The following is a 57,671-nucleotide window of genomic DNA, read 5'->3' as shown; positions in this document are numbered from 1 at the left end:
CGTTTCGACGGTCAGGCGCATGGACAAGTCCTTGGCGCCCTTGAGGGTGACCACCAGCACGTCATTGTTGCGAATCGAGCCGCCGTTGCCGGTCACTTGATAACGCCCCGGCACCAGGGCGCGGCATTCGGTGAGGGTGTGTTGCGGGTTCATCAGGCTGTAGCGGAAATCGTGTTCGACCATGGGTCCTCCAAATATGCGCGATATGCTAGCACGGGCTTGCGCGCAGCATGGGGCGGGCATACGACCTTCGATCAGGTTCAGTCGTCCGCCACACGATTCTCTGGCTTGCCTGCCATCCACGACGCGATATTGTGCAAGGTGGTTGCGGCAATCGCGCCCAGGGCTTCGCGGGTCAGGAAGGCCTGGTGTGCGGTGACGATCACGTTGGGGAAGGTCAACAGCCGCGCGAGCACATCGTCCTGCAAAGGCAGGTCGGAGCGGTCTTCGAAAAACAGCTGTGCCTCCTCTTCATAGACATCCAGCCCCAGATAACCCAGCTGACCGTCCTTCAGTGCGTCGATCAGCGCCGGCGTATCCACCAGGCCGCCGCGACCGGTGTTGATCAACATGGCACCCGGTTGCATGTGCGCCAGGGATTCGCGGTTGATCAAATGCTTGCTCTGTTCATTGAGCGGGCAATGCAGGCTGATGATCTGTGATTCGGCCAGCAGTTGAGGCAAGCTCATGTAGCGAGCACCCAACGCTTCGACCTGAGGGTTGGGGTAAGGGTCGTAGGCCAGCAACTGACAGCCGAAGCCGTTCATGATCCTGGCGAAAGTCGCGCCGATCTGCCCGGTGCCGACCACGCCGACGGTCTTGCCCACCAGATCGAAACCGGTCAGTCCATGCAGGCTGAAATCGCCTTCACGGGTCCTGTTGTAGGCACGGTGCAAGCGTCGGTTGAGCGCCAGGATCAACCCCACCGCGTGCTCGGCCACGGCATGGGGCGAGTAGGCCGGGACCCGCACAATCGCCAGTCCCAGGCGCTTCGCCGCTGCCAGGTCGACATGGTTGTAACCGGCCGAACGCAGGGCGATCAGACGTGTGCCGCCGGCAGCCAGGCGTTCGAGCACCGGGGCGCCGAGATCATCGTTGATAAAGGCGCAGACCACCTCGTGATGTTCCGCCAGTGCCGCCGTATCCAGGCTCAGTCGCGCCGCTTGAAAGTGCAGCTCGACGCCGGCGGGCAGCTCGGCGGCGAGAAAACTGTCGCGGTCGTAGGTCTGGCTGCTGAAAAGAATCGTGCGCATGCTGTCCCCCTGAGAGTTGAAGCTTTCTGTAGCAGCTGGCGAAGCCTGCGTTCGGCGGCGAAGCCGTCACAAAACAAGCTGCCGCAGTTCTGCAGGTTAGCCGCGGATACGGGTTTTACGACGGCTTCGCCGCCGAACGCAGCCTTCGGCAGCTGCTACATTAGCTTTCATGCAACCTGGCAGGGTTGCGCTGAATCAAGCATTGATACGCGCGTGGGCGGCCAGGCGATTGATCGCCCGGTCGAGATCTTCCAGTGCAACGCTGGCTTTCGGGTCCTGTTGCTTGAGCAGGGTTTCGCTGCGTTGGCAGGCTGCGCGCAATTGCGGTACGCCGCAGTAACGTGTCGCGCCATGCAGGCGATGGACCCGTTCGATCAGGGCATTGTGATCGTTGCTTTGCTGAGCGAGGCGGATGGCTTCGCGGTCAGCTTCCAGGGATGCGAGCAGCATCGCCAGCATGTCCGCGGCCAGATCTGCCTTGCCGGCAGCCAGGCGCAATCCTTCCTCGTGGTCGAGCACCAACAGGTCATGGGCGCCGCCATGCATATCGCCGGAGCGCTCCGGGCTGTGATTTCGCAGCGCCAGGCCGCTCCACTTCAGCACCACCTGCGCCAATTGGCGTTCGCTGATCGGTTTGGTCAGGTAGTCGTCCATGCCGCTTTGCAGCAGTGCGCGTTTTTCGTTGGCCATGGCGTGGGCGGTGAGGGCTACGATCGGCAGCGGCGTGCAATGCCGTTCGCTTTCCCACTGGCGGATCGCCTCGGTGCTCTGGCGGCCGTCCATGCCGGGCATCTGCACGTCCATCAACACCAGATCGAATGTCTCGTTCTGCACCGCCTTGACGGCGGCATAACCGCTTTCCACCGCGAGCACCTTGGCGCCCATGTCTTCGAGCAGGGTCTGCACCAGCATCAGGTTGGCCGGATTGTCGTCGACGCAAAGCACCTTCGGTGCACGGCTGGACACCGGTTCACCTGGCTCGCTGCGCATCGGGCGCGGGCTGATCAGGTCAGACAGAGAGCGTCGCAGCTTGCGGGTGCAGGCCGGTTTTGCCTGGAGCTGGCTGTGGGGGTTGGGCACGGAAAGATGGAACAGCGTCTGTTCCGTGGTCGGGCACAGCACCAACACCTTGCAGCCAAGATGCTCGAGGTCCCAGATATGCTGGTTGAGGCGTTCCGGCGGCATGTCGTTGCTGGTGATGCCGAGCACGGCGAGGTCGATTGCCTGATCGGTCTGGTGAGCGGCGGTCACGCCATTGGTCAGACTTTCCAGGGTATTGAACGGTATGGTGCTGAGGCCGCAATCTTCCAGTTGATGCTGCAACGCCTGCCGAGCCAGTTCGTGGTTTTCCAGCACCGCCACCCGACGCCCGAGCAAGGGCGCGGCGGGCAGGTCTTCGGCATCGTCGCGGGCTTTCGGCAGGCTCAGGCTGATCCAGAATTCCGACCCTTCCCCCGGTGTGCTGTCGACGCCGATCTCGCCGCCCATCTGTTCGATCAGGCGCTTGGAAATCACCAGACCCAGGCCCGTGCCGCCGGGTTGCCGCGACAGCGAGTTGTCAGCCTGGCTGAAGGCCTGGAACAGGGCGCGCACGTCCTGGTTCGACAGGCCGATACCGGTGTCCTGAATGCTGATGCGCAATTGCACAGTGTCTTCGTGTTCTTCTTCGAGCATGGCACGGGCGGCGATGGTGCCTTCGCGGGTGAACTTGATCGCGTTGCTCACCAGGTTCGTCAGGATCTGCTTGAGTCGCAGCGGGTCGCCCACCAGTGACAGTGGCGTGTCCCGATACACCAGGCTCACCAGTTCCAGCTGCTTGGCGTGGGCGGCCGGGGCGAGGATGGTCAGGGTGTCTTGCAGCAGGTCGCGCAGGTTGAACGGAATGTGGTCGAGCACCAGTTTGCCCGCCTCGATTTTCGAGAAGTCGAGAATCTCGTTGATGATGCCCAGCAGGCTGTCGGCGGATTTTTCGATGGTGCCCAGGTAGTCGAGCTGGCGCGGGGTGAGCTCGCTTTTTTGCAACAGGTGGGTGAAACCGAGAATGCCGTTGAGCGGCGTGCGGATTTCATGGCTCATGTTGGCCAGGAATTCGGACTTGATCCGGCTCGCTTCCAGGGCCTCCTTGCGCGCCAGGTCCAGCTCGATGTTCTGGATCTCGATGGTTTCCAGGTTCTGGCGCACGTCTTCGGTGGCCTGGTCGATGCTGTGCTGCAATTCTTCCTGGGCGTTTTGCAGGGTGCCGGCCATGCGGTTGATGCCGGAAGCCAGTTCATCCAGTTCCTGGCTGCCGAGGGGCGGCAAGCGGGTTTCCAGGTGGCCGTCCTTGAGTTGAGCCACGGCTTGCTTGATCTGGCTCAACGGCCGATTGATCGTGCGGCCCATGCGCAGGGCCAGCAGTGCCGCACCGATCAGTCCCGCACTGATCAACATCAGGCTGGCGAACAGGCTGCGGTAACCGCGCAACAGCATGCTGTTATGGGACAGTTCAAGTTCGACCCAGCCCAGCAGGCGGTCGGCTTCTTCGGGAATCACGTCCCCGGCCAGGTTGCGGTGTTTGCCGAATACCGGCAGCAGGTAGCGGGTCGCATCGCTGCCGCTGCGGCGCAGCATTTGCGTGCCGCTGCCGGAGGGCGTCTGATTGAGCATGGTCGGGCCGGCGTGGGCCAGCAGCGTGCGATCGGGAGCCAGGAAGGTCACGGCCCGTACGTCGGTTTGTTCCAGGGCCTGGGTGGCGATGCGTTCGAGCAGTTCGTTGTCCTGATGACCCATGGCCGGCGCTGCCAGCGGAGCCAACTGCTCGGCGATCATTTCGCCGCGCTGCATGAGTTGGGCTTGCAGGTCAGCCTGTTGCATCCAGGTAAAATAACCTCCCAGCACCAACGCCATGAGGCTGGTTGGCAACAGGGTCAGCAACAGCACGCGGCCTTTGATTCCCAGTTTCTTGAGCACGCATCTCTCCTGCACCCGCTATTTATCGACCGGCACATGCATCCGCCATGCACCACTTGCGCAGTGTAGCGATTTGCTCGCGGGCAATCCTGGTAAAAATGGTGCCGTCATTCGTCGGCCCGGGCGACTCATTGTCGATACGGACAAACCGTGGGTTGCCCCTGGCGAGGCAATCTTGAATAATCACTCAACTGAGAATTATTTACAGATAGCCATGACTCCCATCACTGCCGGCCTCCCCCGAATCCTGTCCATCGAAGACGACCTTGTGCTCGGAGCTTACGTTCATGAGCATCTGGACCGTAGCGGATTCCAGGTGACCTGGTGCCAGAACGGCCAGGAAGGCCTGGACATTGCTCGCCGGCAACCTTTCGACGTGGTGCTGATGGATATTCTGCTGCCGGGCATGGACGGCCTGGCGGTACTGACCCAATTGCGCCAGAGCCATTCCACCCCGGTGTTGCTGATGTCGGCCCTCGGTGCCGAGGCCGATCGCATCAGCGGCTTTCGCCTGGGGGCCGATGATTACCTGCCAAAACCCTTCAGCATGGTGGAGTTGCGGGTGCGCATCGAAGCCATTCTGCGGCGGGTGGCACTCGACCGCCGACCCGCGCCCACCGTCTCGGCCCCGTCGATGGACAGCCTGCGTTTCGACGATGAAAGCTTCGAGGTCTTTTACGGCGAACAGGCTGCCGGCCTGACCCGCAGCGAGTATCGGTTGCTGGAGATGCTGCACCGCAGCGCCGACGAAGTATTGAGCAAAGCTTTCCTTTATCAACAGGTGCTGCAACGCGGCTATGCGGCCCACGACCGCAGCCTGGACATGCACGTCAGCCAGATCCGCCGCAAGCTCAAGGCCATTGGCTACACCGGGCGCGAAGTGCGTACGGTATGGGGCAAGGGTTACATCCTGAGCGCCGCCGATGAAATGTAACTTGCCGGGCAGGCATTCGCTGTTCTGGAAGCTCGCTTGCCTATTGGTGGCGTTCTGCTTGCTGATGATCTGGCTCAGCTGGTCCTGGGGACGCTACATGGAGCAGCGCAACCAGTTCCTCTCGGATGAAGCCCGAGGCACCCTGACGCGCTATGCCGCCGAGGCTGAGCAAGCATGGCACCGGCGACAGAGCGCCGGTGTCGATGACTGGCTGCAAGGCATGTCTCAGCGGGAAAAAGGCTGGGTCGGTGTCATCGGCGGTGATTTGCAGTCCTTGAGCAACCAGTCGCTGACGGACAAGGAAGTCGAACGCCTGACTTTTTTGCGCGGCCTCGATTGGCCAGTCCACAAGAAAGGCCGGCCGTGGATGCGCGTACCGTTTCCCGGCGACCCTTCCGCCGGCAGCCTGGTGATCGAGTTACCCGAACGCTTCGTACCCGGGCATTACCGAGTGTTCTGGCGGGTGATCACTAACGGCGTGATTCCGGGATTGTTCACCTTGCTGTTGTGCGTCGGGCTGTATCGCCTGTTGGTGGTGCCACTCAACCATCTGCGCGCACAGGCCAACGCCTGGCGTGCCGACCAACTGAACGTACGGCTGTCGACCCGAACCACCAATCGATCGGATGAGTTGGGTGAATTGGGCCGGGCGTTCGATCACATGTCTGAACGCCTGCAAAGCACCGTGGCCTTGCAGCAGCAACTGCTGCGCGACCTGTCCCACGAATTGCGCACACCTTTGAGCCGCCTGCGGGTGGCCAGTGAAAGCGAGCAGGGGCTGGAGCCATTGCGCGAACGCATCGGCCGTGAGGTCGATGGCATGCAGCGCCTGGTGGAGGACACGCTGCAACTGGCGTGGCTCGATACCGAGCGCACCCGATTGCCCGACGAAGCCATCCAGATCCAGGCCCTGTGGGAAATGCTCACGGAAAATGCCTGCTATGAAAGTGGCTGGCCCGATACTCAGTTGCAATGCACGGTGGATGCATCCTGCTGGGTTCGCGGTCACCTCAACACCCTGGCCCAGGCATTGGAAAACATACTGCGCAATGCGATTCGCCATTCGCCGAAGGGTGGTGTCGTGAGTCTCGGTGGACGGTGTGATGGCGATTTCTGGCACCTGTGGCTGGAGGATCAGGGCGGCGGTGTGGCGGACGCTGATCTGGAGCGGATCTTCCTGCCATTTACCCGCCTCGATGGGTCGCGGCCGGGGGATGGCGGGTTTGGGTTGGGGTTGAGCATTGCCAGGAATGCAGTGCAGCGGCAGGGCGGGCAGCTTTGGGCGCAGAACACCGGGAGCGGGTTGCGGATGAATATGCGGTTATTGGTTCATACATCACCGGTTTGATCAGATGATGTTCGCAATGCTTAGTTGGATATAACTTGCAACATGTTTTAGGTGGGGTAGGCGAGTAAGGGGCTAAAGAACTGAAGTTTGATACCGATACCTGTTTTGCGAATAAAGCCCAAGAGAGGACGGTAAAAAAATGATAATAAGTTATCCACCCTTGTCGATGAAGGTTGATCCTTATGTTGTCAATAATCCCGGGGAAACAAAGAATGTTTATACAATAACGGAGGCGGATAAGGCCGAAAGTACGTTGAATTTCACAAGCGAATTTTCAATTGATGATCTGAAAAGCTTACTAAAGGGCTATGATTTCACGTCGGTCACTACCGATGAGCTTGTAGAGGTTGGCGCGATATTCTTCGAAAAGGGTTTGATTGATTCAGGTGTGTTTGGTTTTTTTATATCCGGGAACAAGGCGTTTGATGAAAATGGTCATCAGACAGCAAGAAGCGTTAAGTACAATGCGATAGCCATGTTTAATCAGATGTTCGAGGAGCGATTGGCTGTTAGTGGGTCGTATTCCAATCCGGGATTTCATGAGATAACCAAGGATTTGTTACGTACGAATCACACCATCGCAGCTCTCTCTTTTTTTGCAGGTTCGGATCAAAACGATCTGTCCGTAAGCATTAAAGCCTGAGCGCACCGGTGCCCGGAAAACTACCGGGCACCGGCAATCCTAATGCTTACCGTCCATAGCGCGTGGTGCCGGAATAGCCTTTGGCTACATTGTGTTCATTTTTTAGGCGGACTCTGTAAGTGCCTAGTCGGCCCAGTGCAGAAACATTTTGGCGGTTGCCACCGTCGACTTCGCTCCAGTTTGAACCATCCAGTCTGTCAATGAACAGGTATGGAGGGGAGCCAGAACCAAGACCTGTAATAGTGGATGAAATATTCGCCTGTTGGCATCCGTTCGCACTGGTGATAGTAAATGGTCCCTGTACAGTTGTTTCTGAGTTTGCAGGGAGAATGCCACTATAAGAGTTTTGCATGTAGATGCATGCTGCCGAAACCTGGCCGGCGGCAAATATCAGTCCCGCGAGAGAAAGCGTAAAAAAAGTCTTCATATTGTTTCTTCCTTGATGTAAGTCCATTTTGACAAAATTGAAGGTGTGAGCATCGCATACGAGCTGTCGCGTTTCCCGGCACCCTATGAAAAGTCAGGCGTCTTGTTTGACTGATCATGGAAAAAGATTATCTGCTACCTCTGATACTCACTAGTTCATGCATGCCGTTGCAATGCGCAGGAAACTTCCGATGAATGCATTCTTTTTTCTTACAGAAAATTGCATTTTCTGACAGCGATTTGTTACCCCTTGTTTTTAAAGGGATGGGAAGCTGCGACAGGTGCTTGTCTTCGTGTCGTGCGAGCAGGGCTGTAGGGTCGGGGCTTGCCCGCGAACAGGCCTGTACATTCAGAACGAGTTTCTCCCTTATTCCCATAAACCATAAGCACCACACTTTGCGTGATATGGCCTGGGAACGTTTGCCGGTATGATAGGTGCCCCCGCAGTCTGGATTGCGAATACGCCATGACCTTGCAGTACCCAACCATCGCCGATTGCGTCGGCAACACTCCGCTGGTCCGTTTGCAGCGCCTGCCCGGCGCCACCAGCAATACCCTTTTACTCAAGCTCGAAGGGAACAACCCGGCAGGTTCGGTCAAGGACCGTCCGGCGCTGTCGATGATCACCCGCGCCGAACTGCGCGGGCAGATCCACGCTGGCGATACGCTGATCGAAGCGACCTCGGGTAACACCGGGATCGCCTTGGCCATGGCCGCTGCGATCAAGGGTTACAAGATGATCCTGATCATGCCGGACAACTCCAGCGCCGAGCGCAAGGCCGCCATGACCGCCTATGGCGCCGAGCTGATTCTGGTCAGCCAGGAGCAGGGCATGGAAGGCGCCCGTGACCTCGCGCAGAAGATGGAAGCCGAAGGTTGCGGCAAGGTGCTGGATCAGTTCGCCAACGGTGACAACCCCGAGGCGCACTACACCACCACCGGCCCGGAAATCTGGCGCCAGACCCAGGGCACCATCACCCATTTCGTCAGCTCCATGGGCACCACCGGCACCATCATGGGCGTGTCGCGCTACTTGAAAGAGCAGAACGACAACGTGCAGATCATCGGCCTGCAACCGATGGAAGGCTCGGCGATCCCGGGTATCCGCCGCTGGCCTCAGGAATACCTGCCCAAGATCTACCAGGCTGACCGCGTGGACCGGATCGTCGACATGGCGCAAAGCGAAGCCGAAGACGTGACCCGTCGTCTGGCCCGCGAAGAAGGTATTTTCTGCGGCGTGTCCTCGGGCGGTGCCGTGGCGGCAATGCTGCGCCTGTCCAAAGAAGTTGAAAACGCGGTGATCGTCGCGATCATCTGCGACCGTGGCGACCGTTATCTGTCGACCGGCATTTTCGACGCGCCCAACTGATGGCCAAACATGAAAGAGGCCTGCGTTTCCAGCCCACCGGCGGCAGCAAGGCCCCGCAAATCCCGACTGGCAAAAAGCAGCGCCTGAGCATCGAGCGCCTGGCCAATGACGGTCGCGGCATCGCGTTTTTCGAAGGTCGCACCTGGTTCGTCATCGGCGCGTTGGCCGGTGAAGAAGTCGAGGCGCGGGTGCTCGGTGCCCACGGCAAAGTGGTCGAGGCGCGCACCGAACGGGTATTCAAGGCCAGCGAAATGCGCCGCCCGGCACCGTGCGCCCATGCCGGCCGTTGCGGCGGTTGCAGCGTGCAGCATTTGCCTCACAACGAACAACTTGCCCTGAAACAGCGCATGCTCGCCGAGCAATTGTCCAAAGTCGCCGGTGTCGAGCCCGAGGAATGGGCCGCGCCATTGAGTGGTCCGGAGTTCGGCTACCGTCGTCGCGCCCGCGTCGCAGTGCGCTGGGACATGAAGGCGAAAAAACTCGAAGTCGGTTTCCGTGCCGCCGGCAGCCAGGACATCGTGGGCATCGATGACTGCCCGGTGCTGGTACAGCCCTTGCAACCGATCATGGCCAGCTTGCCGGAGATGCTGCGGCGCTTGAGCAAACCCCAGGCACTCGGGCATGTGGAGTTGTTCAGCGGCTCGACACTGGCCGTGTTGCTGCGGCACATGGCGCCGTTGTCCGACGCCGACCTGAGCATCCTCAAGGATTTCTGCGCGTTCCATGAAGCCCAGTTGTGGCTGCATGGCGCCGGTGAACCGCAACCGGTCGAGGCCGATCAATCGTTGGGCTATCGTCTTGAACAGTGGGATCTGGAGTTGGCTTACCGGCCAGGGGATTTCATCCAGGTCAACGCCGGGGTCAACGAAGCGATGGTCGCCCAGGCGCTGGACTGGTTGAAGCCGACAGCGGATGAGCGCGTACTCGATCTGTTCTGCGGCCTGGGCAACTTTGCCCTGCCATTGGCCAAGGCCGCTCGTGAAGTGGTGGCGGTCGAAGGCGTGCAGGTGATGGTCGATCGGGCAGCGGCAAATGCGGCTAGCAATAATCTGCATAACGCGAAGTTTTTTCAGGCCGATTTATCCCAGCCTTTGTCGGGCGCTGAATGGGCCGCCGAAGGCTTTTGTGCGGTACTCTTGGACCCACCGCGAGACGGTGCTTTCGAGGTTGTTCGCAAGCTCAAGACCCTGGGCGCCGAACGGTTGGTGTACGTGTCGTGCAACCCGGCAACTCTGGCGCGCGACACAGTCGAATTGATCAAGCAGGGCTACCGGTTAAAACGTGCCGGGATTCTCGATATGTTTCCTCAAACGGCACATGTCGAGGCCATGGCGTTATTTGAAGCGAGCTAGGATGCTCGTCTGGTCCGACTGGCCCGCCCGTGCAGCCGCGCACCCAGCCCGACGTGGGCGCACGGGCAACGAAGGTCAGCGATTTGACGCATTGAATCTGCGTCGTAGGGAAGGTAAGCAAGATGGTACAGGTGAGAGCACACCAGCCGATCAACACCGACGGCAGTATCAATCTCGAGGCTTGGCTCGATCATGCGGTGAGTGTCGATCTGGCACTGGATCGCGAAGCCTTGAAAGAGGCCTGCGAGTACGCTCGCGAGGCTGAGCAGCAAGCCAATGCGGCACAGAATCTGTGGTCGGAAGGGAACTCCACGTTCCGTACCGGCCTGGAGATCGCCGAGATTCTCGCCGATCTCAAACTCGATCAGGATTCACTGGTCGCCGCGATCCTGTATCGAGGCGTGCGCGAGGGCCAGATCAAGTTGCCGGCCGTCAGCCAGCGCTTCGGTCCGGTGGTGGCCAAACTCATCGACGGCGTGCAGCGCATGGCCGCGATCAGCGACAGCCTGAGCCCGCGCAAATCCCTGGTGCTGGGCACACAGGGCCAGGTGGAAAACCTGCGCAAGATGCTGGTGGCCATGGTCGACGACGTCCGCGTCGCCCTGATCAAACTGGCCGAGCGTACTTGCGCAATCCGTGCGGTGAAAACCGCCGACGACGAAAAGCGCAACCGCGTGGCCCGTGAAGTCTTCGACATCTACGCACCACTGGCCCATCGCCTGGGTATCGGTCACATCAAGTGGGAACTGGAGGACTTGTCCTTCCGTTACCTGGAGCCGGACCAGTACAAGCAGATCGCCAAGTTGCTCCATGAGCGGCGACTGGATCGCGAGCGCTTTATCAGCGATGTGATGAGCCAGCTGAAAAACGAATTGCAGGCCACCGGCGTCGATGCCGACATCAGCGGCCGGGCCAAACACATCTATTCGATCTGGCGCAAAATGCAGCGCAAGGGTCTGGAGTTCAGCCAGATCTACGACGTGCGCGCCGTTCGTGTGCTGGTGCCGGAAATGCGCGATTGCTACACCGCGCTCGGCATCGTCCACACCCTGTGGCGACACATTCCGAAAGAGTTCGACGACTACATCGCCAACCCCAAGGAAAACGGCTATCGCTCGCTGCACACGGCGGTGATCGGGCCCGAGGGCAAGGTGCTGGAAGTGCAGATCCGCACCCACTCGATGCACGAAGAAGCCGAGCTCGGCGTATGCGCGCACTGGCGCTACAAGGGCACCGACGTCAAGTCCGGTTCCAATCACTACGAAGAGAAAATCTCCTGGCTGCGTCAGGTGCTCGAATGGCACGAAGAGCTGGGCGACATCGGTGGCCTGGCGGAACAGCTGCGGGTCGATATCGAGCCTGACCGGGTCTACATCTTCACCCCGGACGGTCACGCCATTGACTTGCCGAAGGGCGCGACCCCGCTGGACTTCGCCTACCGCGTACACACCGAAATCGGTCACAACTGCCGCGGCGCCAAGATCAACGGGCGTATCGTACCGCTCAACTACAGCCTGCAAACCGGTGAACAGGTCGAGATCATCACCAGCAAGCATGGCACCCCGAGCCGCGACTGGCTGAACCCGAACCTGGGTTACATCACCACGTCGCGGGCGCGGGCGAAGATCGTTCACTGGTTCAAGTTGCAGGCTCGTGACCAGAACGTCGCGGCCGGTAAAACGCTGCTTGAGCGCGAGCTCAGTCGCCTCGGTCTGCCGACGGTGGATTTCGACAAGCTGGCTGACAAGGCCAACATGAAAACCGCCGAAGACCTGTTCGCCGCCCTCGGCGCCGGGGATTTGCGCCTGGCGCAACTGGTCAACCTGGCTCAGCAACTGGTCGAGCCGGAGCGTGGCAACGAACAGCTGGAACTGATTCCACGCAAGGCCACCGGCTACAAACCGGGCAAGCGCGGCGATATCCAGATCCAGGGCGTCGGCAACCTGATGACCCAGATGGCCGGCTGCTGCCAGCCATTGCCGGGCGATGCCATCGTCGGTTACATCACCCAGGGCCGCGGCGTGAGCATTCATCGCCAGGACTGCGCCTCGGTGCTGCAACTGGCCGGGCGTGAGCCCGAGCGAATCATTCAGGTTAGCTGGGGGCCGGTACCGGTGCTCACCTATCCGGTGGACATCGTCATCCGCGCCTACGACCGTTCCGGTTTGCTGCGTGACGTCTCGCAGGTGCTGCTCAACGAGCGGATCAACGTGCTGGCGGTCAACACCCGCTCGAACAAAGAGGACAACACCGCGCTGATGTCCCTGACCATCGAGATTCCAGGGCTGGATGCACTGGGGCGGCTGCTGGGGCGGATTTCCCAGTTGCCGAACATCATCGAAACCCGGCGTAACCGGACACCATAAGACATGTAGGAGCGAGCTTGCTCGCGATGGACGTTAACGATGACGCGAGCAATCAGGTTAAACGCGCCGTCCTCAGGTTCTTCGCGAGCAAGCTCGCTCCTACAAAGAGCGGGCAGAGATTGATCGATGTATAGCCTTGAAGATTTATTGCACCTGATGAACCGCCTGCGCGACCCGCAGTACGGTTGCCCATGGGACATCAAGCAAACCTACGCCACCATCGTCCCGCATACCCTTGAAGAAGCCTACGAAGTCGCCGACGCCATCGAGCGTGGTGACTTCGATCACTTGCAGGGTGAGCTGGGCGATCTGCTGTTCCAGGTGGTTTATTACAGCCAGCTGGCTCGCGAAGAAGGGCGCTTCGAGTTCGCCGGCGTGGTCGACAGCATCACCCGCAAGCTGATCCGTCGTCACCCTCATGTGTTTCCCACCGGTGACCTGTATGCGCCGCTGGATGTCCCGCGCCTGAGTGAAGAGCAGGTCAGGCAGCGTTGGGAAGAGATCAAGGCCGAGGAGCGCGCGGAGAAATCCTCGGCACCTGAACAGCTGTCATTGCTCGATGATGTTCCGGCCGCACTGCCGGCGCTGTCCCGCTCGGCCAAATTGCAGAAGCGCGCAGGGCAGGTCGGCTTCGACTGGCCGGACGCCTTGCCGGTACTTGATAAAGTGCGTGAAGAGCTCGATGAAGTCCTCGAAGCCATGTCGGAAAACGATCCCGAGGCCGTGGCCGACGAGATCGGCGACCTGCTGTTTTCCGTGGTCAATCTGGCGCGGCATCTCAAGGTCGATCCGGAAACCGCATTGCGTGGAGCCAACGGCAAGTTTGAAAGACGCTTTCGTTTTATCGAACAGGCATTGCGCGACACCCGTCGTCCCATGGAAGATTGCACCCTCGAAGAGTTGGACGCCTTGTGGGGCGAAGCCAAACGTCAGGAAAAGAATTTGCCCAGCTGCGGTTGAGCCGTGGCCTAAGTGAGTAATAAGCACCATGAGCATTTCCCTTCGCGACCAGTTGCTCAAAGCAGGGCTGGTCAACCAGAAGCAGGCCAAGCAGGTCAGCAAAGACAAGCAGAAACAACAACGCCTGGCCCACAAAGGCCAGATCGAGCTGGATGATTCCCAGCAGCGCGCGGCGCAGGAAGCCATGGCCGAGAAGGTCAAGCGCGACCAGGAGCTCAACCGCCAGCAGCAGGAGAAAGCCGAGGCCAAGGCTCGTGCCGCGCAGGTCAAGCAATTGATCGAAGTCTCGCGCCTGCCGAAACTGACGACCGAGGATTACTACAACTTCGTTGACGACAAGAAGGTCAAGCGCATCTCCGTCAACACCCTGATGCGCAACAAGCTCAGCAGCGGTTCGCTGGCCATCGTGCATCATGCTGGTGGCTACGAAGTAATTCCGCGCGAGGCGGCGTTGAAGATTCAGGAGCGCGATCCGCAGCGCATCGTGCAACTGAACGTCAAGACAGAAGAGGTAAGCACCGAGGATGATCCATACGCGGCCTATCAGATTCCTGATGATCTGATGTGGTAACAGATTCAATGCTCTAGCGGGCTTACATGTTTGCTAGTAATTTGCATGATTTATATATTGAGCCCGAAAGATTGTATCGATACGATCTTTCGGGTTTTCTTTTGCCAAAAAATAATATCCTTTTATAAGGGTGTTTGTGTCTGGGGAAAACAAATGGAATGACCTTTAGTATCTAAGGATGGAATAAATGCTTGTAAGTATCGCTTCGTTACGCCAACCCACTTTCAAGTCGCAGTTTTCACAGCCGCGACTGCCCGGACAATCCATTCGCGATTATCTTGACGATGAACTTGTCGCTCGTGCCGAGCTTGTACTCCGAAAAATCAAGATCGCTGCAAAAGCTGCTCGCGAGGATCATGGCGCGACCGCTTGTGTTTTCTTTACCCTGCCTGAGTTCTTCTGGAACATTCCCTGGCGAGAGGTTCGCAATGAAGAGGAACTCCATGAGTTGAACTCTGCCTATCTGGAGAAAGTACCAGCCTGTATAGCTTCATTGAGGACCGAACTGCCAATGGAACGCTATGGCAAGATCGTATTGCTGGCGGGAAGCTGTGCGACACTCATCAAAGTCGGAGAAGGTGAATCAAGTTATTACGATGTTATTAATTACTTGCTGGCGATCACCAATAAAGAATTTGAAGTCGATATGCCTTTGATGTCGATGTGGCCAAAGCGCCATGTATCAGGTATCGATTTTGGCAAGCACCTGGCTTCGGATGGAGACTTTTGGCTGTTCAAGATTTCCGAGGAAGTCGAAGTCAGGGTGAAGAAGCTCAGCAGCGTGCGGGCTGAACACAGTTATTTCGGTGGTTATGAAGGGAGGTTCATCAATAGCCTCGTCTATGGCTGTCCTTTTGCAATCAATCTGTGTCTGGATTACTACAGTCTGAAAGAAGGCGAGCGCGACATTCAAGTTGAGCTGACGGAGGCAAAAATCGATTTCCTGATCGCCTGCGGCATGAGTTTCGATTATGCCAAGCGTCATCCGTCATCGCTGCAGTATTCGATCCGTAATGACGGAATGGGCGATGGCGAGGTCGAGGTGGTCAGGCTTCAAGCGGGCTGGATTGTTGAAAGTGTCCCCTCGGTGCCGATCGAAGACGACCTTCATTTGACGTTGATCGAGGTTGTCTGATGTGGATGCAGCCTGCCCGGCAGGAAGGGGCAGGCTGCACGGTGGTGGGGTCTGTTCTCAACCGGTTGCGAGCTGGCGTTTACGCTCGAGCATTTCCAGCTCGGCCCTGTAGTTTTGTGCGTCGGTCTCGGAATGGAACATCCCGACCAGCAGGTCTTGTTGATGCACGTCCCAGATCCGGATACCGGCGGCTACACCCTCGTGGGATTTATGTGAATCGTCGCGTTCAGTTACTTTTACAGTCATCTGCTAGCTCCAATCTCTGTTATCTGCAGCAAGGCATGTGCAGGCCTCTGTTATAAAGTTTGGTAGCTTGCTAAGTAAATAACCGAGTTTGGTAACGGTTTTTTGCAAAAACGGAAACAGTCATGCAGCCCGCTAAATACGCGACATTCGGTCGCAGGTCATTGAGTTTCATGACAAACGTTTCATGTTTGTGACGATGAAACTGCAGGCTGAATGCAAAACCTGTGGGAGCGGGCTTGCTCGCGAAAGCGATTTAACATTCAACATGGATGTCGGCTGACTCACCGCTTTCGCGAGCAAGCCCGCTCCCACAAGGATGTGGTGTTGCCCTATTTTCAGACGAAAAAAAACGCCCCGAACCAGTCGGGGCGTTTTCATGTGCGGCTTGGCAGCGGGAAATTACTTACCTTCCCAGCGCTTCAGTACCAGCGTGGCGTTAGTGCCACCGAAACCGAAGCTGTTGCTCATCACGGTGTTGATGGTGGCGTTTTCGCGGGTCTTGGTCAGCACCGGCAGATCGGCCACTTCAGGGTCCAGCTCGTCGATGTTGGCGGAACCGGCAATGAAGTTGCCTTCCATCATCAGCATGCAGTAGATCGCTTCGTGAACGCCGGCGGCGCCCAGGGAGTGACCGGACAGGCTCTTGGTGGAGCTGATGGCCGGAGCCTTGTCGCCGAACACTTCACGCACGCCTTTCATTTCCGCGACGTCGCCGACCGGGGTCGAAGTGCCGTGGGTGTTCAGGTAGTCGATCGGGGTATCGACGGTGGACAGCGCCTGCTGCATGCAGCGGATCGCACCTTCACCGCTTGGGGCAACCATGTCGTAGCCGTCGGAGGTCGCGCCGTAGCCAACGATTTCCGCGTAGATCTTCGCACCACGGGCCAGAGCGTGTTCCAGCTCTTCGACCACGACCATGCCGCCACCGCCGGCGATGACGAAGCCGTCACGGTCAGCGTCGTAGGCACGGGAGGCTTTTTCCGGGGTGTCGTTGCGCTTGCTGGACAGGGCGCCCATGGCGTCGAACAGGAACGACTGGCTCCAGTGTTCTTCTTCACCGCCACCGGCGAAGACGATGTCCTGCTTGCCCATCTGGATCTGTTCCATGGCGGTACCGATGCAGTGAGCACTGGTGGCGCAGGCAGAAGCGATGGAGTAGTTCAGGCCCTTGATCTTGAATGGAGTGGCCAGGCATGCGGAAACGGTGCTGCTCATGGTCCGTGTGACGCGGTATGGGCCGACGCGCTTGACGCCTTTCTCGCGCAGGATGTCCAGCGCTTCCATCTGGTTCAGGGTCGATGCGCCACCGGAACCGGCGATCAGGCCGGTACGCGGGTTGGAAACCTGCTCTTCGGTCAGGCCCGAGTCGGTGATGGCGTCTTTCATGGCCAGGTAGGCATAAGCTGCCGCGTGGCCGACGAAGCGATAGATCTTGCGATCGATCAGTTCTTCAAGGTTGAGGTCAATGGAGCCGGAAACCTGGCTACGCAGACCCATTTCGGCATATTCCGGGTTGAACCGGATGCCAGGGCGGCTTGCACGCAGGTTAGCGGAGACGGTCTCTTTGTCATTGCCCAGGCAAGAAACGATGCCCAGACCAGTGATAACGACGCGGCGCATGCGGATAACCCTTAGAAGTTGTCAGTGGAGGTGAACACGCCGACCCGGAGGCCTTCGGCGGTGTAGATTTCGCGACCGTCGACAGTGACCGAACCGTCGGCGATGGCCAGGTTCAGCTTGCCCTTGAGGACGCGCTTGATATGAATGTTATAGGTGACTTTCCTGGCGGTCGGCAGGACCTGGCCGAAGAATTTCACTTCGCCCGAACCCAGCGCACGGCCACGGCCCGGCAGGCCTTGCCAGCCCAGGAAGAAACCGACCAGTTGCCACATGGCGTCGAGGCCCAGGCAGCCCGGCATCACCGGATCGCCTTCGAAGTGGCAGGCGAAGAACCACAGGTCCGGATTGATATCCAGCTCGGCGACCAATTCACCTTTGCCGTACTTGCCACCTTCTTCGCTGATCAGGGTGATGCGATCAACCATCAGCATGTTCGGGGCGGGCAGTTGCGCGTTACCTGGGCCGAACAGCTCACCGCGACTGCAGCGCAGCAGGTCTTCCCGGGTAAAGGCGTTTTGTTTGGTCATGCGAGCTCCTCAATAGTCCCATGCGGCAGGTGGGGCAAATCTTCCCGGCCGATCGAAGCGTTCATGCCTCGAACCGGCAGCCTACTCATAGACTATTGCGTTGTGGTGAAAGTCACAGCACCAAGGACATGAATGTACACTTGTGCACTGAAATTATTATTCAAGCCCCTTTTCGGGCCAGTTCGGGTGCCTAAGACTGCCGCACTTTCGCCTTTCACGCCAGTCGCAGATGCTCGAAAGGCCTGTACTACTGCACCCATCGTTGCAGAATTTGCTGCAGGTCAGTTCGTTTGAACGGCTTGGCCAGGTAATCGTTCATCCCCGCCGACAGACAGGCTTCGCGGTCGCCCTGCAAGGCGTTGGCGGTCAACGCGATGATCGGCAGGTCGGTGCAACCGGGCAGCTTGCGGATTTGTCGGGTGGCTTCATAGCCATCGATGATCGGCAAGCGGCAATCCATCAGGATCGCTTCGAAAATCAGGCTCTCGGCACTGCGAACAGCCTGCGCGCCGTCGGCTGCGAGACTGACCTTGAAGCCCAGACTGCGCAACATGGCTTCGATGACCGTCTGGTTGACCGGGTTGTCTTCGACCAACAGCACATTGCGCCCATCGCCGCCACTGTTGCCGGATTGCGCGCGGGGGGGCAAAAGTGGCTGCGTCTGCCGGTGCAGTGCCAGGGGGATTTCCAGGGTGAACACCGAACCGCGGCCTTCCTCACTCTGCGCGCGCAAGGTGCCCCCCATGCGTTCGGCCAGGGTACGGGCAATCGGCAGGCCCAGCCCGGTGCCGCCATAACGTCTCGAAATGGAGCTGTCGGCCTGCTGGAAAGCGTTGAACATCAATTCCAGGCTTTGCGCCGGGATGCCGATGCCGCTGTCGCGCACGGTGCAGGTGAACCACAGCAACTCGTGGTCCAGCGACTGCCACTGCGCCTCGATGGAGACGCGGCCCTGTTCGGTGAACTTCAGCGCATTGCCGATCAGGTTGACCAGTATCTGCCGGATACGCGTCGGGTCGCCCTTGACCTGCAAGCCGCGCATGTCATCGGGGATCATCAGTTGCAGGTCGAGACCGCGTTGCGCGGCGCTGTGCTGGAACGACTGGGCACAACTGCCGATCAGGTCGACGAGGTTGAATGCAATGTGTTCCAGTTCCAGCTCCGAACGTTCGATCCGCGAGAAATCCAGGATGTCGTTGATGACCTTGAGCAAGTGCTCGGTGGATTCCGAGGCCAGCGCCGCGTATTCCACCTGTTCCTCGGTCATGTCGGTGGTTTCCAGCAACTGCAGCATGCCCAGTACGCCATTCATTGGCGTGCGCAGTTCATGGCTCATCATGGCGAGGAAGTCGGATTTGGCGTTGTTGGCCTTTTCCGCCTCTTCGCGGGTCTGGATCAATTGCGCCATGGCCTGATGCTGTTCGCGGCTGGCCTGTTCGAGACCGCTGGCGAGGTTGTTGATGTGTTGCGACAGCGCCCCCAGCTCGGTGTCGTCGACAATCGGCAGCGGTGTTTTGTAGTCGCCGTCCTGGATCGCCTTGACCGCATTGCCGATATCACGGATCGGTTGCGACAGGCTGCCCGCCAGACGCCGGGCCAAGAGGAAGGTAAACAGCAGGGCAAACAGCGCCAGAATGGCAGCCTTGAGCACGATTTCCTGCTGGCGCTGGCTGAAGGCATCGTTGGACAGCCCGACGATCACCCGGCCGAGATAGTCTTCGGTGGGGGCCGCGTTGGCGGTTTTGCTGCTCTGGAAAAAATCATTGTGCAAGGCGATTCGCTGGAGTCGTATCGGTGCCTGGAACACTTCGAGCTGTTGCGCGCGATTGTGGTGTTCGCTCGGTTGTTCGACGTATACCAGAACCCGGTTGGCGCCGTCCTGGATTTCCAGAAAACTCACGTTGGGCGTGGCCAGCGTCGCCTTGAGCAAGGTTTCGAGCACTTCGATGTTGCCCGAAATCACTCCGTACTCGGTCGCCGGGGCCAGTTGATTGGCGATCAACTGGCCGGTGTGGGTGATTTCCTGACGCAGATCCTGGATGCGCACGAACGTGAAGAAGCTGATCAGCAACAAGGTCAGCAGCAGAGCAGGGCCGAGGCTGATGAGTTGGGTGCGAGTGTTGATGTCCCAGCGACGGCGCAAGTTCATGGGCGGCGTTCTCCTTCAGCCAGCAACGTGGTGACAGAAGCTTCGTTTATCTGTTCGATACCCAATGAACGCGCCACCTGCGGATTGCTCGCGACCTTGAATCGATGGGGATAGTGCGTGCGCGGCCAAGTGGCCGGTGGCCGGTCGAGCAATTCGTTGAGGATCGCCAGCCAATCGCTCTGATCGCTGTAGGTGCTGGCCAGGCTCCCGGCCTTGACGAATCCGGCGTTGGGTCCGACCAGCGCCATTTGCCGTGAGTAGCTGCTCAGCAGCAGGTTCTTGGCGGTTTGCGGGTTGTACAGGTCGGCGTCGTCCAGGCCCAGCAACACGTCGCTGTTTTTCAGCAGGGTCTGTAACGGGCGACTGTCGTGAATGTTGTCCCAGCGCTGGGTGACCACCTCAAGACCCAAGGGGAGGGCGGCCTGACGCAGCTCATTCAACAGGAATTCACTGTGGTTGTCGTAGAGCACGCCGATGCGTTTGGCTTGGGGTAACAGGGTGCGGGTCAAGCGCAACTGGCGGTCCAGTGGTGGATCGCTCCATAGCAGGGAAAGGCGCGCAGGGAGCGTGTTGTTCAAGCGTTGCCGGGCTTGCAGGCGGCTGATGCGTAACACCAGAGTCGCCGGGCCCTGGGTGTCCTGCAGGCGCCAGTCGAGGCTGGGCAGGTCGAGCAATATCAAGCGGATGTTTTCAGGCAGCTTGTCTGGTATCGGTAAATTGGCCAGTGTCTGGAATCGTACTTTATCGCGTGGTCGCAATTCGCTCAGGGCCTGGGTAAACGCCCGCACACCGGGGCTGTCTTCGGCCCCCGTGAGCAAAATGTCGGCCGCGTTACTCGCCAGGCTGCCCAGCATGCCGATTGACAACAGGCAAAGTCCGGCCAGCAGCCGGCCCAGGGGCGGCATTCTGCAGGCCGGACGATACGGCATCTTAAAGCTCCAGCTCCGCGCTGAAATACATCACGTGGCGCTGGTCATAATTGTTATCGATGAGGGTGGTCGGCTGATTGTCCAGCTGTTGCTGGAGCACCCCGGCCAGTTCCAGGCTGGCCTTGCCCAGGCCGATACGTTTGGCGATGCGCGCATCGACCCGTTCGAAACGATAGCCGTTGAGGGTGTCATCTCCATAGTAGAAAAGCGCACTGTTCCAGCCCCGGCCCCAATCGCGCATCCACCCGGCGGAACCGCTGTTGCGTGCATCCCGGCCCACGCCCTGGCTGGCGTAAAAGTCGTCGATGCCGCGCTGGCCCTGGGTGACCTTCAGGCGCGTGGCCGTGAGCACTTGCGGCAGCGGTTCGCTGTCCAGGAACAAGTCGTCGGCCAGCAATGGCGAGCTGAAAATCAGCGCCAGTACCAGCGGCGAACGCGGTGAAGGAGCACCCGGAGACACAACACATTCCAGTCAGTGATTGATGGCGCGCATGTTAACCGAGCCGAATGACTTTTCCATTCACGATGTCCGCATTTTCCTCGGATTTGTTGGTCTTCTTCCCACGGCTAGCAGTATTTGAAGTCGGGGCTGGCCGCCAAGGGGCTGCCCCGTATAATGCCGACATCGCCACTGGTATGGATTAACGGATTGCATATGACTGAACAGCGCCCGATTGCGGTCCTGGGAGGCGGAAGTTTTGGAACCGCCGTGGCTAATCTGCTGGCCGAGAACGGGCATCAGGTCCTTCAGTGGATGCGTGACCCCGAACAGGCCGAGGCCATTCGGGTCAATCGCGAGAACCCGCGTTACCTCAAAGGCATCAAGGTTCTGCCCGGCGTGACGCCGGTCACCGACCTGCAAGCCACCCTGGATGCCTGTGACCTGTGTTTCGTCGCATTGCCCTCAAGCGCGCTGCGCTCGGTGCTGGTGCCGCACGCCGAACGCTTGACTGGCAAAATGCTGGTGAGCCTGACCAAGGGCATCGAAGCCCACACGTTCAAGTTGATGAGCGAGATCCTCGAAGAGATCGCCCCGCAGGCCCGCATCGGCGTCCTGTCCGGACCCAACCTGGCCCGTGAAATCGCCGAACACGCGCTGACCGCCACAGTGGTCGCCAGTGAAGACGAAGAGCTGTGCCAGCAGGTTCAGGCCGCGCTGCACGGCCGCACCTTTCGTGTCTACGCCAGCGCCGACCGTTTCGGTGTGGAACTGGGCGGGGCGTTGAAAAACGTCTACGCGATCATCGCCGGCATGGCGGTGGCGCTGGGCATGGGAGAAAATACCAAGAGCATGCTGATCACCCGGGCATTGGCGGAAATGACCCGCTTTGCGGTGAATCAGGGCGCCAACCCGATGACCTTCCTGGGCCTGGCGGGCGTGGGTGATCTGATCGTGACCTGTTCGTCGCCCAAGAGCCGCAACTATCAGGTCGGTTTCGCCCTCGGCCAGGGCCTGAGCCTGGACGAGGCCGTTACGCGCCTGGGCGAAGTCGCCGAAGGGGTCAACACCCTTAAAGTGCTCAAGGCCAAGGCCCAGGAGGTTGGCGTGTACATGCCGCTGGTCGCCGGGCTGCACGCGATCCTGTTCGAGGGGCGCACGCTGGAGCAGGTCATCGGTCTGTTAATGCGTGGCGAGCCGAAAACCGACGTCGACTTTATTTCCACCAGTGGTTTCAACTAATCACGTTTGCCAGAAAAGCAGGGAGTTGCGCATGAACGATCCGAAAGTAGAAGCCAGGTACGAATCCATCCTGCTGCGCGTGTTGTGGATGATCGTCTTCGTGCTGGTGTGGCAAGTGGCGCAGTTCATCCTCGGCGCCGTCGTGCTCGTGCAGTTGATCTATCGTTTGTTCTATGGCGCCCCGAGCGCCAGCCTGATGAACTTCGGCGACAGCCTGAGCCAGTTCTTGGCGCAGATCGGTCGTTTCGGCAGCTTTCACAGCGACCAGAAACCCTGGCCGTTCGCCGATTGGCCGATGCCGCGTACGCCGGAAGGTGAAGCGCCGCATGTCGTGGCACCGGCACCGCATCCGGCCCGAGATGAGGAACCCAAGCTATGAAACTCTGGGTATTGCGTCATGGTGAAGCCGTTCCGCACGGTGCCCGTCCCCACGATTCGGAGCGGGAACTGACAGACCACGGTCGTGAGGAGGTGCTGCGCAGCGCCGCGCTACTGATGGGCCAACCGCTGACGGCGATCTACGCCAGTCCGTACCTGCGAGCGCAGCAGACGGCGCAACTGGTGCGCGAAGCACTGGGATTCGAACCGGAAATCCGCACCGTCGAATGGCTTACCCCGGAAACCGACCCGGACAAAGTGGCCGAGCAACTGGTGTCGGTGAGCAACGTCCTTTTGGTCAGTCACAACCCGCTGGTGGGGAATTTGTTGAGCTACCTGCAACATGGCGCCGGGCATCCGCCGGAAAAAGTCAGCACCGCCGGATTAGCCGAAATCAAGGGTGAGGAGTTGCTGATCGGGTCGATGAAGCTCGACAGCATCAAGTCCCCATAACGCCGCATTTCTGTGGGAGCGTGGCTTGCCCGCGAAGGTATCGACTCGGTTTACCTGATAAACCGCGGAGCCTGCATCGCGGGCAAGCCACGCTCCCACAGGGATGTCATCGCCTGGAAAGTTTTGAATGAAATAGTCAACCAAGCACTTGCTTGGTTGACTACGCTTGCTCCAGACCAAAAACACAGGAGCGAGTCATGTCTGCTGCTTTTCGTTTGCCTCTGGACGTTTTCTACGAGCGTGAGGCCCGTCATCCCCGCCAGCGCTTCCTGGTCCAGCCTGTCGGAGGTGGCGAGGTCGAGACCTTGACCTGGGCGGATGTCGGTCACCAGGCCCGTTGCGCGGCCCATTGGTTGCGAGGGCGGGAACTGCCGCACGGCAGCCATATCGCCCTGATCTCAAAGAACTGTGCTCACTGGATCATTGCCGACCTGGCGATCTGGATGGCCGGGCATGTGTCGGTGCCGTTGTACCCCAACCTCACCGCCGAATCGGTTTCCCAGGTACTTGAACACTCGGAAGCGGCGCTGGCGTTCATCGGCAAGCTCGACGACTGGCCAGGCATGTCCCGTGGTGTCAGCCCCGACCTGCCGACCATCAGCCTGCCCCTGCATCCGCCGGGTACGTTCGATTTCAGCTGGGCCGACCTGCAACGCAGCTCACCGATCCAGGACGATCCCAAACCTGCCGCCGATCAACTGGCGACCATCATTTACACCTCCGGCACCACTGGCATGCCCAAAGGCGTGATGCACAGCTTCGGCACTCTGGGGTTCGCCACCACTCGCGGCACTTCGTTGTTCGGCCTCAACGAGTCGGACCGGCTGTTGTCCTACCTGCCGCTGTGCCACGTTGCCGAGCGCATGTTCGTCGAGCTTGCGTCGATCTATACCGGTCAGACGGTATTTTTCGCCGAGAGCCTGGACACCTTTCTCACCGACCTGCAGCGTGCACGTCCCACCGCGCTGTTCGGCGTGCCGCGTATCTGGACCAAATTCCAGATGGGCGTGTACAGCAAGATCCCGGCAAAACGTCTCGACTTCCTGCTCGGCCTGCCGATCATCGGCAAACGGGTCGGGCATAAGGTCCTGGCCGGGCTCGGGCTAGATGCGTTGCGCATTGCGCTGTCCGGCGCTGCGCCGGTGCCGCAGACCTTGTTGATGTGGTACCGCAAACTGGGGCTGGATGTGCTGGAGGTCTACGGCATGACCGAGAGTTGCGGCTATTCGCACATTTGCATGCCGGGCCAGAACAAACCCGGCTGGATCGGCAAACCGTGCCCGGAAGTCGAAGTGCGGATCGCCGAGACGGGGGAGGTCATGGTGCGCAGTGGTGCGACCATGCTCGGGTATTACAAGGAACCGGAAAAAACCGCCGACACCATTACCGAGGACGGCTTCCTGCGCACCGGCGACAAGGGCGAGGAGGATGCGGATGGCAATCTGCGCCTGACCGGACGTCTGAAGGAAATCTTCAAGACCAGCAAAGGCAAATACGTGGCCCCGGCACCGATTGAAAATCGCCTGGCCGTGCACTCACGCATCGAACAGGTCTGTGTCGTGGGCGATGGCTTGGGTGCACCGTTGGGCTTGTGTGTGTTGTCGGAGGTTGGCCAGCAGGATGCCGGCGGGGCCGCGCGCGCCGGCTTGCATTCCAGCCTGGAAAAACTGCTGGAAGAGGTCAACGGTGCCCTCGACAAACATGAGCGACTGCGGCGCCTGGTGGTGGTCAAGGACAGTTGGGCCGTGGAAAACGGCTTTCTCACTCCGACCCTGAAGATCAAGCGCAATGTGATCGAAGCGGCTTATGGTGAGCGCTTTGAAGAATGGAGCGAGCATAGCGAAGCGGTGCTGTGGCAGGATTGATCCACGAACAAAACCAACAAGGAAACTCTGCGATGAGCCTGTGGCGCACCACTCCCAACATCGAACAGTTGAACGCAATCCAGAAAAACACCATCGGAGAAGTGCTGGACATCCGTTTCGAAGCCTTCGACGACGAGTCCCTGACCGCCAGCATGGTCGTCGATCACCGCACCCATCAGCCTTACGGCTTGCTGCATGGCGGCGCCTCTGTGGTGCTGGCCGAATCGGTCGGCTCCATGGCCAGTTACCTGTGCATCGATGCCAGCAAGTTCTATTGCGTGGGCCTGGAAATCAACGCCAACCATTTGCGCGGCCTGCGCAGCGGGCGGGTGACGGCGGTGGCCAAGCCGATCCACATCGGCCGCACGACCCATGTCTGGGACATTCGCCTGACCAGCGATGAGGGCAAGGCCAGCTGCGTATCGCGACTGACCATGGCGGTGGTGCCGTTGGGTGAGAATCCGCCGGCGCGTTGAATCAAAGCCATGGCTTTGACCGGACTGTCATCATTCCTGTCAGTTACGGTCATTGCTGCAGGACGCGGTCTTGCGGACAATCAACGCCTGTTCTCGCTTATGGATTTGCAGGTATGTCGCAACAGATCTTTTTCGCCCACGCCAATGGTTTTCCTTCGGGGACCTACGGCAAGTTGTTTGCGGCGCTGGCACCCGAGTTTCAGGTGACGCATCTGGAGCAGCACGCCCACGACCCGCGTTACCCGGCGGACGACAACTGGTACAACCTGGTGGATGAGCTGATTCATCACCTGCAACAACAGGCCGAGCCCGTGTGGGGCGTCGGTCACTCCTTCGGTGGCGTGTTGCACCTGCATGCGGCCTTGCGCTGCCCCGAACTGTATCGCGGGGTGGTGATGCTCGACTCGCCAGTGCTGACCCGAACCGATCGATGGGTGATCCGTGCGGCCAAGCGTTTCGGCTTCATCGACCGCTTGACCCCGGCCGGGCGTACCCTGGGCCGCCGTGAAGAGTTTGCCGACCTGGAAAGTGCACGGAAGTATTTTGCCGGTAAAACCCTGTTCCGAGGTTTTGACCCGGAATGCTTCGATGCCTACCTGCAACATGGTTTGCACCAGGTTGGCGACAAGCTGCGCCTGCGGTTCGACCCGGCCACGGAAATCAGCATCTATCGCGGCGTGCCGCACACCAGCCCAGGTAGCACCCGGCAGTTGCAAGTGCCGTTGGCGGTGGTTCGCGGGCACAACAGCCGTGTAGTGATGCGCCATCACGCCAGTTCGGTCGACCGCCTGCCGTTGGGCGAGTCGTTGACCATGCCCGGCGGCCACATGTTTCCGCTTGAACGTCCCCTTGATACCGCTGAAATGCTCAAAGGCCTGTTCTACCGCTGGGACGGCCGTCGACAACAGGATTGCGCATGAGCCATGTCGTCGAAGAGGTCCGCCTGAGTCTGCCGCACATCGAGCTGGCGGCGCACCTGTTCGGTCCTGAAGACGGTGTGCCGGTCATTGCCCTGCATGGCTGGCTGGACAACGCCAACAGCTTTGCCCGCCTGGCCCCCAAACTCAAAGGCCTGCGCATCATTGCGCTGGACATGGCCGGTCACGGTCATTCCGGGCATCGCCCGCCGGGAGCCGGTTACGCCATGTGGGACTATGCCCACGATGTGCTGCAAGTCGCCGAACAGCTTGGACTGAAGAAGTTTGCGCTGATGGGGCATTCGATGGGCGCCATCGCTTCGCTGATCATCGCCGGGTCGATGCCCGAGCGGGTCACCCACCTGGCGTTGATCGACGGCATCATTCCTCCTACAGACAAAGGTGAAAACGCTGCCGAGCGCATGGGCATGGCCCTGCAAGCGCAACTGGATCTGCGGGAAAAGCGCAAACCGGTCTATGACACCCTCGACCGAGCCATCGAAGCGCGTATGAAGGGCCTGGTGGCGGTCAGCCGCGAGGCCGCCGAACTGCTGGCGCAGCGTGGTCTGATGCCGGTATCGGGCGGTTATACCTGGCGCACCGACAATCGCCTCACGCTGCCATCGCCGCTGCGTCTTACAACCGAACAGGCAATGGCCTTCGTCCAGCGGGTCAAATGTCCTGCAACACTGGTGGTCGCTGCTGACGGCATGCTCGCCAAACACCCGGAATTGCTCGAGCGTCTACCCTTTAGCCGGGAACAGCTGCCAGGCGGCCACCATTTGCACCTGAATGACGAGTCCGGTGCCGATCTTGTCGCAGACTGTTTCAATCGGTTCTTCGCCATTCCTTGACTTGCGCCGGGCAACTGTCGAGGCTTGGCGGGTTGAAATGGGAGACAACCATGATAGATCTCTACACCGCTGCGACCCCGAATGGCCACAAGGTCTCTATCGTGCTCGAGGAACTCGGCCTGCCCTACACGGTGCATGTCTTGAGTTTCGACAAAAAGGAGCAGAAGTCCGCGGACTTCCTCAAGATCAACCCCAATGGCCGGATTCCGGCGATTGTCGACCGCGCCAACGGCGATTTCGCTGTGTTCGAATCCGGCGCCATCCTGATTTACCTCGCAGAAATGACCGGCAAACTGATGCCTGGCGACCCGAAGGGACGTTCGGTGGTACTGCAGTGGCTGATGTTCCAGATGGGGGGGATCGGCCCGATGCAGGGCCAGGCGAATGTGTTCTTCCGCTACTTTCCGGAAAAGCTCCAGGGCGCCATCGACCGCTATCAACATGAAACCCGTCGCCTCTACGAAGTGCTCGATACGCGTTTGCAAAGCGTGGAGTTCCTCGCCGATGAGTACAGCATTGCTGACATCGCCACCTTTCCTTGGGTGCGCGGTTACGAGTGGTCGGGCGTCTCGGTGGAGGGTTTGACGGCGTTGCAACGCTGGATGGCCACCCTGGAGGCTCGGCCGGCGGTGCAGCGTGGTCTGCAGGTACCGCAACGCGCCGATGAAGCCAGTGTCATCAAGGGCGCCCAGGCCATGCTGATCCGATGAGTCTATCCATGCGTTCATTCAGTTTGCTGGTGCTGTGCAGTTTCAGTCCCTTGCTGTTCGCCGCCGATCTTCCGGGCAGTCAGGACCTGCCGATAGTGCCGCGTATGGCCGACGCCCAGATTGTCGACTATCGCCCGACCGCCGAATTGGAGCGGATCTACCCGTTGGGCTCGATCCGCAAGATCAGTGGCCAGTTACGTTTCGACGGTCAGGTCAGTGCCCGCGGCAACGTCACTTCGGTGACCTACGAGTTGCCACCGGAGCATTCATCCAACGAGGCGTTCACCGCTGCCCGCGAGGCTTTGCAAAAACAGGACGCCGGGTTGCTCTTTTGGTGCCAGGCGCGCGATTGCGGCGAAAGCAGCCTCTGGGCCAATCAAGTCTTCGGCAATGCCAAGCTGTACGGCGCCGATGATCAACAAGCCTATTTGCTGCTGCGACTTGCCGCTCCACGGGACAACACGCTCGTCGCGCTGTACAGCATCACCCGCGGTAATCGCAAAGCCTACCTGCATGTCGAACAGTTCGACGCTTCGGCGCCGCTGGGCGAGTTGTTGCCGACCTCCGCGACCTTGTTGCGTGAACTCAAGAGCACCGGCGAGCTCGACTTTTCCACGTTGAGCGGTGCACCTGACGAGACCTGGCTACGCCTGATTTCTCGCGGACTGAATCTGGACACCACCTTGCGGGTCAGTATTTCCGGAGCGAACGCCGAAGCCTGGCGTCAGGCCCTGATTGCCCAGGGCGTGCGTACCGCGCGGATGGAAACCGGCAGTGCCGAAGGCTCTGGCCTGCACATCGAGCTATTGCGCTAGGCTGTACCGGGCGAACGTGTACGCTGCGTTCGCCTACTCTTTTGCTGACTGACTTTTTCGAGACTTTTGATGATCAATAACGATCGCCTGTTGGTGCAGATCCTGCTCGTGGTGCTGTTCGGCGCGAGCTTCTGGGTGATGGCGCCGTTCTGGTCGGCGATGTTCTGGGGCGCGGTCCTGGCATTCGCCAGTTGGCCACTGATGCGCTTGTTGACCCGTTGGCTCAATGGCCGCGAGTCTCTGGCGGCGGCATTGCTGACGCTGGGCTGGATGGTGCTGGTAGCGGCACCGCTGGTGTGGCTGGGTTTCAACCTTGCCGATCATGTGCGCGATGCCACGGCATTCATCAAGGATGCGCAGGTCGAGGGCCTGCCCGAAGCACCGGCCTGGCTGGGTTCGATTCCCCTGGTGGGCGAGCGGCTGGTCGGGATCTGGAACAGCATTGATGAGCAGGGCGCGGCGATGATGATGTCGCTCAAGCCTTATCTGGGGCAGGTGGGTAACTGGTTGCTCGCGCGCAGCGCGCAGATCGGCGGCGGTATTCTCGAGCTGACCCTGAGCATCGTCTTCGTGTTCTTTTTCTATCGTGACGGGCCGCGTCTGGCGGCGTTTGTACACACTTTGCTGGAGCGGCTGATCGGTCAACGGGCCGGCTACTACATTGAACTGGTAGCGGGCACGGTACAGCGGGTGGTGAACGGTGTGATCGGCACGGCGGCGGCCCAGGCGATCCTGGCGCTGATCGGGTTCCTGATTGCCGGCGTACCGGGTGCGTTGGTGCTCGGCATCGTGACCTTCATGCTCAGCCTGATCCCGATGGGCCCGCCGCTGGTATGGATTCCGGCAACCGCGTGGCTGGCCTGGAAAGGCGAGTACGGGCTGGCCATATTCCTCGGGATCTGGGGCACATTCATCGTCAGCGGTGTCGACAACGTGCTCAAGCCGTACCTGATCAGCCGTGGCGGTAATCTGCCGCTGGTCATTGTGCTGCTTGGGGTGTTTGGCGGGTTGATTGCCTTTGGCTTTATCGGTCTGTTCATTGGCCCGACATTGCTGGCGGTGGCCTACAGCCTGTTGATCGACTGGAGCAAGACTCAGGCACGGGTTGAAGATCGCCGGCCCTGAAGGTCCAGGATCCGTAGCCCACTGAGCCGCTGAGGGTCAGTGGGCTTTTTGTTGCGGTACAGGGCCTCATCGCGAGCAGGCTCGCTTCCACAAAGGGGCTGTGTGGCTTTCAAATACGTGGTAGACGGATAACCGCAGTCAGGCCAACACCTGCCAGGTAGGCTGCCAACCACAAAGATGGGCTGCGAGGTTGTGGTTCCAGCACAGGCGTCCGACCCTGAGGCGGGAAGTGCTGTTGCAGGGACCTGTTGCGGGGGGCTGAGGGTAGCCGGCCCGGGTGTTGCGGGCGTGTCGTGTGTGTATCGAACTCGACACAATGGCTTCGGGGGCTAGTCTTGCCTGAGCCGTCTCGACGATTTACCGATCATCGGGTCCCGCAGCGGCGCTGGTTCCGCTACAATGCGCGCCGATTTCGACTTGCCTGAGAGCCCACCATGTCCGCCTGCCAGACTCCTATCATCGTCGCCCTGGATTTCCCTACCCGTGACGCCGCACTGAAGCTGGCCGATCAGTTGGACCCGAAGCTGTGCCGGGTCAAAGTCGGTAAAGAGCTCTTCACCAGCTGCGCCTCGGAAATCGTCGGGACCCTGCGCGACAAGGGTTTCGAAGTGTTCCTGGACCTCAAGTTCCATGACATCCCGAACACCACCGCGATGGCCGTCAAGGCGGCTGCGGAAATGGGCGTGTGGATGGTCAACGTACATTGCTCCGGCGGTCTGCGCATGATGGCCGCGTGCCGTGAAGTGCTGGATCAGCGCAGCGGTCCGAAACCACTGCTGATCGGCGTGACCGTGCTGACCAGCATGGAGCGTGAAGACCTGGCGGGCATCGGGCTGGACATCGAGCCGCAAGAGCAGGTGCTGCGCCTGGCCGCCCTGGCGGAAAAAGCCGGGATGGACGGTCTGGTGTGCTCGGCCCTGGAAGCCCAGGCGCTGAAATCGGCGCATCCGTCGCTGCAACTGGTGACCCCGGGGATTCGTCCGGCGGGCAGCGCCCAGGACGATCAGCGCCGCATCCTGACGCCACGTCAGGCACTGGATGCCGGTTCCGACTATCTGGTGATCGGCCGTCCGATCAGTCAGGCGGCGGATCCGGCGAAGGCGTTGGCCGACGTTGTGGCCGAACTCGCCTGATCAAGCACTGAAGATCCAAATGTGGGAGCGGCGGTGCGGCGATCCGACTTGCTCGCGAAGAGGGTGGATCAGTCGACATATTTATTGACTGATCCACCCTCTTCGCGAGCAAGCCCGCTCCCACAGTGGTTTTGTGGTCAATTCAACTGTTGAGTCAAACCTTCAGCACCAACTTCCCGAAATTCTCGCCGCTGAACAATTTCATCAGCGTCTCCGGGAAAGTCTCCAGTCCTTCGACGATGTCTTCCTTGCTCTTGAGCTGCCCCTTGGCCATCCAGCCGGCCATTTCCTGGGCTGCGCTGGCGTATTGGGCGGCGTAGTCCATCACCACAAAACCTTCCATGCGTGCGCGGTTGACCAGCAGTGACAGATAGTTGGCCGGCCCCTTGACCGCTTCCTTGTTGTTGTACTGGCTGATGGCACCGCAAATCACCACCCGCGCCTTCATGTTCAGGCGGCTCAACACCGCGTCGAGAATGTCGCCACCCACGTTATCGAAATACACGTCGACACCTTTCGGGCACTCGCGCTTGAGGCCGGCGAGGACGTCTTCGCTCTTGTAGTCGATAGCACCGTCGAAACCCAGTTCATCGATCAGGAACCTGCACTTGTCGGCGCCGCCAGCGATGCCAACCACCCGGCACCCTTTGATCTTGGCGATCTGCCCGGCAATGCTGCCCACGGCGCCAGCTGCGCCCGACAGCACCACGGTGTCACCGGCCTTCGGCGCGCCGACGTCGAGCAGGGCGAAGTACGCCGTCATCCCGGTCATGCCCAGTGCCGACAAGTAACGTGGCAACGGTGCAAGTTTCGGATCGACCTTGTAGAAGCCTCGCGGCTCGCCGAGGAAGAAATCCTGCACGCCCAAGGCGCCGTTGACGTAATCCCCGACCGCGAACCCCGGGTTGTTCGACGCAATGACTTTGCCCACACCCAAGGCGCGCATGACTTCGCCGAGCCCGACCGGGGGGATGTAGGACTTGCCTTCGTTCATCCAGCCGCGCATGGCTGGATCCAGGGACAGGTATTCGTTCTTGACCAGAATCTGGCCCGCCGCCGGTTCGCCGACCGGCACTTGCTGATAGGTGAATGTCTCGCGGGTCGCTGCGCCAACCGGACGTTTGGCGAGCAGGAATTGGCGATTGGTCTGGGAGGTCATGGCAGGCACTCAAGATGAATGAAGCTTTGTTGATAGCCGGTCAGCGACGATGCCGCAAGTTCGGCTGATGCGGCGAATGCAGGTTGATCCAGTGCAGTGATAGTTGGTACGACAGTTCCATCACTGCAACTCATGGGCACCCAACCGGAGTCTTGATAGTGCTGCCGTGTTCAGGGCCTCCATGGCTAGACTGGTCCTGTGCGATTCCCCGCTTTCTTCTCTTCGAGGACATAACAATGAGCATGACGTTTTCCGGCCAGGTGGTTGTGGTGACAGGCGGGGCGGCCGGTATAGGCCGTGCGACCGCCCAGGCATTTGCCGCTGAAGGCCTGAAGGTAGTGGTGGCCGATATGGACACGGCGGGCGGCGAGGGCACGGTGGCGCTGATTCGTACGGCCGGTGGGGAAGCGACCTTCGTGCGCTGCAACGTTACCCTGGAAAGTGATGTAAAAAATCTGATGGATGAGGTGATCAACACTTACGGTCGCCTTGACTATGCCTTCAACAATGCCGGCATCGAAATCGAGAAAGGCAAGCTGGCCGAAGGTACGCTCGACGAGTTCGACGCGATCATGGGCGTCAACGTCAAAGGCGTCTGGCTGTGCATGAAATACCAGTTGCCGCTGCTGCTGGCGCAAGGGGGCGGCGCGATCGTCAATACGGCATCGGTGGCCGGCCTTGGGGCAGCGCCGAAAATGAGCATCTACGCAGCTTCTAAACATGCGGTGATCGGCCTGACCAAGTCGGCGGCCATTGAGTACGCCAAGAAAAAGATCCGGGTCAACGCCGTGTGCCCGGCGGTGATCGACACGGATATGTTCCGCCGCGCTTATGAAGCCGACCCGAAAAAAGGCGAGTTCGCCAACGCCATGCATCCGGTCGGTCGCATTGGCAAGGTCGAAGAGATCGCCAGCGCGGTGCTGTACCTGTGCAGCGATGGCGCAGCGTTCACCACGGGGCATTCATTGGCCGTGGACGGTGGCGTTACCGCGTTCTGAAACTGCGCTTCACATTGCAGGAAACACGGAACCTGTGGGAGCGGCGGTGCGGCGATCCGACTTGCCCGCGATGAGGGAGTGTCAGTCGGCATCGATGTCGCCTGACACCCCGCAATCGCGAGCAAGTCGGATCGCCGCACCGTCGCTCCCACAGGTTTTTTGGTTCCCTCAAGGGACCGGGCAATGTGTTTCAAATGATTAGAGCAATGGGTTTTGGCGGCGTTGTCGCACATGCCTTCGAACACTCCTGTGATTAACTGCTTCCCGCAAAATCAACAGGAGTTTGCTTGCTCATGGAATTGAGAATCGACCGACAGGCGCTGGTGCCCGTCGTACAGCAAATTGTTGACGCGCTAACCTGCTGGCTTCATTTCAGCGGGGTATCGCCCGGTACGCGCCTGCCTTCGGTGCGACAGATCGCGCGGATCAATTTGCTCAGTCAGTCAAGCGTTACCCAGGCCTGCGAGCGCCTGGTCACGCAGGGGATGCTGGTGTCACGTCATGGGGCTGGCTATGCGGTCGCCAACCCGGCATTGGCCGCGGGTGCAAAGCACGAGCCGGCGTGGTTCGAGGGGGCTGCGCCCGAGCACGGGCCCTGTTCGAGTGAGTTGAGGCTGGGTTGTGGCGGGCTGCCCGAAAGCTGGCGCGAGACGGACGATCTGATTTACGCGATTCGGCAAGTCAGTCGTACCGATACGGCCAGCCTGTTCAACTACAGTACGCCGCTGGGTTTGCCGGCCTTGCGACAACAGATCCTCAAACGCCTCAGGCAACTGGATATCCGGGTGCAGGATAACCGGATCATGACCACGGCGGGTGCCAGTCAGGGGCTCGACCTGATCGTGCGGACACTGTTCAAGGCCGGTGACTGTGTGGTCGTGGAAAGTCCCGGTTATCCGGTGCTGTTCGATCTGCTCAGGCTGCACGGCATTCACATGGTCGAGGTGCCGCGAACACCGCGCGGGCCGGACGTGGACGTGCTCGAATCGGTGCTGGTCAAACACCGGCCTCAAGGGCTGGTCATCAATAGCTTCTATCACAATCCGACCGGCAGCAGCCTTGCACCGGCGGTGGCGCGCCGCGTGCTGCAGCTGGCCAGGACCTTTGGCGTGCAGGTGATCGAAGACGACGTTTATACGGATTTGCATAGCGGTTCCGGTACGCGACTGGCTGCGCTGGACGACAGCGTGATCTACGTGGGCAGCTATTCCAAGACACTCAGCAGTTCCTTGCGGGTTGGTTTCGTGGTGGCCGGTTCCGAAGTCATTACGCGTCTGGCCGAGGTCAAGATGATCACTGGCATGGGCGCCTCACGGTTTTGCGAGTCGGTGCTGGCGTGCCTGTTGGCTAACGGTGCCTACGGCAAACTGGTGCAGCGTCAGCGCCAACGCTTGAACAGCGACCGGCTGGCCGTGTTGCAATTGCTCGAAGATGCCGAATGGGAGGTTTTCGGCAAACCGGCGGGAGGCCTGTTCATCTGGGCTCGATCACGAATGTCCGACTACGATCAGGTGCGGACCCAGGCACGGCGTCTGGGTGTGCTGCTGTCATCGAAGACCGCCTTCAATCCCTCGGGTGAGGCCAATGACTGGCAGCGTATCAACGTGGCCTATGCCTGCGATCCGCGTGCCCGTGCGTTCTTTCAGGCCACTGCCCGGGATCGACCTCAAGCGTTCTGAAAACGACGTTGGCGTAGCTTTTTGCCATTATTGCGGCGCCAGAGTCTTGTGTTGCTACTGGCCCGTTGCGAATCTGCGTCTACAGACTTTGGCAGGGGACTAAGTGCAATGATTTCGGCCGTGCAAGGACGTTTTGCCAACCTCGGTATGGCGAAAAAACTGGGTATCGGGTTTGTCCTGGTGCTGTTGTTGACTGCGCTGGTGGCGGGCATTGGCGTTTGGTCCCTGAAAACGATCAGCCAGCGCTTCGACGGGCTCAAGCAAATGTCATCGCTCAACAGCGGTTTGCTCAAGGTGCGGCTGCTGGAGCAGGAATACGCATTGCGTGGCAATCCGAAAACCGTTGATGCCCTGCACGAGGGCGTCGATGGCCTGATCGCCCTGGCCGGCCAGCTGAAGGCCGCGTCTGCGGCCAACGTGCCGGTGATGAATGATGTCGAACAGTCTTTGGGGGCCTATCGCAAGGCCTTCGACGAGTTTGTCTCGCTCACCCAGGCCAAGGACCTGGCGCTGGAAATGGCCAGTTGGTCGGTGTCCAGCGTGGCCAATAATCTTGACGTATTGCAGTCCGGGCTCGCCGATGACGGGGCTTATACCCTGAAAGACTCCGAAGGCAAGGACGGTGCGCAATTCATCGAACAGGCCAGTCAGGTCAGCCAGGTTTCACGCTTGATGCTGCAAGCCATGAATGAAGCACGCGTGCGTCTGGATCAAAGCCGCAAAGGCGACGACAGCGCCGGGCAGGGCAAGATCGAACAGGCCAGTCAGGCATTGACCCAGGCCGAGCAACTCAAGACCACAGTCAAGGATGAGGGTTACCAGACCGTCCTCAATGAGGTGATGGGCCATATCGCCAGTTTCAGTGACAAGCTCGCCGAGTACACCGGCCTGCTGGAACAGGAAAAAACCGTCTATCAACAATTGCATCAGCGCGCAGCCCAAGTGGTCGAGCGGGTGGATCAGGCTTATGTCGCGCAAGACCAGGCGATGCAGGCTGAACTGAAAAAGAACTCGCTGCTGATCATCGGCTCTTCCGCCCTGGCCTTGCTGGTTGGGCTGGTTGCCGCGTGGTTCATCACCCGGTTGATCGTGGCACCGCTGCGCAGTGTGATTCATGTGGCGCAGCAGATTGCCTCAGGGGATTTGAGTGCGACCATTGACGTGACCCGCCGTGACGAAATCGGTCAGTTAATGCAGGCAATGCAGCAAATGGGGGCGGGGCTCAGCCATATAGTCAGCGGCTTGCAGTCGGGTATCGAACAGTTGGCGACTTCCGCCCAATCGCTGTCGGCGGTGACTGAGCAGACCAACCTCGAAGTCAGCACGCAGAAAGAGGAAACCGAGCAGGTCGCCACTGCGATGAATCAGATGACGGCCACGGTGCATGATGTCGCGCGTAACGCCGAGGAAGCAGCCTTGGCTGCGCAAACGGCTGACGGCAAGGTTGAAAGCGGTCAGCAGGTGGTGCGCCAGAGCATGGTGCGAATCGAGCAGTTGGCGGATTCGGCCACTTCCGCCAGTTCGAGCATCGAAAGCCTGAGTGCGGAAATCCAGAACATCGGCACGGTCTTGAGTGTGATCAAAAGCGTGGCGGAGCAGACCAACCTGCTGGCGTTGAACGCGGCGATCGAGGCCGCCCGGGCCGGGGAGCAGGGCAGGGGCTTTGCCGTGGTGGCCGATGAAGTGCGTGCATTGGCCAAGCGAACCCAGCAATCGACCGAGGAAATCGAACGCCTGGTCAGCGCTTTGCGTTCGGCGGCGCAGTCGTCGGTGCAGCAGATCCAGAGCAGTGGCGAGTTGGTGAAGCTGGCAGTCAGCGACGCCTTGCAGACCGAGAGTGCGCTGGGCAGTATTGCCGCGGCGGTATCGTTGATCCAGCAGATGAACCAGCAGATCGCTGCGGCAGCCGAGGAGCAGAGCTCGGTGGCCGAAGAGATCAACCGCAGTGTCACCAGTATTCGCGCCAGTGCCGATCAGTCATCGCTGGCAATGCAGGGCAATGCAGCGTCCAGTATCGAGCTGGCGCAACTGGGGGTTGAGCTGAAGGGGATGGTGGGGCATTTCAGGCTTTGAAGTGATCATCGGCCTGGCCAAAAAAAGGATCATCACGCAATACCGGGAAACACTGATAGCGCAATACCTGTGGGAGCTGGCTTGCCAGCGATGGTCGTTAACGATGACGCGTGAGAACTGGATAAACGCGGCGCACTTGAGAACATCGCCAGCAAGCTGGCTCCTACAGGTACAGCGTGAAGAACAAAAAAAAGCCACCTTGCGGTGGCTTTTCTGTTTTCGCCGATCAGTCGTAGATCGCTTTCTTTTTCCAGTCCGCGTCGGCCTCGACGTCTTTGAGACCTTCGGTCAACTGGTTGACTTCGCCTTCGACCGGCGCAATGCGATCCATGACCTGGTCATTGGCGCGGGCCAGGAGTTTTTCCAGGTATTCCAGTTGCTCGGCGTAAACCTGTGGTTCCTGTTGTTTGCGCAGGTATTGCACGCCGCGCTCGAATGCCAGGCGAGCCTGTCCGGGCTGGTTCTTTTGCAGGGAGTGCTGGCCGAGGTTGTTGAAGAACTCGATGTGCAGCAGCACGAGGATGTGGCGCACTTCACGGATCCAGCGTTTGGCCTCGTTGGGGGGCAGGAAGCCGTCCTGTGCCGCGCGGGTGATTTGGCCGTGCAGGGCTTCGAGCAGGAAACGTACATCCTTGGCCTTGGCTTCGGTCTGGATCGGTGCTGGCGGATTGTTGACCGGGATGGATTCACCCTGGCCGACAAGGACCTCCAGTTCGGCGATCCGTGCCTTGAGGTTGGCGCTGGATTTTTCCAGGTTGAGCAGGCGCTGGCAGACGTTCAGTTCCAGGCGGGTCAACAACAGCTTGAGTGCCGGGGTCATCAACTGGCCGGGGAAAGTCTCGGTGATTTCGCCGCAGCGACGCAGACGATCATTGAGCTCGATCTTGGTACGGGCCTTTTCCAGCTTGTTGTTTTCCACCACATGGTTCATGTAACCAATGGCGATCAACAGTGCGATCCCGGCTACGACTAGCAGGGTGATCATGAGTGGCGTCACCGGTAAGACCTCTTTATAGGGTACGCATGCGAGTTTAGTGGCTTGGCATTCGAGCGCCCAGGCCCGCATGACGGGTTGGATCGGACATGCCTGCGCTTATATCGGCCGCAGCCCCGCTTCTATGAATGGTGGCAAGCGATGTACAGATTGCCATCACTGCTGGACTATAACGTCTTGGCGGGTGCCAGAATATAGGCGTCAAACGCCGGGCAGCGGAAAAACCGCAACGGCGCCCAAAAGCAGGGCGAAGTCATTGATTTAAATAAATTTATATCAGGGGGTTGACGACCTCTCAATCCATCCATAGAATGCGCGCCACTTGCAGCGTAAAGCACACAGCGAAACGAAGCAGGGAGTGAATGCAGTAGGTGTGTCCCCTTCGTCTAGTGGCCTAGGACACCGCCCTTTCACGGCGGTAACAGGGGTTCGAGTCCCCTAGGGGACGCCAATGCGGGAATAGCTCAGTTGGTAGAGCACGACCTTGCCAAGGTCGGGGTCGCGAGTTCGAGTCTCGTTTCCCGCTCCAATTTTAAACAGCTTTGCTTTCGGGCAGGGCTGAGTGAAACCAGAACCAAGTCTTCGGATGCGGATCTGGGCACCGAAACACACACCATGTGTTCCGGGTAGCGTGTCCCCTTCGTCTAGTGGCCTAGGACACCGCCCTTTCACGGCGGTAACAGGGGTTCGAGTCCCCTAGGGGACGCCATTTGCGGGAATAGCTCAGTTGGTAGAGCACGACCTTGCCAAGGTCGGGGTCGCGAGTTCGAGTCTCGTTTCCCGCTCCATATTTAACAAAAACGCCGCTCATTGAGCGGCGTTTTTGTTTGCGCGTATAAAACCAAATTGAAGAAATGGACGTTTAACCCATTTTTTCATCCAGTGAGCTCCACTGGAAACCACCTCCAGCCAGTGTCTACGCCCCCAGGGGGATCCACGTCTAGTCTAGCGCTGTCTTTGCGCGACTGGTCCGAGTGGCTGTTTGCCAGAAGCGGCCCTTCTCGACCCGTTGAATCCACATCGCCTTGGGGTACGCAGACCCGACCAGAAGCGGTCGGTGAAACAGGGCCGCTACTATCTCCATAAATGGGGTATTTCACCCACCCAACCGGGCGGTTATCACCTGATTTGAGGAATATTCCCCACCCTCACCCTTTCTCTCGCTTGAAGCACTCAGAAACAGCTTGTTAATTGGTTTGGACTTTTTCTTCGCCCTATTGAAATGGCTCATTAGTTGCACCCCCCTCCGGTACCCACAACAGCTGTCGTCCCGGACATCATGGAGACGACGGGGCTTGCCAGATTCGGCATGACGTGATGGGTGAAAAATGCAACGCGCGACATCACCATGCAGATCCATCGCCTCTTATGGGGAGTTTTTTATGAGTTCCATGATCAAGATTGGCATCGTTGATGATCACCCGCTGTTGAGGGATGGGGTCACAATGGCGCTGAAGAAAATAGCTGACTTTCAGGTGGTCGGGCAGGGCGAGTCTGCCGATGATGCCCTGGAGATTGCCGCTCGTTTTGCTCCGAATGTTTTGCTCATGGATGTAAATATGCCGGGCGATAGCTTTGCTGCCGTGCGAGCGATCTCAGCTTCTTCGCCGGCAGTTAAAATTTTGATGCTGACGGTATCCGAGTCCATCGAGGACGCCTATTCCGCCCTCGAAGCGGGCGCGCAGGGGTATGCGTTGAAAGGCATAAGCGGTCGTGAGCTTGTACAAGCCATCAGAAATGTTGCCGCTGGTGAAACCTTCATTACACCCAAGCTTGCCAGCAAGCTGTTAAGCAATTTCAGAACGTACGCGGGTGATAAGCAAAAGGTCGAGCTGACCCATCGCGAAGAACAAGTTATCCGGGAGGTATCGAAGGGCCTGACTAACCGCGAGGTTGCTATCAAGCTTGAGCTCTGCGAGAAGACAATCAAGCACTACATGACGAATGTCATGTACAAGCTACGCGTTCGTAACCGGACGCAGGCAGTCGCAGCAGTGAGACGGCATTGGGAGAGTGACCATATACCTGGCTTATGCGGTGCTCTTCAACGCCGCGACTTCAATGGCAACGGTAGGACAAACAACGGGCCATAAGCGCTAATGCCAGTCAGTTAAGCGGTAATGCGATCTGTAGCAGCTGCCGAGCCCGCGAGGCTGCGTTCGGCTGCATAGCAGTCGTGAGTCCAGCTGACGCGGCCTGCCTGACGTACCTCAATGACTGATTTTACGACTGCTTCGCAGCCGAACGCAGCCTCGCGGGCTCGGCAGCTGCTACAAAGGGTGTCGCGGCTGAATGTTGGCACGGGTGATCATATTTTGAACTGCGCCCTGGCTTTGGTTCCGGCATGGGGCGCCGATTCAATGCTGAATATTCCGCCGAGGGATTCGACGCGATAGCGCATGCCGACAAGGCCCAGATGAGTTCTACCTCGACCTGGCACACTCGGTTTCTCGGTTGAAATACCCACTCCCGCATCCTCGACTTGCACTTCCAGTAGCCCTTCGGAGTGAGAGGCGCTGAGTTTTTGGCCTTTTCCTCCGGCGTGAATATAGGCATTGTTCAATGCTTCCTGAGCGAAGCGGTAAATACAAATTTTATGCGCTATCGGTACATCGCTTGGAAGAGTATCAAGCTCCAGTTCGACTCGCGTCTCGGTTCGCTCTTCGTGCCGCTGAGCAAGTAATACCAGCGCATCGTGCAGGGTCAGATCATTGACTTCCGGAAGTGCCAGGCCGAGTGATATTCCCCGCACTTCGTTTAAAGCATCCTCGCCGGCACGTCTGATCATTTCGAGGACTTCCCCATCTGAAGCGCCTTGCGAATCTTCGAGCTCTTCAAGGCGAAGGAGAATAAGTGACAACAGCTGAGCAGGACCATCATGAAGATCTGCCCCGATCCGGCGAAGAGTGAGTTCATTGATTCTGGAGAATTCGCGATTGGCTGTAGTGACTTTGTGCTGAAGGGCGGCATTATTCGAGTGCAACCTGGCTTGCTCATCCATTTGCTGCTTTATTATCTTGTCGCCACGCCGAACGATAAAAAATAACAGCAAAAGCATGGCCATCGTTGCTGTACCAACAATCGCCCATACTTTCTTGCGAACGTTATTGATTTCGCGCTGTAACGCTTCCGCGGTTTCGTAAAACTCACCAATCGCAATAATCTTTCCAGTACCCGCTTCGCGCAGTGGAGCAAAAATTTCATAGAGCGGAATATTCAGGCTTCGCTCAAAAGCATCCTCAATATCATTCGCAGTAAAGTCTTCAAGATCATTGTCCAGTTCTGTATAGATCTTGCCTGTCAGCGCCTGTGAGATCTCCTCTGTCGGAAAAACTTTCTGGACCGCGGATTTGTCGGTGCTGTAGACAATCGTGCCGTCTGGAAGCCAGATCTTCACCGAGACAACATGTGTGCTGAACGAGGTGCTGGACAACAGCTGATCAATGGTCTGAATAGTTCCATCGGGAAGTTCTTTGGCAGTGGTTAATCCCTGGACGAAAGGTTCGAGAAAGTTCGCCATGTAACGCGCCCCTGCCTCTGCCGCAGTTTGAACCGTTGCATCTTCGATACTCTGGCTTACGAGGTTTCCAACGAACGTCATGGTCAAACCCAGAATTATTGTGGCGGAGATTACGAACTGGGTTGAGCGGCTCAAATGGCGCAATTTCGCACGGGAGCCCTGTCTCCCTGGCACTCCGCCACTGGACGTTTGGCCAGCCTCTGATCCGACCAAGGTCTGATCCGATTCATCGACCAAGGTCTCAGAATTTGATTGGGCTTTTGTCTCTGTACACATCTGGGTAGCCCCTCAATACTCATTTTCAATGGAGTGTAGAGCTAGCGTTTGAGGTTGAAGGCGGGAGGCGCGATGAATAGTTTAAAAAGATTCTTGATCAATCTGGATAATCGCTATTCCCGGCAAACCAATAGTGTGGTCGGCCATTCGCGCCCTGTACTGTCACTTTACGGCCATACAGGCCAGGATGGAAACGTCTGCACGTTTGGCATTCAACATACTAGTCAAATCGTAGTCGATGCCAGCTTTCTCATGGATAAAAGGCTTATTGACGAAGCCGCATGGACGCAGAACCGTGCCATCACCCCTCAGGAAGTCTCGGACTATGGCGATCTTCGCGAGCATATTCCGGACAATGACTCTGATCGCTGGATGTGTGGCATCTGTGACCAGCCCCCTATTCCTGAGAGAGCATTATGGACAGAAGGATAGAGCCCCGATACGTGACGGGGCCTTTTGCAAGTTACCCCTTCTTTTCGTCCTGCACTCATGGGCCGTCCCCTCCTTGAGGCGCAACACCGGCCTGTAAATACGGTTGCCATGAGGCATTGACCCTCAGCTGAGCACTGCTGATCGCACGCGATTCGGTAAGGGCTCGGTGTCGCCGTGAAATCAGGTCCCGTCGTTCAATTTCTGTTTTTTGTTTATGGGGTTCAACACTAAACCACGTAGTTGCAGCCGAGCATTACGCATGTGGTTTCCTGACTAGTTATGCATCGAGGAAACAGCCATGGCCAGCTTCATCAAGTCCGATCTCGAATTCATTCTCGAACAAATTTTCATCGCCGAACGGCATGCGGCAGGCGCGAGTCTGGCTGACATGCTGCCGAACGTAGAAGTACCCTTCGGCCTGCGCACCGTTTCCGGCATCTACAACAACCTGGCCGATCCCCAGATCCAGTTTGGCGCCGCCGACAACATCTTCCCGCGTATGACGACGCCGGTGTTCAATACCGCGCAGGTCCAGCCGGTCGGTTTCTTCGGTCCCGCCGATCCTGGCGGAACCACGCCGACTTCCTACCTGCAGACCAGCGGTTTCGTCTTTGACTCGCAGCCGCGCACCATCAGTAACCTGATCGTCGACCAGACCGCCAACAACCCGGCGGCGGTCGCGGCCGCAGCGGCCAATCCGGATTCACAGACGGTCACCAGCCCCGGTCTGGATGGCCTGTTCGGCACCGCCGACGACGTTTCCGTGTTCCAGATCCCTAATATCACGCCCGACGCGGGCCTGACCGCGCCGTTCAACCAATGGATGACTTTCTTCGGCCAGTTCTTCGACCATGGCCTGGACCTCGTCACCAAGGGCGGCAGCGGCACAGTCTTTATTCCGCTGCAGCCGGATGACCCGCTATTCGTACCGGGCAGCCCGACCAACTTCATGGTGCTGACGCGCGCCACCAATCTGCCCGGCCCCGACGGCATTCTGGGCACCGCCGATGACATCCACGAGCAGAGCAACACCACCTCGCCGTTTGTCGACCAGAACCAGACCTACAGCTCGCATCCCTCGCACCAGGTGTTCCTGCGCGCGTATGAGCTCAACGCCGCCGGCGATCCGGTGGCCACCGGCAAGTTGATTACCAATCGTGACCTGGGCGCCGATGGCGTGTTCGGCACCGCCGACGACGTCGAGATCGGTGGCATGGCCACCTGGGCAGTCGTCAAGGCCCAGGCCCGTGATCTGCTTGGCATCAACTTGACCGATGCGGACGTGTTCAACGTACCGCTGCTGGCGACCGATGCTTACGGCAACTTCATCAAGGGGCCTAACGGCCTCCCACAAGTCGTGATGATGGGCGCGGATGGCCTTCCCGGCACGGCCGATGACGTACTCGTGGAGGGTAATCGGGCCGCGCCAATCAGCCTGGCGAACGCCGTGCGCACCGGTCACCAGTTCCTTATCGACATCGCCCACAGTGCCGATCCGACCGGCGGCCTGACGCCTGACGCGGACACCGTCATTGGCGGCCCGCAAGCCCCCGGTACCTACGACAACGAGCTGCTCGACAAGCACTACATTGCCGGCGATGGCCGGGTCAACGAGAACATCGGCCTGACCACGGTGCATGAGATCTTCCACAGCGAGCACAACCGGCTGATTGACCAGACCAAGGAGACAGTGCTGGCCTCCGCCGACCTTGATTTCCTGAACAAGTGGCTGATGCCCGACGCCCAACTGACAGCGCTGCCAGTGACGCCGGCCGATATCGCGGCCCTGCACTGGAACGGCGAGCGGTTGTTCCAGGCCGCCAAGTTCGGCACCGAGATGCAGTACCAGCACCTGGTGTTCGAGGAGTTCGCGCGCACCATCCAGCCGCAAGTGGACGTCTTCCTGGCACCCATGGGTAACGACACCACGATCGACCCATCGATCGTCGCCGAGTTCGCGCACACGGTCTTTCGCTTCGGTCACTCGATGCTGCTGGAGACGGTCGATCGCTTCGACCCCAACTTCAACGTCGTCGGCGACGGCAATCCGGTTGACCCGGGCAATCAGCAGACCGGCCTGATCGCGGCCTTCCTCAACCCTCTCGCGTTTGCTGCGAGCGGCCCAACTCCTGACCAGGCGGCTGGCGCCATCGTGCGCGGCATCACGCGGCAGGTCGGCAACGAGATCGACGAGTTTGTCACTGATGCTCTGCGCAACAATCTGGTTGGCCTGCCGCTCGACCTTCCCGCGCTCAACCTGGCGCGCGGCCGCGATGCCGGCATTCCGTCGCTGAACGCGGCGCGGCGCGAGTTCTACCACATGACCGGCGACAGCCAGTTGACCCCCTACACGAGCTGGGCCGATTTCGTGCAGCACATGAAACACCCGGAATCGCTGATCAACTTCATCGCCGCTTACGGTACGCATTCAACCATCACTGGCGCTACGACGCTGGCGGCCAAGCGCGCTGCTGCTGTGGATCTCGTGCTCGGCAGCGCCACGGCGCCGGCTGATCGCCTGGACTTCCTCAACAGTACCGGTGCCTGGGCCAGCACCGCCGGTGCGGACGGTATTCTGCACACCGCAGACGATGTGACCACCACCGGTCTGGACTCCGTCGATTTCTGGATCGGCGGCCTGGCCGAAGAGAAGATGCCCTTTGGCGGCCTGCTGGGTTCGACCTTCAACTTCGTCTTTGAAACCCAGTTGGAAAATCTGCAGAATGGTGACCGCTTCTACTACCTGGCACGCACCGCGGGACTCAACTTCGGCACTGAGCTTGAGAACAATTCGTTCGCCAATCTGGTGATGCTCAACAGCGACGCAACGCACCTGCCGGCTAACATCTTCCAGACGCCGGCCTTCATCCTGGAGGTCGACCCGACGCACCAGTTCAACCAGAGTGTGGTGGCCGGCCCGGACGGCATCCTCGGCACGGTTGACGATCTGCCAGCCAACGCCGACCCCTTTGGCCCGTCGGACCACCCGATTGGCTCACCACGGATTGACCATTTCACGCCGCTGGTGATCCGCGACAACCCGGACACAGTGGGCCCGGATACCAACTACCTGCACTACACCGGCGGCGATACGGTCGTGCTGGGTGGCACAGCTGGCAACGATATCCTCATTGCCGGCGACTCGGACGACGACACCGTCTATGGCGACGCCGGCAATGACCGGCTCGACGGTGGCTACGGTAACGACAACCTCTTTGGCGGCGCCGGTGACGACATCATCACTGACATCGGCGGTGCCGATGTCATCCACGGCGATGACGGCAACGACGTCATCCAGGCCGGTAACTCAATCCTCGCCGGCAACAACCTGGTCCTCGGCGGTGCGGGTAAAGACTTCATCATCACCACCGAAGACATCACGATGACCTTCGGCGGCGCGGGCGACGATTTCATCCTCGGCGCCAAGGTCAACCTCGCGCCGACCGGCAACGAAGGCGACGACTGGATCGAGGGCGGCACCCAGGACGGTGCGCCTGGCGATAACATGAGCCCGACCTTGACCGACGATGTGCCCGGTAACGACATCTTCATCGGCACCGGCGGATTCGATGAAATGATCGGTGAAGGCGGCGACGACATCTTCGTCGCCAGCGATGCTCAGGACAAGATGGACGGCATGTCCGGGTTCGACTGGACCACCTACAAGAATGACAAGTACGGCGTGACCGTCGACATGGTCGTTCCTTTCTTCAGCCCCTATCACCCGGTGCCCGATGCAGCGGGTAATATCGTGGGTGCATTCGCGCAATCGGCCGATGCGGTCTACGACCGGTTCGCGGAAGTGGAGGGCCTGTCGGGGTCGGCCTTCGCCGACTTCCTGCGCGGCGATGAACAAAACGCGGCCATTATCGCCAACATCACGGCCAGGGGCAGCATTCTCACCAACTTCGATCTCGTCAGCGGCCTGCGGGCCTTTGTCGGCAGCGCCGGTTTCGGTGCCGACGGTATCGGCGGGACGGCCGACGATCAGTTCGGCGCGGGCAACATCATCCTCGGCGGCGATGGCAGCGACATCATCGAAGGCCGTGGCGGCAGCGACCTCATCGACGGCGACAGTTGGCTCAACGTACGCATCAGCGTGCGGCAGAACATCGATGGCACCGGGCCGGAGATCGCCAGCTTCGACAGCATGACGCCGATGATCCCGCTCATGCTGAACGGCACCTACAATCCCGGCCAGCTCGTCGCCGTGCGTGAGATCCTGCCCGGTACATCCGCAGGCGGGGCTGCGTTCGACACCGTCAACTTCACGGGTCCTCTGGCGAACTACACGATCGCCGTCAACGGCACCGTCGTCGATCCCGCCGTTCCCCTCAATATCGTCGGCACCGACATCGTCACCGTGACCGACAATGTCGGCAAGGAAGAAACCGACCGTCTCACCCATATCGAGCGGCTGCAGTTCTCCGATCAGGCAGTGGTCCTCGTGCAGGGGGTCAACGCCGAGCCTGTGGGTGCACTGACGGTCGATAACACCGCACCGACCGTTGGCCAGACGCTGACTGTGTCAGCGGCAGGCATCACCGATGGCGACAACGCGGGCGGGGCGATCCACAATTCCATCAGTTACATATGGCAGTTTGAAGCGGCACCGGGCTCGGGCGTCTTCGAGGACATCATCCTCGGCCCAGGCCGCATCGGGATCGGATTTACCAGAGCGGACAAGCCCACTTTCACGGTGACGTCGGATCTTGCCGGTCTGGCAATTCGCGTCAAAGCCTTCTATGCGGACGATCATGGTGTGACCGAGCAGGTATTCTCGGCACCCACTACCGCAGTAGTGGCCGCGCCGCCGGCCCCGGTAGTGGCTCCTTCGCTGATCGATCCGCAGACCACTGCCCCAAGCAACGGTGTGCGTTACACGCAATCGGACCTGGCGTTCATCCTTGACCAGATCAAGATCGCGGAACACAACGCGGCCGGTGAGAACCTCAACACGCTGCTCGACAATATACGGATGCCATTCGGTTTGCGCACGGTCGAAGGGACGGAAAACAACCTGCTCCATCCTGAGTTCGGTGCCGCCGATAATGTATTCCCACGCCTGACCACGCCGGACTTCCGCCCGGCCGATGCCGGCACGAGTTACACCCAGACCAGCGGCCTGGTGATCGATTCGCAGCCGCGCACCATCAGCAACCTGATCGTCGACCAGACCGCCAACAACCCGGCGGCGGTCGCGGCTACCTTCGATCCGGGTCTGGATGGCATCCTGGGCACGGCTGACGATGTCCTCAAGGCCGGTGCGCAGGTGGTGACCGGAACCCGTACCGACGGCACGACGTTCCAGACCTTCTTCGACCCGAACGTGAGCCCCGACGCGGGCCTGACCGCGCCCTTCAACCAATGGATGACCTTCTTCGGCCAGTTCTTCGACCATGGCCTGGACCTCGTCACCAAAGGTGGCTCGGGCACCGTGTTCATTCCGCTGCAGCCGGATGACCCGCTGTTCGTGCCCGGTAGCCCGACCAACTTCATGGTGCTGACGCGCGCCACCAACCAGCCCGGTCCCGATGGCATTCTGGGCACGGCCGACGACATCCACGAGAACACCAACACTACCTCGCCGTTTGTCGACCAGAACCAGACCTACAGCTCGCATCCTTCGCACCAGGTGTTCCTGCGTGCCTATGAGCTCAACGCAGCGGGCGATCCGGTGGCTACCGGCAAGTTGATCGAAAATCGTGATCTGGGCGCCGATGGCGTGTTCGGTACGGCCGATGACGTCGGGATCGGCGGCATGGCCACCTGGAAGGTGGTCAAGGCGCAAGCCCATGATCTGCTCGGCATCAACCTCACCGATGCCGATTTCAACAACGTGCCATTGCTGGCGACCGACGCCTACGGCAATTTCATCAAGGGTCCGAACGGTTTCCCTCAGGTGGTGATGGTGGGCCCGGACGGCATTGCCGGCACGGCCGACGATGTGCTCGTTGAAGGCAATCCGGCGGCGCCCATCAGCCTGGTCGATGCCGTACGTACCGGTCATGCCTTCCTCAACGACATCGCGCACACCGCCGTTCCGATTGACGACGTGACCGGCGCAGCACTTCTGCCCGATGTGGACACTGTTGTTGGCGGTACGCCTGCGCCGGGCTTCTACGACAACGAACTGCTGGACGCGCACTACATTGCCGGCGACGGTCGGGTCAACGAGAACATCGGCCTGACCACCGTCCACTCCATCTTCCACCATGAGCACAACCGCTTGGTCGATCACACCAAGGCGGTGGTCCTGGCGACAGCGGCAAGCGGCGATGTATCGTTCCTGAACGAGTGGCTGCTGACGCCAGTCACTGCCGTTCCCGTCGATACCTCGACCCTCGACTGGAACGGCGAGCGCCTGTTCCAGACCGCCAAGTTCGGCACCGAGATGCAGTACCAGCACCTGGTATTCGAAGAGTTCGCGCGTACGATCCAGCCGATGGTCGATCCCTTCTTCGCCCCGGGCCAGGTGTACGACACCGCGATCGATCCGAGCATCGTTGCCGAGTTCGCGCACACCGTCTATCGCTTCGGGCACTCGATGCTGCTGGAGCAGGTCGACCGGCTTGATCCGAACTTCGCTTCGAGCGATATCGGGCTGATTCAGGCCTTCCTCAACCCACTGGAGTTCGCAGGCAGCGGTCCCACTCCGGAACAGGCGGCCGGTGCCATCGTGCGCGGCGTGACCCGTCAGGTGGGCAACGAGATCGATGAGTTCGTCACCGAAGCCTTGCGCAACAACCTGCTGGGGCTGCCGCTCGACCTGCCCTCCATCAACCTGGCGCGTGGCCGCGATACCGGCATTCCGTCCCTGAACGCGGCGCGGCGGGAGTTCTATTTGCCCACCGGTGACGCAGAGCTCAAGCCTTACACGAGCTGGGCCGATTTCGTGCAGCACATGAAGCATCCGGAATCGCTGATCAACTTCATCGCCGCCTACGGCACGCACCCGACCATCACCGCCGCCACCACGCTGGCGGACAAGCGCGCCGCGGCTGCGGACCTGGTGCTCGGCGGCGCGACCGCACCGGCCGACCGTGTCGACTTCCTCAACAGCACCGGTGCCTGGACCAGCACCGCTGGTGCGGACGGCGTTTTGCACACGGCGGACGACGTGACCATCACCGGCCTGGATAACGTCGACTTCTGGGTTGGCGGGCTGGCCGAGGAGAAGATGCCCTTTGGCGGCATGCTCGGCTCGACCTTCAACTTCGTCTTCGAGAACCAGATGGAGAAACTCCAGGACGGTGACCGCTTCTACTATCTGGAGCGCACCGCCTCGATGGACTTTGGCGCAGAGCTTGAGAACAACACGTTCTCCGCGCTGGTCATGGCCAACACCGACGCAACACACCTCCCGGGCAGGGTTTTCCTGACGCCGGCCTACACTCTGGAGGTCAACCAAGCGAACCAGTACAACCCGAGTGTGATTGCCGGTCCCGACGGCATTGTCGGCACGATCGACGATCTGCCAGCCAACGCCGACCCCTTTGGCCCGTCGAACCATCCGATTGGCTCACCACGCAGTGACTTCCTCACGCCACTGGTGATCCGCGACAATCCTGCCACACCTGGCTTGGATACCAACTACCTGCACTACACCGGCGCCGATACCGTCGTGCTGGGCGGCACGCCCGGCAACGACATCCTCATTGCCGGTGACTCGGACGACGACACGGTCTATGGCGATGCCGGTAACGATCGGATCGATGGCGGCTACGGCAACGACCAGCTCTTTGGCGGTGCCGGTGACGACATCATCACGGACATCGGCGGCGACGACGTCATCCACGGCGAGGACGGCAACGACGTCATCCAGGGCGGCAACGGCCTCAATCTGATCCTCGGCCAGGCCGGCCAGGACTTCATCATCACCGGCGAGGACGCGGCCGACACCAGCGGTGGGCTGGGCAACGACTTCATCCTCGGCAGCAAGGCGAACGAATTCGCGCGCGGCGGCGAAGGTGACGACTGGATCCAGGGCGGATCCGCCGATGGTGTTGCCGGCGACAACTTCGACCCATTCGGCAACGATCCGATCAATGGCAACGACGTCTTCATGGGCGATGGCGGCCCGGACAACTTCGACGGGGAGGGCGGTGATGACATCATGATCGGCAGCCCCAGCGAGGCGGACCGTTTCATCGGGTTCTCCGGTTACGACTGGGCGACCTTCAAGGACGATCCGGCCGGCGTGACCATCGGCCTCAACTCCAGGCTGCGCTTCTTCGATCAACCGGCGGTGCCTGGCTCCAACGCGTCGATCCTTGCCCGACTGGACCTGGTGGAAGGGCTGTCGGGATCGTCCCACGCCGACTTCCTCAGCGGCGACGATTCCACTGCGGCATTGCTCGCGGTCGCTGGCGCCAAGGGCAGCGTGCTCACCAACTTCGACCTCATCAGCGGTCTGCGGGCGTTCGTTGGCGCTGCCGGCAACGGGGCGGATGGCATCGCCGGCACAGCTGACGATAAGTTCGACGGGGGCAACATCGTCCTGGGCGGTGCTGGCAGCGACGTCCTCGAAGGCCGTGGCGGCGATGACCTCATCGACGGCGACAAGTGGCTCAACGTGCGCATTAGCGTGCGGCAGAACATCGATGGCACCGGGCCGGAAATCGCCAGCTTCGACAGCATGACACCGCTGGTCCCGCTGATGTTGAACGGTACCTATAACCCCGGCCAGCTCCAGATCGTCCGCGAGATCCTGACGGCGCCCGGCCCCGACTTCGACACGGCGCTGTTCTCCGGCAATTTTGCGGATTACACCGTGGTCGAAAACGTCAACGGCACCGTTACGGTCACCGACAATGTCGCTGCCAGGGACGGGGTCGACACTCTCAGCAATATCGAGCGGTTGCAGTTCGCCGATCAGGCGGTTGTTCTCGGCGGTGTGAACTCGGCGCCAGTCGGCTCGCTGAGGATCGACGATCCCACGCCCGCCGTCGGCCAGGTGTTGACGGTATCGGCGGCAGACATCACGGATGCCGACAATACCGCGACCGGCGGCGCGATCACCAGCCCCATCAGTTTCTTCTGGCAGTTCGAACCGCGTGCGGGCTCGGGCGTCTTCGAAGACATCACCTTCTTTGCCGCCGGAGAGGTCGCGCGCGCAGAGGGTACGACCGTCACGGTGGGCACGGAACTCAGGGTCCCACCACCGGCGACCCTTATTGGCGCCGTGCCGGCTATTCCGCAACTCGTCGTGGCAACCGGACTGGCGCTGCGCGTCAGGGCGGTCTACAAGGACGCCAATGGCGTGCTGGAGGAGGTGTTCTCGGCGCCGACCGCACCGATCTCGCCGGCCGGTACCGGCACCGTCAATGTCCTGCCGGTTGGCACTGTGCTGATCAGCGATACGACCCCGACGCCAGGCTCGGCCTTGACCGCCACGGATGCGTTCACCGACGCCAACGGGACCACGACCTCGGTGATTACCCATCAGTGGCAGGTGGGGAGCGGTGCGACCTTTGCCGACATTGCCGGCGCGACGGGCACGACCTTCACGCCCGACTCGACGCAGACCGCTCAGCAACTGCGTGTCGTCGCGAGTTACGTCGATGACCTCGGCACGCTTGAGCGAGTCACCTCTGCCGCAACGACAGTGGTCGGTGATGTGTTTGTCGGTACCGCCGGTGTCGACATTTGGACCGGCACGGCAGGCGACGACGTGGCCAGCGGAGGTGATGGCAACGACATCCTGAACGCCTTGGGCGGCAACGACATCCTCAATGGTGATGCGGGCAATGACGTTCTCATCGGCGGTACGGGTGCCGACACCATGGCTGGCGGTGTTGGCGACGATGTCTACGAAGTCACCGACCTTGGGGACGTGGTGACCGAGCTTGGCGGTGAGGGTATTGACACGGTCTGGACCTCGCTCGCGAGCTACACCCTGGGTGCCAACGTCGAGAATCTGTTTTTCGGCGGCAGCGGCAACTTTGTGGGCAGCGGCAACGCGCTCGACAACACACTCGTGGGTGGTGCGGGTAACGACGTCCTCATCGGCGGCGCAGGTGCCGACACGATGGCCGGCGGTGGCGGCAGCGATGTCTACGAAGTCACCGAGCTTGGGGATGTGGTGAGCGAGCTCGCCGGTGCCGGCAGCAGCGACACGGTCTGGACCTCGCTTGCGAGCTACACCCTGGGCGCCAACGTCGAGAATCTGTATTTCGGCGGCAGCGGCAACTTTGCGGGCACCGGCAACGTGCTCAACAACACGATCGTGGGCGGTGCGGGTAATGACGTCCTCGTCGGTGGCGCAGGTAACGACGTCCTCATCGGTGGCGCAGGTGCCGACACGATGGTCGGTGGCGTCGACAACGATACCTATGAAGTCGACAACCTTGGGGATGTGCTGACCGAGCTCGCCGGTTCCGGCAGTGACACGGTCTGGACCTCGCTTGCGAGCTACACGCTGGGTGCCAACGTCGAAAATCTGTTTTTCGGCGGCAGCGGCAACTTTGCGGGCATCGGCAACGAGCTCGCCAACACGATTGGGGGGGGCGCGGGTAACGACTTCCTCAACGGCAACGGCGGTGCCGACACGATGCTCGGCGGTGGCGGTGCCGACACGATGTTCGGCGGTGTTGGCGACGATGTCTACGAAGTCACCGACCTTGGGGACGTGGTGACCGAGCTCGCCGGTGCCGGCAGCGACACGGTCTGGACTTCGCTCGCGGGCTACACCCTGGATGCCAACGTCGAGAATCTGTATTTCGGCGGCAGCGGTAACTTCGTGGGCAGCGGCAACGAGCTCGCCAACATAATCGTGGGTGGTGCGGGTAACGACGTCCTCACCGGCGGTGGCGGTAACGACGTGATGAGTGGTGTCGTTGGCAACGATACGTTCGTGTTTGCTGCCGCGGGTTTCGGCAACGATACGATCCTGAACTTCGGAGCCAATCCGGCCGGGCAGGACTTGCTCAATATCGCGGCACTGGGGATCACCAGCGCGACGTTCGCTGCCAACGTGACCATAGCGGCTAACGGGGCGGACACGGTGGTAGGGATCGGGGCGGACACGATTCACCTTGTCGGTGTCAGCAGTGCGACCGTTGATCAGACGGACTTCATTCTGGCGGGATAAGGAGGCCTTCTCGACAACGTTGAGCTCAAAGCAATATGAGGTGTGTGGCGGTTGCCACACACCTTTTTTTTGGGGCTTCCACTGGTTTGAGCGTGGGCACGACCCCTTGCAGGAGCCAGCCTGCTGGCGATGGTCGTTAACGATAACGCGTATGAACTGGATAAACGCGGCGCACTTGAGCCCATCACCAGCAATCGAGCGTCGACCGGCTGCTCCTACAGTTTCCCGGGAATGCGTGAAGAACCTTTTTTTTGTGCGCGTAAAAAACCGGATCAACCGCTGAGGCTCTGTACCAGGCTTTCGAGCGCTTCAATGGTTTTGTCATCCTGCACCGGTTGCGTAGCGGCAGCCGCTTTGAGTTGCCGTGCCAGGCGGTATTCGCTGGGCGTGCAGTTGGCGAACTGCTTGAAGGCACGGGCGAAGTAGGACGGATCCTTGAAGCCGGCCTCATAGCCGATGCTGGTAATCGGCATCTGGCTGTTGTCGAGCAGATCTTTGGCGAAGTTCATGCGCTTGTCCAGGATGTAATCCGTGAAGCCAAGCCCATTGGCTTCCTTGAACAGGCGGCTGAAGCGAAATGTCGTCATGCCGCAGCGCTGCGCCAGATCCCGCTGATCGATGCTGTCTCGAAAGTGCTGCTCGATGTACAGCATGACATTGCTCAGCGCCTGGTGTTTTTGGTGTCCTGAGGTCCGCCGGATGCTGTCCGGCAAGGTCGGGGAGTGGTCGATCTGCGATGTCTTGCCCTGGCCATTGGCATTTCGGCGCAACTCGCAGAGCTGCACCAGCGCCGTCAGGTAACGCTTCTTCTCGGTGGTCGAGAGCGGGAGCACCATGTATTCCCAGACGCTGGAGCGCATGGCCCATACAGCCAGTTCCTCCGAGTGCTGCACAGTGAACATGGTGATCGGGATGCTGGGGGTGGTGCGTTTGATCTCCAGCAATAGCCTCAAGCCTGGAGTGTCGGGGCGATCAAAATGGACGCAGATCATGTCTGCCTGTTCCCTGATGGGCAACACGGAGTTTTTCGCCAGATTGCAGTCGCAGGTACCCACGAACTGCGCGGCGAGTTCTTTCGTGGACCGATCATGAGTCAGATCGAACCATAGGAGCGATGGCCTTTTGGTCAAGTTGGACGTCATGTCTCTACTCAGGGGTTCTTGGTGACTCTCTTCGCTAAGGAGTATTGCCAAGGTGCCATCACTTTGCAGATTTAATCCCGATAGGAAAGACGATTTTTAGTTCTATTCGCTCTATGGATTGCCTGGAGGGCAGCCCCGGACGAGTGTTTGTTGGTGTGCTTCGATGAGCCCGGGATTAACCGCTTGTCGCTTGTGAATCATTGACAACCGCCTTTGCCTTGCCGCGCCTTGTTTACCCCTTCCGTTACTTTTGCAAAGGCCAATGCCCCGTATTTGGCCGCCCCGCAAAAAAGTCCTAACGATGTGCAAAATCTTCCTAACGCCTATGCCTGCACCCTGACTAGTGTTGCACTCAGGCAGCGCAGAAAGTACTGCCTCAGAAAAAACAACATTCGAGTGAGGTGGGCAAAATGATCATGCAAACAATCAAGGCTTCGGTACTGAAATTCGTCAAAGACGAAGATGGCCTGACCATTGTGGAATACGCGGTGGCAGGTGGGTTGGTTACGATAGCTGTTGTCGCGGCGTTCACGGCTCTTGGCGGGGCAGTGGATACCAGAATCAGAGCTCTTTGTGCCGCTGTTAGTGGTGCTGCTTGTGCTGCCCCCGCTGCCGCATAACGACAACTCTGGCAGGAGGATGCGACATGTCCATGGAACAGCTGGTAGCTACCATTGTGCTGATAGGACTGCTGGGCGTGGCGGTGGTGAGCGACTTGCGTCGCCACCGCATTTCCAACCTGCTGATCCTGGTAGGTCTGGCCTTGGGATTGGCCGGCCAGACCTATTCAGGTGGGGTTAGTGGGATGGGGGATGGCCTGCTGGGCCTCCTGATCGGTTTTGCGCTGTTCCTGCCCATGTATGCCCTTGGCGGCATGGCTGCCGGCGACGTCAAGCTGATGGCCATGGTTGGCAGCTTTCTACCCCCCCATTACGCCTTATGGGCTGTGTTCTTCAGTCTGATATGGGGAGGGTTGTGCGGTTTTCTGATCGTTCTGGTGCGCGGTCAATTGTTGCAGACCCTGGGGCGCTATCGGTTGATGTTTTGGGCGCGGGCCTATATGGCGCCAAGTTCAGACGAGGTAGCCGGCAAGCCCTTTCCTTATTCGGTAGCGATCCTGCTGGGGACGTTGAACAGCATCTACTGGCAACTCACTGCCGGTTGATTCGGAGGTTGGACATGCACGTCATCGTCGAAAGTGATGCCTACCCCAGCGATCGGGGAGCGGTGCAACGCCTGGCTCCTCAGCCCTGCACTATCCGCGAAACCGGACTGACTGACAGTTTTCTCGGTGAGTTGGTGTGCAAGCATTTGTTTGATGCCGGTGTGCTGGACATGTCGCGGCTGGTGGAACGCCTGGCGCTGACCGGCGCGGTACTTGAAGAAGTCCTGGCGTTTCTGCGCAAGGATGGCCGTGTCGAAGTGCTGGGCCAGGCGAGTCAAGCGGGCGGGCAGATGCTGCGTTATGGCCTGACCGAACGTGGTCGCAGTGCCGCCCGCGATGCCCTGTCGCGCAGTGGCTATATCGGTGCGGCACCCTTCCCGGTGAGTACCTACCGGTCCCTGATCAAACTGCAGACTATTCACCATGGTCGCATCAACGCCAAGGATATGCGCAATGCCCTGGCTGGCGTAGTGCTCACGGAGGAGATGCTCGATCAGCTGGGTGTGGCGCTGAACTCCGGGCGCGCGATCATGATTTATGGGCCCGCGGGGACCGGCAAGACCTATGTCAGCAGTCGGCTGATCCGTCTGTTCGCCGAGGCCATCTGGGTCCCTCATGCCATCGTCATCAACGAGTCGGTGATCGAGATCTATGACCCGCAAGTGCATCAGCGACTCGATGAAAATGCTCAACAGAACAATCTGATGCTCAACGAAGGGATCGACCGTCGACTGCTGCGCTGCAAGCGCCCGATCGTCATCACGGGCGGTGAGTTGAGCATGGAACAGTTGGATGTTCGTTATGACCCATTTACCCGTCAATACCAGGCCGCCTTGCAGCTCAAGGCCAGCAATGGCCTGTTCATCATCGACGACATGGGACGCCAGCGCATGGCCCCCGCCGAGCTGTTCAATCGCTGGATCGTGCCGATGGAAGAGAAGCGCGATTTCCTCAACCTGGGCGGCGGTCGGCATTGCGAGCTGCCATTCGATCTGATTCTGGTGTTTTCCACCAACCTCAATCCCCTGGAACTGGCCGATGAGGCCTTCCTTCGCCGGATTGGCTACAAGCTGCAATTCGGTTACCTGAAGCCCGAGCAGTACGAAAAGATCTGGCGTCAGGAAAGCGAGCGCCTGGGCATTTCCTATGACCCGCTGTTGGTGCGTTATGTGCTGCAAAGGCTTTATGCAAGTGAAGGCATGCCCCTGGTGCCTTGCCATCCCCGCGATCTCCTGAACATGGCGCTCGATCGCCAGCGTTATATCGGCGGTTCCGGACCACTGTCACCGAAAGAGTTGGAATGGGCCTGGCACAACTACTTCGTCCAGCTCGACTTTCTTTGATACGGAGATACTGACATGAGCTCTCGTACGCTTACCCTGATAGGCGTTTCCCTGGCCATGGGCCTTGGGGCTGCATGGATGGCCGACTCCTGGCTGAGCGCGCGGCTCAATGCCAGCCCGGATGACCACCTTCGAAACGTGGTGGTCGCCACGGTAGAGATTCCATTCGGGCAGATGGTCGAGGCGCAGCAGGTCACGACCGTACGCATGCCCTTGGATACGATCCCGGACGATGCCTTCGATGCCAGCGAAAAAACCGTGGGCAAGATCGCAACGTTCGACATTCTGCGCGGCGACATCGTGCGCGGTGCGCGTCTGAGCGAGCACCTGGGGGGCAGCACCCTGGCCTCTTTGATTGCTCCCGACAAACGCGCCATATCGGTACGCGTGGACGATGTGGTCGGCGTGGGCGGATTCCTCTTGCCGGGTAACCGGGTCGATGTACTGGCGACCAAAACCACCAATGCCGGCACTAACAGCGCCACGTCCAGAACCATCCTCGAGAACCTGCGGGTGTTGGCGGTGGATCAGACCGCGGGTACCGATAAGACCCAGCCGGTCGTGGTGCGCGCCGTGACGCTGGAAATGTCGGTCGCTGAAGCGGAAACCCTGGT

General features: G+C 59.7%; 43 protein-coding genes, 4 tRNA genes and 2 pseudogenes (2 of these 49 cut by a window edge). 35 read left to right on the top strand and 14 right to left on the bottom strand.

The features are described from left to right. The 3 genes from ACEN8Z_RS24865 to ACEN8Z_RS24855 all read right to left on the bottom strand — a co-directional run. On the bottom strand, positions 1-183 hold the start of the coding sequence (locus tag ACEN8Z_RS24865) for a hypothetical protein (RefSeq protein ID WP_007988765.1). It extends 252 nt beyond the left edge of the window; only the first 183 of its 435 coding nucleotides appear in the window; it begins with the start codon at positions 181-183; its stop codon lies off the left edge, out of view. A gap of 77 nt (positions 184-260) precedes the next feature. Then, positions 261-1,253: a 2-hydroxyacid dehydrogenase gene (locus tag ACEN8Z_RS24860; RefSeq protein ID WP_495595990.1), complete on the bottom strand. Its 993-nt coding sequence runs from the start codon at positions 1,251-1,253 to the stop codon at positions 261-263. Positions 1,254-1,448: 195 nt separating this feature from the next. Beyond that, complete coding sequence (locus tag ACEN8Z_RS24855; RefSeq protein ID WP_495595989.1) at positions 1,449-4,202, bottom strand: response regulator; 2,754 nt, start codon at positions 4,200-4,202, stop codon at positions 1,449-1,451. Between the two features lie 214 nt (positions 4,203-4,416). Here ACEN8Z_RS24855 and ACEN8Z_RS24850 point away from each other — a divergent pair, with 214 nt between their 5' ends. The 3 genes from ACEN8Z_RS24850 to ACEN8Z_RS24840 all read left to right on the top strand — a co-directional run bounded on the left by ACEN8Z_RS24850 (position 4,417) and on the right by ACEN8Z_RS24840 (position 7,127). Next, entirely contained in the window at positions 4,417-5,136 is a 720-nt protein-coding gene (locus ACEN8Z_RS24850; RefSeq protein ID WP_495595988.1) for a response regulator transcription factor, read from the top strand. After that, positions 5,126-6,484 (top strand): sensor histidine kinase, encoded by a 1,359-nt coding sequence (locus ACEN8Z_RS24845; RefSeq protein WP_495595987.1) that lies wholly within the window; start codon positions 5,126-5,128, stop codon positions 6,482-6,484. Before ACEN8Z_RS24850 ends, ACEN8Z_RS24845 begins: the two co-directional genes overlap by 11 nt. Positions 6,485-6,623: 139 nt before the next feature. Beyond that, entirely contained in the window at positions 6,624-7,127 is a 504-nt protein-coding gene (locus ACEN8Z_RS24840) for a hypothetical protein (protein ID WP_495595986.1), read from the top strand. Positions 7,128-7,173: 46 nt separating this feature from the next. Here the strand turns inward: ACEN8Z_RS24840 and ACEN8Z_RS24835 are convergent, their stop codons facing one another. Then, on the bottom strand, positions 7,174-7,554 hold the full coding sequence (locus ACEN8Z_RS24835) for a hypothetical protein (RefSeq protein ID WP_495595985.1): 381 nt from the start codon (positions 7,552-7,554) through the stop codon (positions 7,174-7,176). A gap of 465 nt (positions 7,555-8,019) precedes the next feature. Between ACEN8Z_RS24835 and cysM the strand changes: the two genes are divergently transcribed. The 6 genes from cysM to ACEN8Z_RS24805 all read left to right on the top strand — a co-directional run bounded on the left by cysM (position 8,020) and on the right by ACEN8Z_RS24805 (position 15,306). Next, entirely contained in the window at positions 8,020-8,922 is a 903-nt protein-coding gene (gene cysM, locus ACEN8Z_RS24830) for a cysteine synthase CysM (RefSeq protein ID WP_007997169.1), read from the top strand. Next, entirely contained in the window at positions 8,922-10,274 is a 1,353-nt protein-coding gene (gene rlmD, locus ACEN8Z_RS24825; RefSeq protein WP_495595984.1) for a 23S rRNA (uracil(1939)-C(5))-methyltransferase RlmD, read from the top strand. The genes cysM and rlmD overlap by 1 nt, the downstream gene beginning before the upstream one ends. Before the next feature lie 122 nt (positions 10,275-10,396). Then, entirely contained in the window at positions 10,397-12,640 is a 2,244-nt protein-coding gene (relA, locus tag ACEN8Z_RS24820) for a GTP diphosphokinase (RefSeq protein ID WP_442096884.1), read from the top strand. A gap of 126 nt (positions 12,641-12,766) precedes the next feature. After that, positions 12,767-13,600 (top strand): nucleoside triphosphate pyrophosphohydrolase, encoded by an 834-nt coding sequence (mazG, locus tag ACEN8Z_RS24815; RefSeq protein WP_442096883.1) that lies wholly within the window; start codon positions 12,767-12,769, stop codon positions 13,598-13,600. A 28-nt stretch (positions 13,601-13,628) separates the two neighbouring features. After that, positions 13,629-14,171: a DUF2058 domain-containing protein gene (locus ACEN8Z_RS24810; protein ID WP_108231709.1), complete on the top strand. Its 543-nt coding sequence runs from the start codon at positions 13,629-13,631 to the stop codon at positions 14,169-14,171. 187 nt (positions 14,172-14,358) lie between these two features. Next, complete coding sequence (locus ACEN8Z_RS24805; RefSeq protein WP_442096882.1) at positions 14,359-15,306, top strand: hypothetical protein; 948 nt, start codon at positions 14,359-14,361, stop codon at positions 15,304-15,306. A gap of 57 nt (positions 15,307-15,363) precedes the next feature. On the opposite strand, the gene ACEN8Z_RS24800 is transcribed toward ACEN8Z_RS24805, so the two are convergent. The 6 genes and pseudogenes from ACEN8Z_RS24800 to ACEN8Z_RS24775 form a co-directional block, all read right to left on the bottom strand. Continuing rightward, positions 15,364-15,552 (bottom strand): hypothetical protein, encoded by a 189-nt coding sequence (locus ACEN8Z_RS24800; RefSeq protein ID WP_108231707.1) that lies wholly within the window; start codon positions 15,550-15,552, stop codon positions 15,364-15,366. A 399-nt stretch (positions 15,553-15,951) separates the two neighbouring features. Next, a complete protein-coding gene (gene fabB, locus ACEN8Z_RS24795; protein ID WP_007974551.1) occupies positions 15,952-17,172 on the bottom strand; it encodes a beta-ketoacyl-ACP synthase I in 1,221 nt (406 codons plus the stop codon). Between the two features lie 11 nt (positions 17,173-17,183). Then, on the bottom strand, positions 17,184-17,699 hold the full coding sequence (gene fabA, locus ACEN8Z_RS24790; protein ID WP_015096438.1) for a 3-hydroxyacyl-[acyl-carrier-protein] dehydratase FabA: 516 nt from the start codon (positions 17,697-17,699) through the stop codon (positions 17,184-17,186). Positions 17,700-17,946: 247 nt separating this feature from the next. Then, positions 17,947-19,848, bottom strand: a complete 1,902-nt coding sequence (locus ACEN8Z_RS24785; RefSeq protein ID WP_495595983.1) for an ATP-binding protein — start codon at positions 19,846-19,848, stop codon at positions 17,947-17,949. Then, positions 19,845-20,777, bottom strand: coding sequence for an ABC transporter substrate-binding protein (locus ACEN8Z_RS24780; protein WP_495595982.1), 933 nt, complete (start codon positions 20,775-20,777; stop codon positions 19,845-19,847). The genes ACEN8Z_RS24785 and ACEN8Z_RS24780 overlap by 4 nt, the downstream gene beginning before the upstream one ends. Before the next feature lies 1 nt (position 20,778). Then, positions 20,779-21,045, bottom strand: a pseudogene (locus ACEN8Z_RS24775) (TonB-dependent receptor); the annotation flags it as partial. 387 nt (positions 21,046-21,432) lie between these two features. On the opposite strand from ACEN8Z_RS24775, the gene ACEN8Z_RS24770 reads away from it, so the two are divergent. From ACEN8Z_RS24770 to pyrF, 11 genes are all read left to right on the top strand, one after another. Continuing rightward, complete coding sequence (locus ACEN8Z_RS24770; protein WP_008003278.1) at positions 21,433-22,458, top strand: NAD(P)H-dependent glycerol-3-phosphate dehydrogenase; 1,026 nt, start codon at positions 21,433-21,435, stop codon at positions 22,456-22,458. Between the two features lie 31 nt (positions 22,459-22,489). Further along, positions 22,490-22,837 (top strand): DUF4389 domain-containing protein, encoded by a 348-nt coding sequence (locus tag ACEN8Z_RS24765; RefSeq protein WP_495595981.1) that lies wholly within the window; start codon positions 22,490-22,492, stop codon positions 22,835-22,837. Further along, positions 22,834-23,289 carry a phosphohistidine phosphatase SixA gene (gene sixA / locus ACEN8Z_RS24760; protein ID WP_495595980.1) on the top strand — a complete coding sequence of 152 codons (456 nt, stop codon included), beginning with the start codon at positions 22,834-22,836 and terminating at the stop codon, positions 23,287-23,289. The genes ACEN8Z_RS24765 and sixA overlap by 4 nt, the downstream gene beginning before the upstream one ends. Before the next feature lie 197 nt (positions 23,290-23,486). Then, positions 23,487-25,154 carry an AMP-binding protein gene (locus ACEN8Z_RS24755; RefSeq protein ID WP_495595979.1) on the top strand — a complete coding sequence of 556 codons (1,668 nt, stop codon included), beginning with the start codon at positions 23,487-23,489 and terminating at the stop codon, positions 25,152-25,154. A 32-nt stretch (positions 25,155-25,186) separates the two neighbouring features. Continuing rightward, the gene (locus tag ACEN8Z_RS24750; RefSeq protein ID WP_008003274.1) at positions 25,187-25,630 is read left to right on the top strand and encodes a hotdog fold thioesterase; all 444 of its coding nucleotides are present in this window, start codon (positions 25,187-25,189) and stop codon (positions 25,628-25,630) included. Positions 25,631-25,743: 113 nt separating this feature from the next. Further along, on the top strand, positions 25,744-26,550 hold the full coding sequence (locus ACEN8Z_RS24745) for an alpha/beta fold hydrolase (RefSeq protein WP_008003273.1): 807 nt from the start codon (positions 25,744-25,746) through the stop codon (positions 26,548-26,550). After that, on the top strand, positions 26,547-27,401 hold the full coding sequence (locus tag ACEN8Z_RS24740; protein WP_008003272.1) for an alpha/beta hydrolase: 855 nt from the start codon (positions 26,547-26,549) through the stop codon (positions 27,399-27,401). The genes ACEN8Z_RS24745 and ACEN8Z_RS24740 overlap by 4 nt, the downstream gene beginning before the upstream one ends. A gap of 50 nt (positions 27,402-27,451) precedes the next feature. Further along, positions 27,452-28,111, top strand: a complete 660-nt coding sequence (locus ACEN8Z_RS24735) for a glutathione S-transferase family protein (RefSeq protein ID WP_495595978.1) — start codon at positions 27,452-27,454, stop codon at positions 28,109-28,111. Positions 28,112-28,119: 8 nt separating this feature from the next. Next, positions 28,120-28,926, top strand: a complete 807-nt coding sequence (locus ACEN8Z_RS24730) for a DUF4892 domain-containing protein (protein WP_495595977.1) — start codon at positions 28,120-28,122, stop codon at positions 28,924-28,926. Between the two features lie 69 nt (positions 28,927-28,995). After that, complete coding sequence (locus ACEN8Z_RS24725; protein WP_008003269.1) at positions 28,996-30,051, top strand: AI-2E family transporter; 1,056 nt, start codon at positions 28,996-28,998, stop codon at positions 30,049-30,051. Positions 30,052-30,485: 434 nt separating this feature from the next. Beyond that, positions 30,486-31,184, top strand: coding sequence for an orotidine-5'-phosphate decarboxylase (gene pyrF / locus ACEN8Z_RS24720; protein ID WP_165824752.1), 699 nt, complete (start codon positions 30,486-30,488; stop codon positions 31,182-31,184). Positions 31,185-31,338: 154 nt separating this feature from the next. On the opposite strand, the gene ACEN8Z_RS24715 is transcribed toward pyrF, so the two are convergent. Then, positions 31,339-32,343 carry an NADP-dependent oxidoreductase gene (locus tag ACEN8Z_RS24715; protein ID WP_151214549.1) on the bottom strand — a complete coding sequence of 335 codons (1,005 nt, stop codon included), beginning with the start codon at positions 32,341-32,343 and terminating at the stop codon, positions 31,339-31,341. A 236-nt stretch (positions 32,344-32,579) separates the two neighbouring features. On the opposite strand from ACEN8Z_RS24715, the gene ACEN8Z_RS24710 reads away from it, so the two are divergent. The 4 genes and pseudogenes from ACEN8Z_RS24710 to ACEN8Z_RS24695 all read left to right on the top strand — a co-directional run bounded on the left by ACEN8Z_RS24710 (position 32,580) and on the right by ACEN8Z_RS24695 (position 37,093). After that, positions 32,580-33,341 (top strand): SDR family oxidoreductase, encoded by a 762-nt coding sequence (locus ACEN8Z_RS24710; protein ID WP_008003267.1) that lies wholly within the window; start codon positions 32,580-32,582, stop codon positions 33,339-33,341. 293 nt (positions 33,342-33,634) lie between these two features. Further along, positions 33,635-35,020 (top strand): aminotransferase-like domain-containing protein, encoded by a 1,386-nt coding sequence (locus ACEN8Z_RS24705; RefSeq protein WP_495595976.1) that lies wholly within the window; start codon positions 33,635-33,637, stop codon positions 35,018-35,020. Positions 35,021-35,128: 108 nt separating this feature from the next. Continuing rightward, positions 35,129-36,232 (top strand): annotated as a pseudogene (locus ACEN8Z_RS24700) (HAMP domain-containing protein); the annotation flags it as partial. Next, positions 36,212-37,093 (top strand): methyl-accepting chemotaxis protein, encoded by an 882-nt coding sequence (locus ACEN8Z_RS24695; RefSeq protein ID WP_495598188.1) that lies wholly within the window; start codon positions 36,212-36,214, stop codon positions 37,091-37,093. The pseudogene ACEN8Z_RS24700 and the gene ACEN8Z_RS24695, both read left to right, overlap by 21 nt. 226 nt (positions 37,094-37,319) lie before the next feature. On the opposite strand, the gene ACEN8Z_RS24690 is transcribed toward ACEN8Z_RS24695, so the two are convergent. Continuing rightward, complete coding sequence (locus ACEN8Z_RS24690) at positions 37,320-38,078, bottom strand: hypothetical protein (protein WP_495595975.1); 759 nt, start codon at positions 38,076-38,078, stop codon at positions 37,320-37,322. Positions 38,079-38,462: 384 nt separating this feature from the next. Here ACEN8Z_RS24690 and ACEN8Z_RS24685 point away from each other — a divergent pair. From ACEN8Z_RS24685 to ACEN8Z_RS24665, 5 genes are all read left to right on the top strand, one after another. After that, positions 38,463-38,538, top strand: a tRNA-Glu gene (locus tag ACEN8Z_RS24685). A gap of 2 nt (positions 38,539-38,540) precedes the next feature. Further along, a tRNA-Gly gene (locus ACEN8Z_RS24680) sits at positions 38,541-38,616 on the top strand. Positions 38,617-38,720: 104 nt separating this feature from the next. Continuing rightward, positions 38,721-38,796 (top strand) — tRNA-Glu (locus ACEN8Z_RS24675). Between the two features lie 3 nt (positions 38,797-38,799). After that, positions 38,800-38,875: transfer RNA gene (locus ACEN8Z_RS24670), tRNA-Gly, on the top strand. A gap of 594 nt (positions 38,876-39,469) precedes the next feature. Then, positions 39,470-40,180, top strand: a complete 711-nt coding sequence (locus ACEN8Z_RS24665) for a response regulator (RefSeq protein WP_495595974.1) — start codon at positions 39,470-39,472, stop codon at positions 40,178-40,180. 215 nt (positions 40,181-40,395) lie between these two features. Here ACEN8Z_RS24665 and ACEN8Z_RS24660 read toward each other — a convergent pair whose 3' ends face one another. Continuing rightward, positions 40,396-41,883 (bottom strand): sensor histidine kinase, encoded by a 1,488-nt coding sequence (locus ACEN8Z_RS24660; protein WP_495595973.1) that lies wholly within the window; start codon positions 41,881-41,883, stop codon positions 40,396-40,398. 72 nt (positions 41,884-41,955) lie between these two features. On the opposite strand from ACEN8Z_RS24660, the gene ACEN8Z_RS24655 reads away from it, so the two are divergent. Both ACEN8Z_RS24655 and ACEN8Z_RS24650 read left to right on the top strand, forming a co-directional pair. Next, positions 41,956-42,315 carry a hypothetical protein gene (locus ACEN8Z_RS24655; RefSeq protein WP_495595972.1) on the top strand — a complete coding sequence of 120 codons (360 nt, stop codon included), beginning with the start codon at positions 41,956-41,958 and terminating at the stop codon, positions 42,313-42,315. A 298-nt stretch (positions 42,316-42,613) separates the two neighbouring features. Further along, positions 42,614-53,407, top strand: a complete 10,794-nt coding sequence (locus ACEN8Z_RS24650; RefSeq protein ID WP_495595971.1) for a peroxidase family protein — start codon at positions 42,614-42,616, stop codon at positions 53,405-53,407. A gap of 272 nt (positions 53,408-53,679) precedes the next feature. Here the strand turns inward: ACEN8Z_RS24650 and ACEN8Z_RS24645 are convergent, their stop codons facing one another. Then, the gene (locus tag ACEN8Z_RS24645) at positions 53,680-54,549 is read right to left on the bottom strand and encodes an AraC family transcriptional regulator (RefSeq protein WP_495595970.1); all 870 of its coding nucleotides are present in this window, start codon (positions 54,547-54,549) and stop codon (positions 53,680-53,682) included. Between the two features lie 410 nt (positions 54,550-54,959). Between ACEN8Z_RS24645 and ACEN8Z_RS24640 the strand changes: the two genes are divergently transcribed. The 4 genes in view from ACEN8Z_RS24640 to cpaB are tightly spaced (at most 26 nt apart) and all read left to right on the top strand, a layout consistent with a single transcriptional unit that may run on beyond the window. Then, positions 54,960-55,169, top strand: coding sequence for a Flp family type IVb pilin (locus ACEN8Z_RS24640; protein ID WP_495595969.1), 210 nt, complete (start codon positions 54,960-54,962; stop codon positions 55,167-55,169). 26 nt (positions 55,170-55,195) lie between these two features. Continuing rightward, positions 55,196-55,714, top strand: a complete 519-nt coding sequence (locus ACEN8Z_RS24635; protein WP_495595968.1) for an A24 family peptidase — start codon at positions 55,196-55,198, stop codon at positions 55,712-55,714. 14 nt (positions 55,715-55,728) lie between these two features. Beyond that, the gene (locus ACEN8Z_RS24630) at positions 55,729-57,057 is read left to right on the top strand and encodes a DUF8689 domain-containing protein (protein ID WP_495595967.1); all 1,329 of its coding nucleotides are present in this window, start codon (positions 55,729-55,731) and stop codon (positions 57,055-57,057) included. Between the two features lie 15 nt (positions 57,058-57,072). Continuing rightward, a protein-coding gene (gene cpaB / locus ACEN8Z_RS24625) for a Flp pilus assembly protein CpaB (protein WP_495595966.1) crosses the window boundary here: on the top strand, positions 57,073-57,671 show its 5' portion. 211 nt of this gene lie beyond the right edge of the window; only the first 599 of its 810 coding nucleotides appear in the window; its start codon is at positions 57,073-57,075; its stop codon lies off the right edge, out of view.

This window comes from Pseudomonas sp. Pseusp10 (assembly GCF_059492225.1).
Note: the sequence above shows the minus strand (reverse complement) of the source record. Positions and strands in the feature narration are given on the sequence as shown.

Bases quoted from the DNA above. Each gene is read 5' to 3' on its own strand.
- ACEN8Z_RS24735 (WP_495595978.1), top strand. From the start codon at position 27,452: ATGATAGATCTCTACACCGCTGCGACCCCGAATGGCCACAAGGTCTCT.
- ACEN8Z_RS24765 (WP_495595981.1), top strand. From the start codon at position 22,490: ATGAACGATCCGAAAGTAGAAGCCAGGTACGAATCCATCCTGCTGCGC.
- ACEN8Z_RS24695 (WP_495598188.1), top strand. From the start codon at position 36,212: ATGCAGGCAATGCAGCAAATGGGGGCGGGGCTCAGCCATATAGTCAGC.
- ACEN8Z_RS24770 (WP_008003278.1), top strand. From the start codon at position 21,433: ATGACTGAACAGCGCCCGATTGCGGTCCTGGGAGGCGGAAGTTTTGGA.
- ACEN8Z_RS24645 (WP_495595970.1), bottom strand. From the start codon at position 54,549: ATGACGTCCAACTTGACCAAAAGGCCATCGCTCCTATGGTTCGATCTG.
- ACEN8Z_RS24665 (WP_495595974.1), top strand. From the start codon at position 39,470: ATGAGTTCCATGATCAAGATTGGCATCGTTGATGATCACCCGCTGTTG.
- ACEN8Z_RS24840 (WP_495595986.1), top strand. From the start codon at position 6,624: ATGATAATAAGTTATCCACCCTTGTCGATGAAGGTTGATCCTTATGTT.
- ACEN8Z_RS24750 (WP_008003274.1), top strand. From the start codon at position 25,187: ATGAGCCTGTGGCGCACCACTCCCAACATCGAACAGTTGAACGCAATC.
- ACEN8Z_RS24740 (WP_008003272.1), top strand. From the start codon at position 26,547: ATGAGCCATGTCGTCGAAGAGGTCCGCCTGAGTCTGCCGCACATCGAG.
- ACEN8Z_RS24630 (WP_495595967.1), top strand. From the start codon at position 55,729: ATGCACGTCATCGTCGAAAGTGATGCCTACCCCAGCGATCGGGGAGCG.
- ACEN8Z_RS24845 (WP_495595987.1), top strand. From the start codon at position 5,126: ATGAAATGTAACTTGCCGGGCAGGCATTCGCTGTTCTGGAAGCTCGCT.
- mazG (WP_442096883.1), top strand. From the start codon at position 12,767: ATGTATAGCCTTGAAGATTTATTGCACCTGATGAACCGCCTGCGCGAC.
- fabB (WP_007974551.1), bottom strand. From the start codon at position 17,172: ATGCGCCGCGTCGTTATCACTGGTCTGGGCATCGTTTCTTGCCTGGGC.
- ACEN8Z_RS24780 (WP_495595982.1), bottom strand. From the start codon at position 20,777: ATGCCGTATCGTCCGGCCTGCAGAATGCCGCCCCTGGGCCGGCTGCTG.
- ACEN8Z_RS24640 (WP_495595969.1), top strand. From the start codon at position 54,960: ATGATCATGCAAACAATCAAGGCTTCGGTACTGAAATTCGTCAAAGAC.
- ACEN8Z_RS24800 (WP_108231707.1), bottom strand. From the start codon at position 15,552: ATGACTGTAAAAGTAACTGAACGCGACGATTCACATAAATCCCACGAG.
- cysM (WP_007997169.1), top strand. From the start codon at position 8,020: ATGACCTTGCAGTACCCAACCATCGCCGATTGCGTCGGCAACACTCCG.
- ACEN8Z_RS24655 (WP_495595972.1), top strand. From the start codon at position 41,956: ATGAATAGTTTAAAAAGATTCTTGATCAATCTGGATAATCGCTATTCC.
- ACEN8Z_RS24850 (WP_495595988.1), top strand. From the start codon at position 4,417: ATGACTCCCATCACTGCCGGCCTCCCCCGAATCCTGTCCATCGAAGAC.
- ACEN8Z_RS24835 (WP_495595985.1), bottom strand. From the start codon at position 7,554: ATGAAGACTTTTTTTACGCTTTCTCTCGCGGGACTGATATTTGCCGCC.
- ACEN8Z_RS24650 (WP_495595971.1), top strand. From the start codon at position 42,614: ATGGCCAGCTTCATCAAGTCCGATCTCGAATTCATTCTCGAACAAATT.
- ACEN8Z_RS24690 (WP_495595975.1), bottom strand. From the start codon at position 38,078: ATGATCACCCTGCTAGTCGTAGCCGGGATCGCACTGTTGATCGCCATT.
- ACEN8Z_RS24730 (WP_495595977.1), top strand. From the start codon at position 28,120: ATGCGTTCATTCAGTTTGCTGGTGCTGTGCAGTTTCAGTCCCTTGCTG.
- ACEN8Z_RS24635 (WP_495595968.1), top strand. From the start codon at position 55,196: ATGTCCATGGAACAGCTGGTAGCTACCATTGTGCTGATAGGACTGCTG.
- ACEN8Z_RS24715 (WP_151214549.1), bottom strand. From the start codon at position 32,343: ATGACCTCCCAGACCAATCGCCAATTCCTGCTCGCCAAACGTCCGGTT.
- ACEN8Z_RS24860 (WP_495595990.1), bottom strand. From the start codon at position 1,253: ATGCGCACGATTCTTTTCAGCAGCCAGACCTACGACCGCGACAGTTTT.
- ACEN8Z_RS24755 (WP_495595979.1), top strand. From the start codon at position 23,487: ATGTCTGCTGCTTTTCGTTTGCCTCTGGACGTTTTCTACGAGCGTGAG.
- ACEN8Z_RS24810 (WP_108231709.1), top strand. From the start codon at position 13,629: ATGAGCATTTCCCTTCGCGACCAGTTGCTCAAAGCAGGGCTGGTCAAC.
- relA (WP_442096884.1), top strand. From the start codon at position 10,397: ATGGTACAGGTGAGAGCACACCAGCCGATCAACACCGACGGCAGTATC.
- ACEN8Z_RS24785 (WP_495595983.1), bottom strand. From the start codon at position 19,848: ATGAACTTGCGCCGTCGCTGGGACATCAACACTCGCACCCAACTCATC.
- ACEN8Z_RS24660 (WP_495595973.1), bottom strand. From the start codon at position 41,883: ATGTGTACAGAGACAAAAGCCCAATCAAATTCTGAGACCTTGGTCGAT.
- ACEN8Z_RS24705 (WP_495595976.1), top strand. From the start codon at position 33,635: ATGGAATTGAGAATCGACCGACAGGCGCTGGTGCCCGTCGTACAGCAA.
- ACEN8Z_RS24805 (WP_442096882.1), top strand. From the start codon at position 14,359: ATGCTTGTAAGTATCGCTTCGTTACGCCAACCCACTTTCAAGTCGCAG.
- rlmD (WP_495595984.1), top strand. From the start codon at position 8,922: ATGGCCAAACATGAAAGAGGCCTGCGTTTCCAGCCCACCGGCGGCAGC.
- ACEN8Z_RS24745 (WP_008003273.1), top strand. From the start codon at position 25,744: ATGTCGCAACAGATCTTTTTCGCCCACGCCAATGGTTTTCCTTCGGGG.
- sixA (WP_495595980.1), top strand. From the start codon at position 22,834: ATGAAACTCTGGGTATTGCGTCATGGTGAAGCCGTTCCGCACGGTGCC.
- pyrF (WP_165824752.1), top strand. From the start codon at position 30,486: ATGTCCGCCTGCCAGACTCCTATCATCGTCGCCCTGGATTTCCCTACC.
- ACEN8Z_RS24710 (WP_008003267.1), top strand. From the start codon at position 32,580: ATGAGCATGACGTTTTCCGGCCAGGTGGTTGTGGTGACAGGCGGGGCG.
- ACEN8Z_RS24725 (WP_008003269.1), top strand. From the start codon at position 28,996: ATGATCAATAACGATCGCCTGTTGGTGCAGATCCTGCTCGTGGTGCTG.
- fabA (WP_015096438.1), bottom strand. From the start codon at position 17,699: ATGACCAAACAAAACGCCTTTACCCGGGAAGACCTGCTGCGCTGCAGT.